Genomic DNA, 56540 nt, shown 5'->3' with positions numbered 1-56540 from the left:
AGCTGTTTGCGGAACTGGCGAAGGCCAAGACGCAGCCGCTGTGGCGTGTCCTCGTGGCGCTGTCCATCCGGCACGTGGGTCCCACGGCGTCCCGGGCACTGGCCACGGCCTTCGGCAGCATGGATGCCATCCGCAGCGCCTCGGAGGAGCAGCTCGCCGATGTGGACGGCGTCGGGCCCACCATCGCCGCCGCCCTGACCGAGTGGTTCGAGGTGGACTGGCACCGGGAGATTGTCGACAGCTGGGCAGCGGCCGGGGTCCGCATGATGGACGAGCGCGACGCCGGCGTGCAGCGCACGCTCGAAGGCCTCACCATCGTGGTCACCGGTACCCTGCCCACGCTAAGCCGGGACGAGGCGAAGGAAGCCATCATCATCCGCGGCGGAAAGGCAGCCGGATCGGTCTCCAAGAACACCAGCTACGTGGTGGCGGGGGAGAACGCCGGCACCAAGCTGGACAAGGCCGAGCAACTGGGCATCCCGGTCCTGGACGAGGACGGCTTCCTGACCCTGCTGGCAGACGGGCCGGTGGCCGCCGCCGCAAGCGGCGAATCTGCCGCCGATGCCGCGTCTGAAACGGCAGGCGCCGAATGACCGCCACACTTGAGCTGCTGGCCGTCGCCAAGGCAGCCGCCGCGGCCGGTGCCGCCGTGCTAGCCACCCGCGCCGACGCCGCCGCCACGTCCGGCAGTTCCGGCGCCGCCGGCGCCCTGGGCATCGTCAACAAGGGCGACGCCGGGGACTGGGTCACCGCTTTCGACATCGCGGCGGAGAATGCCGTGCGCGGCGCGATCACGGCAGCCCGGCCGCAGGACATCATCACGGGCGAGGAACACGGCACCACCCGGCCGGAGAACCCCTCCGGCTACCGCTGGTCCATCGACCCGCTGGACGGGACCACCAACTTCATCCGCAACATCGTCTACTACGCCACCTCGGTGGCCGTGGCCGATCCCGACGGCGCCTGGCAGGCCGGCGTCGTGCATGCCCCGGCGCTGGGCCGCATCTACTCGGCGGCCCGCGGCCACGGGGCCTGGCTTGAAGAGGCCGGCCGGCGCACCCGGCTGACGGGTCCGGTACCCGGCCGCACCGGGCTCATCGTGGCCTCCGGCTTCAGCTACGACCCCGCCACCCGGGCCGACCAGGCCGCCGGGCTCGCCGGCATCATGGACGGCTTCGCGGATCTGCGCCGGCTCGGCTCGGCAGCCCTCGACCTGTGCATGGTGGCCGACGGAACCCACGACGCCTACGGGGAGCGGGGCCTGAACGAACACGACTACTCGGCCGGTGCGCTCATCGCCGAGGAAGCCGGCTGCTGGGTCCGCACACCCAGGATGACGAGCCCGCTCGACGGCGGCCCCAGCAACGAGGACCGCTTGGCGGCCTGGACCTGTGCCGGGACGTTGGAGCTCTCGGGCAAGTTCCCGCTCTAGGTGCCCGGGTGATAGATCGGTCACCATAACCCTGCTTTCGCGCGCCCGGCCCCATCCACGCCTCTAGCATTGATAAGTGCATTCGCAGATTACTGTCCGTCCCGCCCTGCCCGAAGACTACGAGGCCGTGGCCCGCATCACCATGGATTCCTACGTGACCGCCGGCTACTACGGCAGCGCGGACCACCCGTATCTGCTCAAGCTCCAGGACGTGGCCGGCCGCGCGGAAAACGCCGACGTCTTCGTCGCCGAACGGAACGGGCAGGTCATCGGCTCCGTCACCTCGGCCCCGGCCGGCGGGGACTTCAGCGACATCGGCCTCGAGGACGAACTCGAAATGCGCACATTGGTGGTCGACCCGGCCGTGCAGCGCTCCGGCGCCGGACGCGCCCTGGTCCAGGCCGTCGTCGAGCAGGCCCGCTCCCTGGAAGGCATCAACGCCGTCTCGCTCACCACCGGTGCCACGTGGGAAAGCGCCAATGCACTCTACGCCAAGACCGGTTTTGGCCGTGCCCCAGAGCGCGACTGGTTCGTCCCCGGCACCGACATAAAGCTGTTCGTTTACAGGCTCGACATCCACGGGTCATAAGGTTTCCTCGTAAACCCCGGTAACTTCTGCAACCAAGACGGGCGCAGCAACAGGAAAGGCGCGGCATGCGCAAGACATTCGGCTCGGGCTCGGTCTGGGAACAGACCCTCGGATACTCCCGTGCAGTCCAGGTGGACAACACGCTCTTCATTTCCGCCACGGCGGCTTCCGGCCCCGATGGCATCGTCGGCGATGACTTCTACTCGCAGACCAAGTACATCCTCGAAAAGCTCGGCGCAGTTCTCGAAGAAGCCGGGTTCTCCTACGAGGACGTTGTTCAGTCCAAGCTGTACCTGACGGATATCAGCAAGTGGGAAGACGCCGGCCGCGCCCACGGCGAGGTCTTCGGCGACATCCGCCCCACCCTCGCCCTGGTGCACGTGCTGCCGTTCCTCGACCAGGAAATGCTGGTCGAGATCGAGCTCGTCGCCCAGAAGAGCGCGTAGCCAGTAGCGCGAACGGACACCTAGTTGGGCTAGCCCGGGACGCCGTAGCGGTGTTCCGGGCGGCCCGTGGTCCCGTAGCGCAGTTGGATCTCGACGGCGCCGTCGTCCGCCAGTGAGGACAGGTACCGTTGCGCCGTGGCGCGGGAGACGCCGACGCGCCCGGCGACCTCGGCTGCCGAGTACTGCTGCCCCGGTTCGAGCGCTTCCAGCACCGCCGTCTCCGTTGCCGATCGGGGCTTCCCCGACGGCGCCACATCGCCAGGGATCAGCGAACGCTTGGCGCGTTCAATGGTCGCCTGGTCCACGGCAGTCTGCTGTCCCAGGATCCTCCGGTACCGGGCGTACGCGCGCAGCTGCTGGGACAGGGATTCGGCCGTGAACGGCTTCAGCAGATAGGCCAGGGCGCCGCGGCGCAGCGCCACTTTGATGGAGTGGGCATCCGAGGCCGCGGTCAGCATCATGGCATCGGCGTCGAGCTGGCCCAGCAGATCCAGCCCTGAACCGTCCGGCAGGTAGGTGTCCAGCAGCACCAGGTCCGGCCGCAGGCTGTGGATCGCCTGCAGTGCCTGCGAAACGGAGCCCGCCGGCGCCAGTGCCAGGAACCCGGCCACGGAGTCCACATAGGTGGCGTGCAGCCTGGCCACGTGGAAGTCGTCATCCACGATCAGCACTCTCACATCGTCAGCCACTGCTGTCCTTCCTCGTTTCTGTCTTGCGGCCCATGACTCCCGGGATGGTGGCCATGAACACGGCTCCGGGGCCTCCCGCCGTGCCGGCCTCCAGCACGCGGACGTCGCCGCCCCGGCGCCGCGCGAGCTGGCGCACCAGCGCCAGCCCCAGGCCGTGCCCGCCCCCGGCGCGCGCCGGGTGTTCCGGCGTCTGCCCCGACGCCTGCTGAGACGTCGTGAAGCCTTCCGCGAAGACGGCCTCCGGATCCAGCTTCCCCAGGCCGTCGCCAGAGTCCCCGACGACGATGTGCAGTGTGCCGCCGTCGTCGGGATCATCCAGCAGCTCGAGCTCCACCCAGCGTTCCGCTGCAGAACCGGCGACGGCGGCGTTCACGGCGTTGTCGATCAGGTTGCCCAGCACGGTGGTGACGTCCTGCGGGTCCGCCACGTGGCCGCGGACCAGGGTTTCAGGGCCGATCCGCAGCGCCACGCCGCGCTCATCGGCCTCCACGCCCTTAGCGCCCACGAAGGCCTGCAGATACGGGTCCTGGAGCAGTTCCGCCTGTTCCACCGGGAACTTCAGCGGGCCCGTGGCGGCGAGGCGGGCGAGGTAGTCCCGGGCCTGTTCGTGCTGGCCGATGCTCATGAAACCGGCAATGGTGTGCAGCTGGTTGGCGAACTCGTGCCGCTGGGCGCGCAAAGCCGTGGACATGGTTCCCACGGCGTCCAGCTGGCGGGTCAGCTGCTGCAGCTCGGTGCGGTCGCGCAGCATCACCACCCAGCCGAGGTCTTCCTTGCGGTGCCAGGCCTTGCGGGCGCTGGCCACGAGGACCCGTCCGCCGGCCACCAGTTCCACGGCCCTGGCGTCCCGGGCCGCGGGCTGGGTCAGCTGCTTCAGCCGCGCGGGGACGGCGGCCTCGGACCAGCGCTGGCCCGTGGCATCGGGAAGGTCCAGCAGCCGTCCGGCGGCCGCATTGAAGACGGTGATGCGGCCATCGGCGGAGATGCCGATGACGCCGTCGTCCACGCCCTGCAGCACCGCCACCTGGTCGTGCACCAGCGTGCTGATTTCCTCGGGCTCCAGCCCCAGGGTCAGCCGCTGCAGGCGCCGGCGCAGCAGGAAGGAGGCGAGCACGCCGGCCAGCAGCGCTCCGCCTGCGGTGAGGGCGATGGGCACGATGTCGCGTGCCAGGCTTTGGCCCAGCGATTCCATCGAATAGCCCACGCTGACCTCGCCGACGATGGCAGCGGGCCCGTTGCCGCTTCCGGGGGCATGGACGGGAACCTTGGCGCCGGCGGAGGGGCCCAGGGTCCCGGTGTTCCGGGTGGTCACTTCCTGGCCGGAGAGGGCCATGGAGGGGTCGGTGCTGACGAGTTCGCCGAGCCGGGCGGGGTCCGGGTGGGCCAGGCGGAGGCCGGTTTCGTCGGTGATCACCACGAACAGGGCGCCGGTGCGGAGGCGGGCGGCCTCTGCGGCGGCCTGGAGGGGCCCGGCGGCCAGCACGGGAGCAGGGGGCGTGCCCTCTTCCTTGCTGATGGCCTGGACATCGGCGCGGACGTCCGGATCCGAGGCCACGGTCCGGGCCAGGGTCAGGGCCTGGTTCTCGGCCTCGTCGCCGATCCGCCCGTACACCAGCCAGCCGTGGACGGCGCCGCTGAGCAGCACCACCAGCAGCACGACGCCCAGCTGCAGGAGCAGCGTCTGGGTAGAGAAGCGCATGGCGAACCGTGGCACCCGGGCTCCTTCCGCCGTCGTGCGCGCCCGTAGCTGCGGGGCAGCCGCGGCGCTGGAAATCAACCTTCTTCTGCCCATCTTAGGCGCTGAGCACAATGAGCAAAACGCTCGGAACGAGCAGTATGCCGATCAAATCCCGCAAAGCCGGGACTGTGGCGGCCGCCACTATACCGTCTGTACTACGCATCACATTGAGGTGACGCCGTTCACAGTAGTAAGGAGCCAGCCGTGCTGGTATTGCTTGGATTCGCAATGATTGCGGTATTCATGGTCCTGATCATGACCAAAAAGTTGACGCCCGTTTTGGCGCTGATCATCGTCCCCACCATCTTCGGCCTCTTCGCCGGTGCTGGCCTGGGCATCGGCAGCATGGTCATGGATTCCATGAAGTCCATGACGTCCACGGCCGCGCTCTTGATGTTCGCCATCGTCTACTTCGGCCTCATGATCGACGTCGGGCTCTTCGACCCGCTGGTGAAGTTCATCCTGCGCAAGCTCGGCAACGACCCCGCCAAGGTGGTCCTCGGTACCGCCATCCTGGCCGCCGCAGTTTCGCTCGACGGTGACGGCTCCACCACCTTCATCCTCACCACCGCCGCCATGCTGCCCGTCTACCTGCGCCTGAAGATGAGCCCCGTCGTCCTGACCTGTGTGGCCGGCCTCGCCAACGGCACCATGAACATCCTGCCGTGGGGCGGCCCCACTGCACGCGCCGCCACCGCACTGAAGCTCGACGTCAACGACGTCTTCGTTCCCATGCTGCCTTCCCTCATCGCCGGCCTCGTCATCGTCTTCGTCTTCGCCTGGCTGCTGGGCCTGCAGGAACGCAACCGCCTCCGCAGCACCGCCCCCGAGATCTGGGGCGACGTTGCAGACCCGTCCGACATGTTCGACGGCGGCGCTGGCCGCGGCGGTTCCGTTGCCGGCGGTTCCGCCCGCACCGCAGGCAAGCCGGGCACCGGCGGCGGCGGCGTCGCAGTCCTGGAACGCACCGAACTGCTGGTGGACGACAAGGACAGCGCCATGGCGGACACGGCCCTGGACCCGAACCGCAAGACCCTGCGCCCCAAGCTCTTCTGGTTCAACCTCGGCCTGACCGTCGCCGTCATGGTGGTGCTCGTGGCCAACATCGTGCCGCTGCCGTACGTCTTCATGGTGGGCTCCGCCATCGCCCTGCTGGTGAACTTCCCCAACGTCAAGGAACAGGGCGCCCAACTGGTGGCCCACGCACCCTCCATCGTGGCCGTGGTCAGCATGGTCATGGCAGCAGCAGTCCTCACCGGCGTGCTCAACGGCACCGGCATGGTCAAGGCAATGTCGGAATGGCTCGTCCAGATCATTCCCGCGGACATGGGTCCGTTCATGGCAGTCATCACGGGCCTGCTCAGCATCCCCATGACGTTCTTCATGAGCAACGACGCCTTCTACTTCGGCGTCCTCCCGGTGCTCAGCGAAACCGCAGCCCACTACGGTGTGGGCGCTGCCGACATGGCCCGGGCATCCATCACCGGCCAGCCCTTCCACATGCAGAGCCCGCTGGTCCCGGCCATCCTCCTCCTGGTCTCCCTGGCCAAGGTAGAGCTGGGCGACCACCACAAGAAGGTCCTCTGGCGCACGGCAGTCATCTCGGTAGTGATGCTGGCAGTAGGAATGCTGACAGGAGCCATCGGCATCGGCTAGGCCCTACCGGCCTCGTTGGCGGAGCGGGCACGCGGACATCCTCCGCGTGCTCGCTCCTTCGTCGCGTTTGACGCACGCTTCCGGATGCCCGCGTGTCCGCCCGGCGAGCGGCTGGCACGACGGCGACGGGACGGACATCCTGCAGGCTGCGTCTAAGGGAGGAACGACCGAGCAGCCAAAGGATCGTCCGGTCTGGCGCCGGGAGGTGACCACAAGTCCCACCGCCGGAAGGCGACCACGTTGCTGGCACCCAGCGCCCCGCGCAACCAACGTAGACTAGTCCGGAAAACCATTTGAACTTTGCAGGGGAGATCCATGGCTGCGATCAACCGTGACGACGTCGCGCACCTCGCGCGTCTCGCTCACATTGAAATGAGTGCCGAAGAGCTGGACAGGATGGCGGGCGAACTCGCCGTCATCGTTGATTCGGTCAAGACCGTGAGCGAAGCCGCCGGGGACGATGTCCCGGCAACGTCCCACCCGATTCCGTTGAGCAACGTGTTCCGCGAAGACGTGGTGGGCCACACGTTCACGGCCGAGCAGTCCCTTTCCGGCGCGCCTGACGCGTACGAAGGCCGCTTCAAGGTCCCGGCAATCCTGGATGAGGACTAAGCGAATGACTGAACTGAACAGCACTGAACTCAACAGCGCCGGACTCATCCGCCTCTCGGCCGCGCAACTCGCCGCCAAGCTGGCCGCCCGCGAGGTCACCTCCGTCGAGGTCACCCAGGCATACCTGGACCGCATCGCCGCCGTGGACGGACAGGTCAACGCTTTCCTGCACGTGAACACTGAGGAAGCGCTCGCCGTCGCCGCCGAGGTGGACGCGATCCGCGCCGCCGGTGGTGCCGCCGCGGAGGAGCTCCACGAGCTCGCCGGCGTGCCGATCGCCGTCAAGGACCTCATCGTCACCATCGGCCAGCCCACCACGGCCGGCTCCAGGATCCTCGAAGGCTGGCACAGCCCGTATGACGCCACAGTCATCAAGAAGCTGCGCGCCGCCAAGATGCCGATCCTGGGCAAGACCAACCTGGACGAGTTCGCCATGGGTTCCTCCACGGAGCACTCGGCCTATGGCCCCACGCGCAACCCCTGGGACCTGGACCGCATTCCGGGCGGTTCCGGCGGTGGCTCCGCAGCCGCCGTCGCCGCCTTCGAAGCACCGCTGGCCCTCGGCACGGACACCGGCGGATCCATCCGCCAGCCCGGCGCCGTCACCGGCACCGTGGGCATGAAGCCCACCTACGGTGCCGTCTCCCGCTACGGCGCCATTGCCATGGCGTCCTCGCTGGACCAGATCGGCCCGGTATCGCGCACGGTGCTGGACTCCGCGCTGCTGCAGGAAGTCATCGGCGGCCACGACCCCTTCGACTCCACCTCGCTGACGGACCCCTTCGACAACCTGGTGGCCGCTGCCCGCACCGGCAATGTCACCGGGATGAAGATCGGCATCATCAAGGAACTCCACGGCGAGGGCTACCAGGCCGGCGTCGAGAACCGCTTCAACGAGTCCCTTGAGCTGCTCAAGGAGGCCGGCGCGGAAATCGTCGAGGTGTCCTGCCCCAACTTCAAGTACGCCCTGGGCGCCTACTACCTGATCATGCCGTCCGAGGTGTCCAGCAACCTGGCCAAGTTCGACGGCGTCCGCTTCGGCATGCGTGTGCTGCCCAAGGACGGCCCCCTGACCATCGAGCGCGTCATGGCCGCCACCCGCGCCGCGGGCTTCGGCGCGGAAGTCAAGCGCCGCATCATCCTGGGCACCTACGCCCTGAGCGCCGGCTACTACGACGCCTACTACGGCTCCGCGCAGAAGGTCCGCACGCTCATCCAGCGCGACTTCGACGCCGCGTTCGCGCAGGCCGACGTCCTGATCTCGCCCACGGCGCCCACCACGGCGTTCAAGCTGGGGGAGAAGCTGGACGACCCGCTGGCCATGTACCTGAACGACGTCGCCACCATCCCGGCCAACATGGCCGGCATCCCGGGCCTGTCGCTGCCCGGCGGCCTGGCCGACGAAGACGGCCTGCCGGTCGGCATCCAGCTGCTGGCCCCGGCCCGCGAGGACGCCCGCCTGTACCGCGTCGGCGCGGTCCTTGAGTCCTTGCTCGAAGAGAAGTGGGGTGGCCCGCTGCTGGCGCAGGCACCCGCTCTCGGTTCCACTTCCACCACCGCGGGAGGTTCCAACTAATGTCTGTTGACGCAACCCTGAGCTTCGAAGAAGCCATGGAAAAGTACGATCCCGTCCTGGGGTTCGAGGTCCACGTGGAGCTCAACACCAAGACCAAGATGTTCTCCTCCGCGCCGAACGTCTTCGGCGACGAGCCGAACACGAACGTCAACGAGGTGGACCTGGGCATGCCCGGCGTCCTGCCCGTGGTGAACAAGGCCGCGGTGGAGTCTTCCATCAAGATCGGCCTTGCCCTGAACTGCAAGATCGCCGAGACCTGCCGCTTCGCCCGGAAGAACTACTTCTACCCGGACACCCCCAAGAACTTCCAGACGTCCCAGTACGACGAGCCCATCGCGTACGACGGCTACCTGGACATCGAACTGGAGGACGGCACCGTGTTCCGCGTGGAGATCGAGCGCGCGCACATGGAAGAGGACGCCGGCAAGCTCACGCACATGGGCGGCGCCTCCGGCCGCATCCAGGGTGCCGACTACTCGCTGGTGGACTACAACCGTTCCGGCGTGCCGCTGGTGGAGATCGTCACCAAGCCGATCGAGGGCGCGGGCAGCCGTGCACCGGAGCTGGCCAAGGCCTACGTGGCCGCCGTCCGCGAGATCGTGAAGAACCTGGGCGTTTCCGACGCCAAGATGGAGCGCGGCAACGTCCGCTGCGACGCCAACGTGTCCCTGCGCCCGCACGGCCAGGAACGCTTCGGCATCCGTTCGGAGACCAAGAACGTGAACTCGCTGCGCGCCGTCGAACACGCCGTCCGTTACGAGATCCAGCGCCACGCCGCCGTCCTGGACTCCGGCCAGCCGATCATCCAGGAAACGCGCCACTGGCACGAGGACACGCGCTCGACGACGTCGGGCCGTGAGAAGTCCGACGCCGACGACTACCGCTACTTCCCGGAGCCGGACCTGGTTCCCGTTGTCGCCTCGCGCGAGTGGGTGGAGGAACTGCGCGCCACGCTGCCCGAGCCGCCGGCCGAGCGCCGCAAGCGCCTCCAGGCTGACTGGGGCTACTCGGACCTGGAATTCCGCGACGTCGTCAACGCCGGCGTCATGGACTCCATCGAGGAAACCATCGCAGCCGGCGCCAGCGCCGACGTCGCCCGCAAGTGGTGGATGGGTGAGATCGTGGGCCGTGCCAAGGCCGCCGACGTCGATCCCGCCGAACTCGGCGTCACCCCGCAGGTCATCGTGGAACTGAACAAGCTCATCGAAGACGGCAAGATCAACAACAAGATGGCCACCCAGGTCCTGGACGGCGTCCTCGCCGGCGAGGGTGCCCCGGCGGAGATCGTGGAGAAGCGCGGCCTCGCGGTCGTGTCCGACGACGGCCCCCTGCTGGAAGCCATCGACGCCGCACTCGCGGCACAGCCCGACGTCGCCGAGAAGATCCGCGGCGGCAAGCTGCAGGCCATCGGCGCGATCGTGGGCGGCGTCATGAAGGCCACCCGCGGCCAGGCCGACGCCGGCCGCGTCCGTGAGCTGATCCTCGCGAAGCTCGGAGTCGAGGGCTAGCGGTTGGGGCAGGCCCTTTCGTGTCGACTTCGTCGCCACGCAGGGACCCTGCCTGCCCCACCCTTCGTCGGCTAAGCCACGCGTTTTAACCCAACTGGGTCGCAGTTAACGTCGTTTTGAACGCTCAAAACGGCCACAACTGCGACCCAGTTTTTGTTTCTTGGAATCATGCCCGGAACGCAAAGTCACAGCCAGAACACAGCTTCCGGGCCCATCATGGAGGTGTCAGCCCAGAGCTGACAGCTGAAAGGAAGCGGGCCATGTCAACCTTGACGCCGGGCCTTCTTAAGGCCCTCATCGCAGGCGGGGTCGCCGTCGCACTGACCGGTGGCGGGGCAGCCACCGTCTGGGCAGGCACCCAGCCCAGCCTTTCGCCGTCGGGCTCTTCCCCATCTGCCACGGCAACGGCGAGCCCCGGCCCCAGCGGCTCCCACGCCAAAGGCCTTGGCCTCGGCAAGCTGCACGGACAGGGCATCCACGGCGAGTTCACCGTCAAGGACAAGGACGGCCATTTCAAGACCATCGTGACCCAGCGCGGAACCGTGGAGTCGGCGAGCGAAAGCTCCATCAGTGTCAAGAGCGAGGATGGCTTCACCCAGAGCTACGCCGTCAACGGTGAGACGCGGATCGTGAAGATCCCCGAGGACGTTTCGCAACTGCGGAACGGCAAGGGCAAGCCGGATCTGCCCGCCGCCACGGCCGTGGACCTCAAGGCCGGTGACACGGTGCGCATCGCCGGGACCAAGGACGGCGGCACTGTGACCGCCACGGCCATCGTCGCAGGCCAGCTCCCTGACAGGCTGCCCGGCAAGTTCAACGGCGACGGCAAGTTCAAGGGTCCGGGCCACCGCTTCGGGCAGAACGGCTAGGCGGCCGCGGTCCTGGAGCCCCGGTAGTGCCTGGCTTTCGCCCGCTGTGTGGCCAGGAACCTTCCCGATCATCTTAACGGGTCCACACGGGCCAAGTTGATGACTAAAGGTGATTTCTGTGCTCACTTACGATCATGATCTTGCATATGAGACCCGAGTCACTTATGGTTTGTTAAACGGTTAACGAAGGTGGCGGGCATCACATTGCCCCGCAGTCTTCAGCACATGAGGAGAAAGCATGAACTCGACGACGGAAGAAGCTCCGGCACTGCCGGAAACGCGCCGGGTCCCGGTTCCGGTGGAAGGACGCAACCCCGGCACCGGCAAGCGGCAGGGCAAGGCCGGCAAAGCGCCGTCGCAGAGCTTCCGGAACCGTCTGCGCCGCGACAAGCAGATGCTGCTCATGATGGTCCCCGGCGTCGTGTTCCTGCTCCTGTTCTTCTACATTCCGATCCTTGGCAACGTGATCGCGTTCCAGGACTACCAGCCCTACCTAGGCATCGGGGACAGCCTCTACGTCGGCTGGCAGAACTTCGTGGACCTCTTCGGCAACCCGGACTTCATCCAGGCCTTCCGGAACACGCTGTACCTGGCCGCCTGGCAGCTTGTCTTCCTGTTCCCGGTGCCGCTCATCCTGGCGCTGATCGTCGATTCGCTGATCAGCACCCGCGTCCGCCAGGTGTTCCAGAGCATCGCCTACCTGCCGCACTTCCTGTCCTGGGTGCTGGTCATCGCATTCTTCCAGCAGATGCTGGGCGGTGCAGGCTTCATCAACAACACCCTGCGCGACTTCGGCCTGGACCCCATCCCGTTCATGACCAATCCGGACACCTTCCCGCTGCTGGTGGTCGTCCAGATGATCTGGAAAGACGCCGGCTGGGCCATGATCATCTTCCTGGCTGCCCTGGCCAGCATCGACGCCTCCCTGTATGAGGCCGCTGCTGCCGACGGCGCCGGGCGCTGGCGCCGCATGTGGCACATCACGCTTCCCGGCCTGCGGCCCGTGATCGTCCTGCTGCTGATCCTGCGGATCGGCGACATCCTCTCCGTTGGCTTTGAGCAGTTCATCCTGCAGCGCGACGCCGTGGGCGCGGGTGCAGCGGAAGTGCTGGACACCTTCACCTACTACACCGGCGTGATCGGCGGCGGCTGGAGCTCCGGTGCCGCAGCAGGCCTGGCCAAGGGCATTGTCGGAGCACTGCTCATCTACGGCGCCAACAAACTGGCCCACCGCTTCGGCGAAGACGGAATTTTCGCAAAGCAAGCACGCTAATGCCCGGCTAGACCGCGCGGCTGCCGTACAAGGAGACCACCATGGCAACAACAACACTGTTCAAGAAAAAGCCCCGGGAGCTGAGCTACAACCCCAAGCGTCCCGTCTGGAAGGAACGCCCTTCCGCCCTGTACCAGACCGTCAAGGGCGTCATTCTTGTCCTGTTCAGCCTCTCGATCCTGGCCCCCATCATGCTGGTGGTGTCCACGTCCCTGGCTGACAACGAGCAGCTGGTCCGGGCAGGCGGCTTCGTCATGTGGCCCGAACGGCCCACGCTGGAAGCCTATGAGACCATCTTCAGGGGCCCGATGGTGCTGCAGTCGCTCGGTGTGAGCCTCTTCATCACCGCCGTAGGGACCATCCTGGCGCTGTTCGTCACCATCACCATGGCCTACGCCACCAGCCGGTCGGTGCTGTTCGGCCGCCCCGTGGTGCTGGCCGTCCTGTTCACCCTCCTGTTCGCCCCCGGACTGATCCCCTCGTTCCTGATGATCCGCGAGCTCGGCCTGCTTGACTCCATCTGGTCGCTGATCCTGCCCGGCATCTTCGGGGCCTTCAACTTCGTGGTCATGCGATCGTTCTTCATGAACATCCCCGGCGAGCTCATCGAAAGCGCCAGGATCGACGGCGCCAACGACTGGCAGATCCTGTGGCGGATCGTCATGCCTCTCTCCAAAGCCGTGATCGCCGTCGTCGGCCTGTTCTACGCCGTGGGGTTCTGGAACTCCTTCTTCAACGCGCTGCTCTACATCAACGACCACAGCAAGTGGCCCATCCAGCTGCTGCTCCGCAACTTCGTGGTCCAGGGCAGCGGCGCGGCCGACCAGCTGGGCATCACCACCACGCCGCCCCCGCAGTCCATCCAGATGGCCGTGGTCGTAGTGGCCCTGGTCCCCATCCTGATGGTCTACCCCTTCCTCCAGAAGCACTTTGCTAAGGGCGTCATCACCGGCGCCGTCAAGGGCTAGAAGCCCGCCAACAAACTGCAACACCAACCATGAAGAAAGTAACCAGAAAGGGTTATGCCATGACGAGCACTACCTCAGGACAGGCTGGATTCAGCCGCCGCGGCTTCCTCGGGCTCGCCGGCCTGGCTGTGACCGCAGCCGGCCTGTCCGCCTGCGGTGGTGGCAGCGCCGCGAGCTCCGGAGGCGCCGCTGCCTCCGCCTCGGTGAAGTTGCCCACATATAAGGAATTCACCGGCCTCACCCCGGACCTGGCGGGCAACGCCAAGGGCCTGCAGGCCGCCTACTTCAAGCTGCCCACCTCGGTGCAGTCGGTCAAGGGCATGCCGCTCAAGGGCAAGGTGACCGGCCTGACTGAAACCTTCGACACCATGAGCCCGGCCATGAAGGACAACGCCTTCTGGCAGCGCCTGAACGCCAAACTCGGCGGTGACCTGGAACTGCAGATCGCCGAGGACATCGGAGACGGCTACCCGGCCAAGTTCGCCACCGTGCTGGCCAGCAACGACCTGCCGGACATGATGTGGGTTCCGCCGAACCAGGGCATCCCCAACGTCGGGCCCATGCTCGAGGCCAAGTTCCAGGACCTCACCCAGTACCTCTCCGGCGACGCCGTGCTCGAGTACCCCAACCTCGCCGCCCTCAAGCCGGACTCCTGGAAGACCGCCGTCGTGAACGGCAAGATCTGGGGCGCGCCGATCCCCAGCACGCCGTTCGGCCAGGTCTACATCGGCAACCATGACACCTGGGCGCAGGTGGGCGGCTTCGAGGCCTCCAGCGCCGAGGAGTTCCTGCAGAAGGCCAAGGAGATCACCCGTCCCGGCGAGCAGAAGTACGCGCTGGAACCGGCCTACATCAACGCCCTGCACATGGTCACCGAATGGTTCGGCGCCCCCAACGCCTGGGCCGTGAACAAGGACCGCACCCTGACCCACCTCTACGAGACCGAGCAGTACGAGGCCGGCGTGGAGTTCGTGGCCAAGATGTTCGCGGCAGGCGTGTTCTACCCGGACGCCCAGGCCACGGACATCCGCTCCCGTGTTGCCAACGGCAGCGTCGGCGCCCAGGTGGTCAGCGGCCCGCACGATATCCGCGGCTTCCGAGCCCTGAACAAGGGCGCCAAGTTCGACATCCTGGTCCCGTTCAGTGCGGACGGCAAGATCAAGCCAACGTACGACATGGGCTACGGGACCGTCGGCTTCACGCCGTTCAAGAAGGCCGAGGAAGGCAAGATCCGCGAGCTGCTCTCGCTCATCAACTACCTCTCCGCCCCGTTCGGCACGGTCGAATACATGCAGAAGAACTACGGCGAGCTGGGCCAGGACTACACCCTGGACGCCACGGGCAACCCGGTCCGCACGGACACGGGAACCACCAACGGCCCGGGCCTGGTTTCCGCGCTGAACATCATGTCCAGCCCGGAGAACGTCATCTTCAACCCCGGTTTCGACGACGACACGCGCTATGTGAACCAGCAGCAGAAGAAGCTCCTCGAGATCGCCTGGCGCAACCCCACCAACGGTTCCTACTCGGACACCAACGCCAAGGTGGGCGCCAAGATCACCAAGCAGCTGCGCGACAAGGTGGTGGACATCATCACCGGCCGCGCCAAGATCGACGAGCTCAAGGACGGCGTCAAGCGCTGGAAGAGCGAAGGCGGCGACAAGATGCGCGAGGAATACCAGGCATCCCTGGCACCCGACGCACCGGTGTTCACGTCCTAGAATGAGCGCCAACTGCGGTGGCGGCTTGCCGCCACCGCAGGGCCACACAGACCCGGCCACACAGGCCAGTGAACGAACGAGCAAGGGGGAACCATGGCGAAGACAACAGGCACAGGCCAGCGGCCCACCATCCGCATGGTGGCGGAACTGGCAGGCGTCTCCACCGCCACGGTCTCCTACGTGCTGTCCGGGCGGCGCGGCGACGGCGGACCGGGCGTTTCGGACCCGACGGCGGACAAGGTCAAGTCCGCCGCCGAACGGTTGGGCTACCATCCCAACCAGGCCGCGCGCGCCATCCGCACGGGACGCACCAACACCGTGATCCTGTCGCTGACCATGCTCTCGGACCCCTGGTCCCTCTCGGTGATCGAGGCCGTGCAGCGGGCGGCCGCGCCCCTGGGGATCACGCCGATGATCCTTGGCGACGCGGACTGGGTCAAGGTTCTCGGCATCCACAATGCGGACGCGGTTTTCGTGGACGCCGTGGGCGCGAAGGAGCGGGACGCGCCGCGCAGGCTCGCTGCCACGGGAACCACCCTGGTGGTCTTTGACGAGCTGCTGGAACCGGAAGGTTTCGATGTCATCCGTTCGCTGGCCGGCCCCGGCTGTGAACTGGCCATGGAGCACCTGCTCAACGGCCACCGCAGGATCGGCTGCCTCACCGCCGTGCCGTCAAGCGGGATACCTGTTGGGCCCCGTTATGCGGCCTACGCCAGGGCGCTTGAGGGAGCCGGGATTCCCGTGCGGGAGGACTACGTGGGGGGCTTCGACGGCACCACGGCCGGGGCCTACGCCGCGGCCACGCGCCTGCTCAGCCTGGCGGACCGGCCCACGGCGGTCTACGCCACCACGGACTTTGCAGCGGTCAGCGCCATCAATGCCGCCCAGCGGCTCGGCCTGGCCGTCGGCAAGGACGTGGACATCATCGGTGTCGGTAACACGGTGGAGGGCGAGCGGATGTCGCCGTCACTGAGCAGCGTCGGCCCCGTCGACTTTTTCGACAGGCTCGCCCGGCTGCTCCTGCAGCGGGCCACCGGCGAGGGGTCCGACGCCGGGCCCGGTGTCCTGGACTTCCCCTGGCAGCTGTTCGTGCGGGAATCGGCCCCGCACCGCAACGCCGCCGCAAGACTTTATTGAGAATCAGCAGAAGGATATACACGCAATGGAACAGGATTTGAAGGTCGGCATCGTGGGCTTCGGTCTGCGGTCGGGGCTGTGGCGCCACGCGCACAAGCCGGGACAGGGCTCCGAGGTCACGATCATCTGTGACACGAGCGAACGCGGGCGGGCCGATGCGGCAGAGCGCATCCCCAGCGCCCGTGTCACGGCAGACCTCGAGGAACTCCTCAGCAGCGGGATCGACGCCGTCCTGGTGCTGACCCCGGACAACCAGCACGCCGCCGTCGCGGTCCGTACGCTCAAGGCGGGCATCCCCACCTTCTGCGAGAAGCCGCTGGACGTCACCGTGGAAGCCGCGGACCTCATCCTGCAGACCGCCTTCGAGACCGGCACCCGCCTGTACGTGGGCCACAACATGCGCCACATGCCGGTGGTGGTTCAGATGCGCCAGCTCATCGAAGAAGGCAAGATCGGCGAGGTCAAGGCCATCTGGTGCCGGCACTTCGTGGGCCACGGCGGCGACTACTACTTCAAGGACTGGCACGCCCAGCGCGCCAACGTGACCTCGTTGCTGCTGCAGAAGGGCGCGCACGACATCGACGTGATCCACTGGTTCGCCAACAGCTACACCAAGCGGGTTGCCGCCGTCGGCGATCTCGCGGTCTATGGCGGCGTGGGCAAGCGGAGCAATAACGACGGTAAGCGCATGGGCGACTGGTTCTCCCTGGAGAACTGGCCGCCCACCGAACAGACCGGCCTGGCCGAGACGATCGACGTCGAGGACATCTCCATGATGAATATGGTCCTGGACAACGGCGTGCTGGCTTCCTACCAGCAGTGCCACTTCACCCCGGACTACTGGCGCAACTACACCGTCATCGGCACCAAGGGCCGGATCGAGAACTTCGGCGACGGCCCGGGCGGGACCATCAAGGTCTGGACTAGCCGCACCTCCGGCTTCGCCGAGCCGGACGAGACGGTCGAGATCCTGGACGGCGAAGGCGGCCACGGCGGCGCCGACCCGCTCCTGATCGAGGAGTTCCTCCGCTTCGCGGCCGAGGGCGGCCACACCCAGACGAGCCCCGTCGCGGCACGCCAAGCAGTGGTGGCCGGCATCCTGGCCGCGGAATCCCTGCGCGGCGACGGCACGGCAAAGGAGGTTCCGGCCCTGCCCGAAGCGCTCGTGGAGTACTTCGACGCCGGCCAGCCGGCGCTCGTCCGCGGGGTCTAGGTATCCGCGGGGCGTAGCCGTCCAAGGGGCATAGTCGCCCGCGGCAATACTTGTGCGGCGAACCACCGCACGCCGGCCTGCCGGCTTCCCGCAGGGGCGAACCCTCAGCGGCGGATGCCGGCGGCCAGATCGGTCATGACGGACTGCAGCGAATCGCAGACCGTCATGACCGATTTCCTTTTCAGCGTCTCGGGCCGGGCCAGGATGTCGATCTTGCGGACCGAATTGACTCCGGCGAGCGGCCGCAGCACCACGCCGGCGTCCAGCACGCGCTGCGCCGTGAACCGCGGAAGCAGCCCGATCGCCCCGCCCGCGGACACGAGGGCTGCCACTGTCGAGTAGTCGTTGATCCGGTGCAGCACCTCCGCGGGGCGCCCGCTGACCGCGACGACGGCGGCCAGCACATCCGCGGGGGAGTAACCGTCGCGGCTGGTCACCCAGGGCTGCCCGACGACGTCGGCTGGCTCCAGTTCGGACCGTGCGGCGAGCGGGTGCCCGGCGGGCAAGGCGATGTCCAGCGGTTCGTCGGCCAGCGGAATGACCGTCACCTTGTCCCGCGGCCATGCGGGGCCGTGCGCCATGCGGTGGGCCAGGACGATGTCGTAACGGGCGGTGAGCGCGGGAAAACCCTGTTGCGGGACGTCCTCATCGGCCAGTCGCAAACGGGGAACCCCCTCGCCGCCGGCGAGGAGCCGGGAGGCGAGGCGGCCGAAGAGTGCCTGGCCGGCGCTGTGGAAGGCGCTCACGGAAACCGTCCCGGCCGGGTCGTCGTGGTAGCCGCCGATTGCGGCGCGCGCATCGGCCATGGCACGCACGACGGCGCCGCCGGCGTCCGCGAGCACTTGGCCAGCGTCTGTCAGGACGAGGTTCCGGCCTTCCTTCCGGGTGAGGGGCACCCCGGCACTGCGCTGAAGGAGGGTGAGTTGCTGCGACACGGCGGACGGAGTGACCATCATCGTTTCGGCCACGGCCTTGACGCTGCCGAGCTCACCGAGCTCGCGAAGCACTTGAAGCTGGCGGACATCCATCAGTTAATCCTAAAGGGTTTGTCCGCTCGGTGTAGCTGGGCCTCAAGTGTTGCGCCCGGCCCCGGGCTTGCGCGCGAGGCCGGGATCCACTCCGGTTCCGCGGGCTCAGAGCCCGTTGCGCACCACTGTTCCCTGCGCGACGACGGTGCGGACCTTTTCGAGGGCCGTTCCGTCGCTGAGCGGATCGGCGTCGACCACCACGGCATCCGCGAAGGCGCCGGGCATGAAGCGGCCCGCCTTGCTTTCCCAGCCGAGCAGCCGCGCTGCGTGGGTGGTGGCGGAACGCAGGGCCTCCAGCGGCGACAGCCCGGCCTCGGTGAGGAGGCGGACTTCGGTGCCCAGCGGGGTGACGTCGCTGCCGAAGGAGTCGGTTCCGGCCACCACCGTGACGCCTGCCTCGTGCGCGGCGCGGACGGCTGCCTTGAGAATCGGGGTGTATTCCCGGCCGCGTGCGGCGAGGATCGGATTGGAGGAGGTGGCCATGCTGGAGATGCCATCCAAGGTCGGGGTGAAGAAGGTGCCCCGCCGGGCCATCTCGGCGATGGTCTTCTCCGAAAGGAAGACCCCGTGCTCGATGCTGCGCACGCCTGCGCGGACGGCGCCGTCGATGCCATCTGCGCTGTAGGCGTGGCACAGCACGCCCGCGCCGCGGGCGGCTTTGACGATGGCCGAGAGCTGATCGCGGTTGTAGACCAGTTCCCTGGGGTCCTGCTCGGGAAGGCCGGCACGCGGGTTGGCGCGGGTCTTGATGACCTCCGCGCCTCGATTGAGGTTGACCTGCGTGAGGTATGCGAGATCCGAGGCCTCGGTGATGCCGTTCTTGAGCGTGGCGAGCGGCGCAAGGTCCGGGTCTGCGAGGACCGAGTCCCCCAGTTGGGGCGAGATGAAGAGGCCGGCAGGGCGCATGCGCGGGGAAGCCCCCGGAGCCCAGGTGGGCAGCTTGGCCAGCGCAACGTCCTGGTAGAAGCTGGAGGATCCGCTGCGCATGCTGGTCACGCCGCCCTGCAGGAGGAGCCGGGCATCCGAAAGCGCGCCTGCGTGGACGTGCACGTCCACCAGGCCGGGGACTACCCAGCGGCCGGCGGCGTTCAGGACCTGGGCGCGGCCGGCGACGGCGGCAACCGCCTTGCGCGTGGCGTCCCGTGTGCCCACGGCCACTACTTTGCCGCCGTCGAGCACGAGCACGCCATCCGCCACGGCGTCGCCGCTGAGGGGGTCCACGATAGTCCCGCCCTCGATCACGACTGCGCCTGGCGTTGTCGGGCGGCCGGGATAGTTGGGTGCCTGGGGACGTTCAGCGGCATGGGCCGCCGGCGCGGAGCCCAGCTGCGCGGCGACGCTCGCGACCGAGATCCCGGCAAGGGCGGCCGCCCCGGCGAGGATTCCGCGGCGCGACAGGCCTGCCGGCGGCAGGGCCTCGCTGGTGTGGTCGTGCAAGCACATGGGTTACTCCTTGGGGCTGGCTGCTTGGTGCGAGTGGTACATGCCACAGTATTTGGTATACCAGATCAAAATTCAAGGGGCGCCCGGACGTGATGTCCGGTTTTCCAGACAGTGAAGTATTCCCTAAACTGTTGAGTGAGATACTTGAGCTTGTTCTAAGCTTTCCGAGGGCATCTAATTGGATCCATGAAGGCTCTCTACAAATCCGGCCCGCACGCCGGTTTCGAACTCGTCGACCGTCCGGAACCCGAGGCGGGCCCCGGCGACGTCAAGATCCGCGTCATGACCACGGGCATCTGCGGCACCGACCTGCACATCCAGTCCTGGGATGCCTGGGCCCAGAGCATCATCGAAACTCCGCTGATCGCAGGCCACGAGTTCTACGGCGAGGTCGTGTCCATCGGCGAGGACGTCCGAGACGTCAAGGTCGGTGACCGTGTCTCCGGCGAAGGCCACGTGGTCTGCGGAATCTGCCGCAACTGCCGTGCCGGCCGCAGGCAGATGTGCATCAACACCGTCAGTGTGGGCGTGCAGCGCGACGGCGCCTTCGCCGAGTATGTCGTGATCCCGGAGACCAACGTCTGGGTCCACCACGATCCCTCGGTCACCCCGGAACTCGGCGCCATCTTCGACCCCTTCGGCAATGCCGTCCACACCGCCCTGAGCTTCCCGCTCGTCGGCGAGGACGTGCTCATCACCGGCGCGGGCCCCATCGGCCTCATGGCCATCGCCGTCGCCCGCCACGCCGGCGCCCGGAAGATCGCCATCACCGATGTCTCCGCGCCCCGGCTGCAGTTGGCCCGGGACCTCGGCGTGGATCTGGCCATCGACGTGTCCAGGACCCGCGTCAAGGACGCCCAGAAGGAACTGGGCATGCGCGAAGGCTTCGACATCGGCCTGGAAATGTCCGGCCACCCCACGGCATTGCCTGAGATGATCGACAACATGAACCACGGCGGTCGCATCGCGATGCTTGGCCTGCCCAGCCAGTCCATCGACATCGACTGGGGCAAGGTGGTCACCCACATGCTGACGCTGAAGGGCATCTACGGCCGCGAAATGTACGAGACCTGGTACGCCATGAGCGCCATGCTCTCCTCCAACCCCGGCCTGCACCGGAACATCTCCGCCGTCGTCACGGACAAGCTGTCCGCCACCGACTGGGAGAAGGGCTTCGAGATTGCCCGCGCCGGAACCGGCGGCAAGGTCGTCCTCGACTGGACCGAACTCTAGAGACCCCGGAAGCCAAGGAGCAAAGCATTATGTATTCAGCCATCAAAGACCAGCTGCAGGGCGAACTGGACGAGATCCGCAGCGCCGGACTCTTCAAGACCGAACGCCACATCGATTCACCCCAGGCCAGCCACATCGCCGCAGGCCAGCTCGGCCAGCCCGCGGCCGCCGTCCTGAACTTCTGCGCCAACAACTACCTGGGCCTTGCGGACCACCCGGATATCATCGCGGCTGCGAAGTCCGCCATGGACGAGCGCGGCTTCGGCATGGCCTCGGTGCGCTTCATCTGCGGCACCCAGGACCTGCACCTGGAGCTTGAGGCCCGGGTTTCGAAGTTCCTGGGCACCGAGGACACCATCCTGTTCTCGAGCTGCTTCGACGCCAACGGCGGTGTGTTCGAGTCCCTGTTCGGCGCCGAAGATGCCATCATCTCCGATTCCCTGAACCACGCCTCCATCATCGACGGCATCCGGCTCAGCAAGGCGCAGCGCTTCCGCTACGCCAACCAGGACATGGCGGACCTCGAGGCCAAGCTCATCGAGGCCACCACGCAGGCCACGCCCGCCCGCCGCAAGATCATCGTCACCGACGGCGTGTTCTCGATGGACGGCTTCCTGGCCCCGCTGGAGGCCATCTGCGATCTCGCCGAAAAGTACGACGCCTTGGTCATGGTGGATGACTCGCACGCTGTGGGCTTCATGGGTTCCACCGGTGCCGGCACCCCGGAGCACGCCGGCGTCTCGGACCGCGTGGACATCTACACCGGCACCTTCGGCAAAGCCCTGGGCGGCGCCTCTGGCGGCTACGTGTCCGGCCGCGCCGAGATCATCGCCATGCTGCGCCAGAAGGCCCGCCCCTACCTGTTCTCCAACTCGCTGGCCCCGGCCATCGTCGCGGCCACCATCAAGGCCATCGAGCTGGTGCAGGGTTCCGGCGAGCTGCGCACGCGCTTGTTCGACAATGCTGCGCTGTTCCGCCGCCGCATGAGCGAGGAAGGCTTCGAACTGCTCGACGGCGAACACGCCATCATCCCGGTCATGTTCGGTGACGCGGTGGTTGCCGCAAAGGTGGCCGACGAAATGCTCGGCCACGGCGTGTTTGTGACGGCCTTCAGCTACCCCGTGGTGCCCAAGGGCGCCGCGCGCATCCGCGTCCAGCTCTCCGCCGCCCACAGCGCCGACGACGTCGAAGCCTGCGTCCAGGCGTTCATCACAAGCCGGGCGGCTGCCGCCTAAGGCTCTGGCCACGCATCGCATTCCTTCCTGACCTTCTTTGCGCCCCATGGGGTCCGAAATCGCCGGAAAATTGCGCTTTAGGCGGTCAAAGTAGGTCAGGAAGGAAGCTGCTCGCGCGAGGGTGTCCACTGTCCATCCGGTCTGACAGGATGGAGCCATGGCTTCGAATTATGACGTGGTAATCGTGGGCGGCGGGATTGCCGGGCTGTCCTTGGCTTCTGCCCTTGCCGGGAAGTGCTCGGTGGCGCTGGTGGAGGCCGAGCAATCCCTGGCCTTCCACACGTCGTCGCGCTCGGCCCGCCAGCTGATCCCCAGCTACGGGCCGCCCGTGGTGCAGGAACTCACCGTCCGCACGCTGGAGCTGATGAAAGCCCGCGACGCCGAACTCCCGGAGCCGGTGCTGAGCCCCCGCAGCTTCATGCTGGTGGGCGAGGAAGAGATCGTCAGGGCCGAGTCCAGCGGCAACATGCATGCCATCACCCATGCCGAGGCGCTCCGGTTGTGCCCCGTGCTCAAGCCGGAGTCCTTCAGCGCGGCCGGCCTGGACACCGGATCCTTCGCCTGCAACGCGCCCCTGCTGCTGGAAGACCACCGGCGCCGTGCCGAGGCCGGGGGAGTCGACATCATCACCGGCGCCCGCGTCCACTCGGCCCAACGGCTCGGTACCGGCTGGCAGTTGGGGGCAGGCATGGAAGGCTTCCAGTCCGCCGTCGTGGTCAACGCGGCAGGCGCGTGGGCGGACGAGCTTGCCGTCATCAGCGGCGTCGAGAAACTCGGGCTCCAGCCGTTCCGCCGCACGGCGGCGATCGTCGACGTCGAGCAGCCGCTGAGCCCGGACACCCCCATGGTGGCAGCAGCCGATGACACCTTCTATTTCCGGCCCGACGGCGGCCAGGTCCTGATCTCTCCGTCCGAGACCGTGCCGAGCCGGGCCGAGGACGCCAAGCCGTACCCGGGCGACATCGACAAGCTGATAGACAAACTCAATTCCCTGACGACCCTCGGTATCCGTTCCGTGGACCGTTCCTGGACCGGGCTGCGCACCGAGGCGGCGGACGGTGTCCCGGTAGTGGGCTTCGACGCCGAGGCCCGGGGCTTTTTCTGGCTCGCCGGGCAAGGCGGCTACGGCTTCCAGACCTCCTCGGCCATCGCCGAGCTCGCGGCCGCACTGATCCTCGGCGAACTGTCCGGCCAGCCCGCGAGCCCGCCTGCCGGTACGGAACAGAGTCTGGAATCCCGGACAGCAGAGGAGCTGGCTGCCGTGCGCTGGTCCATCCGGCGCTGAACAATGGATTCATGACCGGGCACACGAGCACACTCATCGGAAACATCGGCGAACTCATGACCCAGGACCTGGAGCACCGCGTCCTGAAGGACGCCGCCTTGGTGCTCGAAGGTGAGCGCATCTCCTGGATCGGACCGTCCGCCGAGGCCCCGGCCGCCGACACCTTCGTGGACGCGGCCGGCCAGGCCGTGCTGCCCGGTTGGGTCGATTCCCACTCGCACCTCATCTTCGCCGGCGACCGCACCGCGGAGTTCGAAGCCCGCATGGCCGGGCAGAGCTACAGCGCGGGCGGCATCGCTGTCACGACCGGCGCCACCCGTGCTGCGAGCGACGACGAACTCACCCGACTCGTGGACGGACGCGTCGCCGAGGCCGTCTCCCAGGGCACCACCTACTTGGAGAGCAAGACCGGCTACGGCCTGGACGTCGAAAACGAAGCCCGCAGCGCCCGCATTGCCGCGGCCGCCGTGGACGAAGTCACCTACCTGGGGGCCCACCTGGTGCCGGCGGGGGTGGACGCGGAGGAGTACACGGACCTCGTGTGCGGGCCCATGCTCGACGCCGTGCGCCCCTACGTCAGCTGGGCTGACGTGTTCTGCGAGCGCGGTGCCTTCACGGAGGAACAGTCCCGCCGCGTCCTGCAAGCCTGCCGTGAGGCCGGCCTGGGCCTGCGGGTTCACGGCAACCAGCTCGGCGAGGGCCCGGGCGTGCAGCTCGCCGTGGAGTTCGGCGCGGCCAGCGTGGACCACGTCAACTACCTTTCCGACGCCGACATCCAGGCCCTCGCGGGCAGCTGGACCGGCTGGGATGCCGAGGCCGGCACCGGAAGCCGCGGCACCGTGGCCACGTGCCTGCCCGCCTGCGATCTCTCCACCCGCCAGCCGCTGGCCCCGGGCCGTGCCCTGATCGACGCCGGCGTGCAGATCGCCTTGGCAGCCAACTGCAACCCCGGCACCTCCTACACCAGCTCCATGGCCTTCTGCGTCACCACGGCCGTGCTCCAGATGCACCTGAGCGTCCACGAGGCCGTCCGCGCCGCCACCTACGGCGGGGCGCTCGCCCTGGGCAGGGAGTCAGGGAACGACGTCGACGGCGAGCGGGCGGTGGGCTCGCTCGCCGTCGGGCACCGCGCGGACCTGCACCTGCTCAAGGCGCCCTCCGCCACGCACCTGGCCTACCGGCCCGGCATCCCGCTGACGCAGGCCGTATGGCGGGCGGGGCAGAAGGTCGTTTGATTCAGCGGTTGGTTTGAAACGACGGGCCGCTTAAACCGTAAACCGGGCCCCCGGAATGCGGGAGCCCGGCTGTCGGCCGATCAGTTGGGGGTCATGCGCAGGTGAATTTGGCGTCGGCCAATCGGCCCAGTCGTCACCGCCGTCGTGGCCGTTCTTGTCCGCGGTCAGCTCCACGCCCTGGACTCCTGCGATGAGCCGCCATAGTCCAGACCCAATGGCTGTATCGAGCACGCCGGCGTCCATTCTGGCGAGGACTCGCTGGATAGCGACCACGTGCGGGACCGTGATGCCGGCCTCGGCCAATCCTGTTTCCGCCGCGTCCTTAGCCCATTCAGCAATGGAAGCGAACGAGCGTGCCTGGCGAGTGACGCAGAACGCGATCACAGGAATTCGCGTGAACCGGTGGCGGATACCCCGGCGCTTACCCGGATCCGGGACGCTGTGAGCATCTCCAGCAACGTCGAGGGCCGCGGCCCTGATTTCCTCATTAGTGTGTTGTAACTGGGCGGCGACAGTGCCCGATGTCCACTCACAACCATGGCCAGCGGCTTTGCATTAGCCGTGCCCCCCACTACAGCAAAACTTCTACCATGGATTTTATCGCAATGGGGGAAATTAACAGTCAGCTACGCAACGAAAACACCGGAACGGCGCGGACTGCGCTCAAGCGCATGTCCAGAGTCCAGGGGTTGAACCGAGGCGGCGATACCGATTGCAACGGCGACAACAACAACATTCTTAAGGATGTATTGGCCTTCGAGGGTCGGGACGAATGGTTGCTGCCAGGTGTGGTCAGGGAGCAGCGCGAGTGGCGAGGAGACGAGTACCATGTGCGCCAATAGCAGCGGAATGACGATACGTGTCATTTTTGGAAATAAGAACAGCACGCCAATCACGCACTCTACGACGGACAATGTAATGAATGACGCATCAAAGTGCTGCAGGCCGATTGTTTTTGCGGTCAGGGCCTCGGCGAGCGGCCCAGCCGGGCTGGCGCCGGTAAGCTTCACAGAGCCAAACCAAAAGAAGGTGACAAAAATAGATACGCGAGCGGCAGGAATGAATGCTCGCTTCAATAATGAAACAATTTCCAGATCGATGTGAGCGTAATTAATTTTTTTGGGCGGCATGTAATTACGGTAGCAGCAGAAGGAGATGAACGGATTATTGTTATCAATGATTACTCCTTTTGTTTGCTTATTCTGCAAAAGTGAACTTTTCAAGAAGAATCGATGATTCTGCAGCCGGTCTGAGGGAATTACTGGCAGGACTAATGCAAATTTGCATGGAGTTCGGCGATTCAGGGAAATGTAGCGCCGTCTTGGCGTTTCCCCCGGAATATTAGACATGGGGACTTGGAGGAGTCAAGGATTGTTCGTGGGCCACGTCACAATTGATTTTGGCTCGACATGGAAGTTGCCCGGAGGCCCCACATGATCATGTTGGTGTTCCAGTCCTTCTGGGTGAATGGTTTGCGGGGTTCGGTGATGTGCGTCCGCGGCGGAGCCGCCCGCGTTGCCCTTGACGAACGGGCCCGAGCCCTGGTTCACGTTTCGAAGTCTTCGCTGAGCGCCCGGTGGACGCGCTGGAGCGGCGTCGGAGGAGCCGATGGTGACGCTCTCCGTGGCGTTGATGTGCACGCCGAAGCGCGCGTTCCAGCCTTTGCCCTTCTTGAGGAGGGCCTTCAGGTCCTCGATCCTGCCGGCGCGGTTGTTGAAGTTGTCGCCGTAGTCGGTGTTGGCGGAGTCATGGCCTTCGTTCGTGTAGCCCATTGAGAATGGCCACCTGTCCCGGCCCGTCGGTGGACAGGGAAATGCGCTTGACGTTGTCCGGGTCTGCCCGCCCTTGTTCGCGCTGACCTGGATGGACCGCATCGCGATGGCCGCGTTCTTCCAGTCCACGCCGCCGGCGCCGTCGCTGACGGCCTTGCGCCAGAAGCGGCCTTGGTCTTCGCCGCCGTAAAGCGCTACTGCCGCGAGCTGTTCGGAGCGTGATCCTTGTGCGATTGAAAATGATCGTTTAGTGTTTTTAGTGAGCATAAAACGTCACGCCATCCGGGGTGGCACAGCAATTTGGACGGATCCTCCATCGATCCCCGCGGACCGACGGGTGGACCATGCAGGCAGGAGCGGAACACACGATGAGCACGAACACCTTGGGCGCCTTCATGGAAGAAGAACTGGTCTCCCAGCCGGACGTCTGGCTGCGCGCCATCGAGCAGGCCCGCGCAGAGCAGCTCCTGCCCGCCGACGGCGAGCGCATCGCCGTCATCGGCTGCGGCACCTCCTGGTTCATGGCCCAGAGCTACGCCGCCGCCCGCGAATCCGCCGGCAAGGGCGTCACGGACGCCTTCGCCGCCTCCGAAGCCTTCGTGAACAGCAACAGTGCCGGCCGCCAGTACGACGCCGTTGTGGCGATCACGCGCTCCGGCACCACCACCGAGGTGCTCGAGCTGCTCGCCGGGCTCAAGGGGACCGTCCGCACCATCGCCGTGATCGGCGATACCGGGTCCCCGATCACCGGCCTGGCAGACGCCGTCGTCGGCCTGCCCTACGCCGACGAGCGCTCCGTCGTCCAGACCCGCTTCGCCACCACGGCCCTGGTCTACCTGCTCAGCAGCCTCGGCATCGACCTCGGCACGGCGGTCGAGGACGCCCGCGACGCCGTCACCGCAACCGTCCCGCAGGAACTGCTCGACGCCGAACAGTTCACCTTCCTCGGACGCGGCTGGACCGTCGGTCTGGCCCACGAGGCCGGGCTGAAGATGCGCGAGGCCGTCCAGGGCTGGACCGAGTCCTACCCGGCCATGGAATACCGCCACGGCCCCATCTCCATCGCCGCCCCGGGCCGCGTCACCTGGCTGTTCGGAGAGCAGCCCGAAGGCCTGGAGAACGACATGGCCGTCACGGGCGCCCTGTACATCCACACGGACAAGCACCCGCTGGCCGAGCTGGCCAGGGTTCACAAGGTCACACTTGAGCGTGCCCGCGTCCGCGGCCTCAACCCCGACCTGCCCCGGAACCTGACCCGTTCCGTCATCCTCGACACCACCGCATAGGCCACTCGAATGGTTCTCGGAGCCGCTGAAGCAGCAGTCCTGGCCTTCGACGTCGGCGGGACCGACCTCAAGGCCGGGCTGGTGGACGCCGAAGGCAGGGTGCTGGGCATGCGCCGGGTTCCCACCCCTCACGACGCCGGACGACCCGCCGAGGCCATCCTGGACCGTGTTGCGGAACTCGCCCGGGACCTGGCTGCGGAATTCCCGCAGGCGCCGGCGAAGGCAGCCGGCGTGATCGTTCCCGGAATCGTGGACTCCGGGGCCGGCATTGGCATCTACTCCGCCAACCTCGGTTGGCGCGACTTCCCGTTCACCGCGGAGGCCGAACGCCGCCTCGGACTGCCTGTCGCCTTCAACCACGACGTCCGCTCGGCCTCGGCCGTGGAACACCGCTACGGCGGCTCCCGGGAATTCGACGATGTAGTGGTGATGGTCGTGGGCACCGGGATCGCCGCCGCCGTCTTCTCCGGCGGGGAGGCCGTCACCGCCGGCGGCTTCGCCGGCGAGTTGGGCCACGCACTGGTCCCCGATCCGGACCACCCCGGCTCCACCATCCTTGAGGCCGTGGGTTCCGCCGGGGCCATCGCCAAACGCTACACCGCCCATTCGGGCACCCCCGTGGCCGGTGCCCGCGAGGTGCTGGAACGCGCCCGTGGCGGCGAAGCCCTGGCCGCGCGCATCTGGGCCGACGCCGTTGACGCACTGGCCTTCAGCATCTGCCAGTGCGTGAGCATCATCGGCACCGAGGCCATCGTGATCGGCGGCGGCCTGGCCGAGGCCGGCGAGGAACTCCTCGCACCCCTGCGGGCCCGCGTGGACCAGATGCTCGACTTCCACCGGCGCCCGGTCATTATCCGGGCCCAGCTCGGCCAGGACGCCGGGCTGTTAGGGGCGGCCATGAATGCCCGGGCGCTGCTGGCGCCCGTTTCTGGACAGGCGCCCCTCGCCGCACAGGCACCGGAACACGCCCCGGGCCCCGCGGGAGCCACGCGATGAAGCGCATTGTCACCGTCACCCCCAACCCGGCCGTGGACCTGACCTACCACGTTCCCGGCATCACACCCGGTGCCAGCCACCGGGTGCCCGCACCCATGAGCCGTGCCGGCGGCAAGGGCCTCAACGTCGCCCGGGTCGCCCACCAGCTGGGCCACCCGGTGCTCGCCATCGCAACCACCGGCGGTGCTGCCGGCCAGACGCTCGCCGCCGAACTGTGGACCAGCGGCGTGCCCCACACGCTCGTTGCGGTCGCCGCCGAAACCAGGCGCAGCATCGCACTCGTGGACACCGCCGGCGGCGAAACCTCCATCTTCAACGAGGAAGGCCAGCCCCTCCGGCCGGCCGAATGGCAGGCCCTGGCGGACGCCGTCGTCGAGGCCCTCAACGGCAACGGGGCGCCGCCCGCCGGTGTGCTGGTCGGCTCGGGCAGCCTGCCGCCCGGGGCGCCGGAAGACTTCTATCCTTCGCTGGTCCGTTTAGCGCACGACGCCGGGATCCCGGCGATCGTGGACACCTCCGGTTCCGGGATCATCGCCGCCGCCACAGCGGGGGCCGACATCCTCAAGCCCAACCACCACGAACTGTTCGAGGCCACCGGGGAGCGCAGCCTCGAGGCCGCCGCATGGTTCCTCATCGGGCTCGGTGCGCGGACCGTGCTGGTCAGCGCCGGAGCCGAGGGCATGCTCGCCTTCGACCATGCCGCCCCCGGCGGCTACTGGTCCGCGCGGCTGCCGGAACCGCTCAGCGGCAACCCCACAGGAGCCGGCGACGCCGGCGTGGCGGCTGCCGCCGCCGCCCTCGCCGAGGGCATCACCGATACCCGCGAGATCCTGCGCCGTGCCACCGCCTGGTCCGCCGCTGCCGTGCTTATGCCGGCCGCCGGCGAGATCTCGCCCCGGTACCGGGAACTCGAAGAACAACTGATCGTGACATGGAAGGAGACCCGGTGACCCTGGTCAACACTCGGGAACTGATGGACAAGGCCGCGGCCGAAGGCACGGGCCAGGGGGCGTTCAACGTCGTCCACCTGGAAACGGCCGAAGGCCTGGTGGCCGGTGCGGAAGCCGCCGGCGTTCCGCTGATCCTGCAGATCTCCGAGAACTGCGCCAAGTTCCACGGTGGCCTTGAACCCGTGGCGGTGGCCGCGCTGGCGATCGCCCGCGATGCCGGCGTCCCGGTTGCCCTGCACCTGGACCACGCCGAGTCCGAGGAACTCGCCCTCGCGGCGGTCGACCTGGGCTTCGGTTCGGTGATGTACGACGGCGCGCACCTCCCCTACGAGCAGAACGTCGAGGTCACCCGGCGCGTCGCCCGCTATGCCCACGAGCACGGCGTCTACGTCGAAGCTGAGCTCGGCAAGGTCGGCGGCAAGGACGGCGCCCACGCCCCGGGCGTCCGCACGGACCCCGCCGAGGCCGCCGCCTTCGTCGAAGCGACGGGCGTGGATGCCCTCGCCGTCGCGGTGGGTTCCTCCCATGCCATGACCGAACGAAGCGCCGCGCTGGACCTGCGCCTGATCGCCCAACTCAAGTCCGCCGTCGGGAAACCGCTGGTGCTGCACGGCTCCTCGGGCGTCACAGACGCCATGATTGTGGCCGCGATCGGTGCGGGTATGACTAAGATCAACGTATCCACACACCTGAACGGGTTCTTTACCCGCGCCGTCCGTGAGTACCTGGATGCCAACCCTGCAGTGGTGGATTCCCGGAAGTACATCAAGGCCGGCCGGGACGCCCTGGTGCTGGAATCCGCACGTTTGCTGACGCTCTTCGCGAAGGCGAAGTAGCTCCAACCGCGAAAGGCCCGTGATGACCCGCACCGATCGGCTGAACGCCATCCTTGATCTGCTGGCAGAGTCCGGCCGCGTTGAGGTCGAGGACATCGTGACCCGCCTGGCAGTCTCGCCTGCCACGGCGCGCCGCGACCTGGACAGCCTTGCCAAGCAACGGCTGCTCAGCCGGACCCGCGGCGGTGCCACCACCGGATCGGTTGCCTACGACCTCCCGGGCCGCTACAACCGCGACGACCACGCCCAGGCGAAGCAAGACATCGCCCTTGCGGCATCCAAGCTGATCCAGCCCGGCGCCGTCATCGGCCTGAGCGGCGGAACCACCAGCACGGCCCTGGCCCAGGTCCTGTCTACGCGCGAGGACCTCAACGCGCCGTCGAACCGGCCCATGCTGACGGTGGTCACCAACGCCATCAACATCGCCGCGGCACTCGCCGTGCGGCCCAACATTAAGATCATGGTCACCGGCGGCATCCTGAACCCCCGCTCCTATGAGCTGGTGGGCCCGTACACGGACGTCATCATGCAGAAGGTCGCCCTGGACATTGCGTTCATCGGCGTCAACGGCGTGGACCCCAGGCTCGGACCCACCATCACGGACGAGGGCGAGGCCATGGTCAACACCGTCATGGCCCGGCGCGCCACGGAATCGTATGTCCTGGCCGACTCCTCCAAGGTGGGCCGCCGCGCCTTCGCCGCCATGGCAGGCTACGAGTTCCGCCACCTCATCACGGATTCCGGCATCACCGCCGAGGAAAAGGCCGCGTTCGAGGCGGGCGGCACCGAAGTGATCGTGGCCGGCTAAGTCCGGCTAGAAGCGCACCGGGGGAGCGTCCAGCACGGAGTCGTCCACGCTGCGCGCCACCCACTGGCTGAACGCTGTGTCCAGGCTGTACTGGCCGTCGTCGTTGCGCAGCAGTGTGCGCAGTTCCCCGTTCCCGGGGTTGTTAAGCGACTCAAAATACTCCACCGTCCAGTGGAACCAGCGCATGCAGAACAGGCGCATGGTCAGCCCGTGCGTCACCAACAGGGTGTTGGGCGCGTACGTGGGCTTCTCCCAGTGCCGGTACAGGGTCTCCATAAAGGACGAGATGCGGTCGTACACATCCGAACCGGACTCGCCTTCCCGGAAGCGGTAGAAGAAGTGGCCGTATAGATTGCGCAGTTCCTTCTGGTCCTCGATGTCGCCGGCGATCTGGAAGTTGGCCCAGTCCTGCTCGCGCAGCCGCGGCTCCTCGATCACCCGTTCCGTGAGATCCCCCAGGTTCATCGCCTCCAGGGTCTGGTAGGCCCTCAGATACGGGGAAACGTAGACGCACACCTGCTGGCCGTCCAGAGCCCTCTTCAGCCGCTCGCCCGTGGCCTTCGCCTGCTCGACTCCCCGCTCGGTCAGCGGGATGCGGTAGTCCGGGACACGGTTGTAGATCGAGGTGTCGGCATTGGCGGCGGACTGGCCGTGCCGGATCATGAAGATTCTCCCTGGCGCGCTCATCCTCCCAAGCATAGGTCCGGGCCTGCCCGGCAGCCCCACCTGCGGAATGTCTGCGAGGTGTCCTGCGGGGCGCCGCCGGGCGAATCCCCAGGAAACTAGGGGCAAGATAGGTACATGTTCCTTGCCTCCCGCCGCCGGCTGCGCGCAGAAGTGCTCATTGTCCTGGGACTATCCCTGGGGCAGTCGGCCGTCTACTCCGTGGTCCAGTTACTGGACAAGATGACGCGGGCGCCCCTGGCCGAGGCCACGTCCACGCTCAACCGATCCCAGAACAGCCGCGAATATTTCGATCTGACTTACCAGCTCCTGGACATTGCCTTCGCCCTGATCCCCGTGGTCCTGGTGTTCTATTTCCTGTCCGCACAGCGGCAAGCGGACAGCCCCTCGGCGTTCGCCCGGCTTGGCTTCAACTTCGCCCGCCCCGGCCACGACGTCCTCCAGGGACTCGGCCTGGCGGCGGCGATCGGGATCCCCTCGCTGGGATTGTATGCGGCGGGCAGGGCCTTGGGGATCACGACGGCGATCATCCCCAGCGGCCTGGACGCCTACTGGTGGACCGTGCCCGTCCTGGTCCTCTCGGCGGTGCGGCACGCAATCGTTGAAGAGGTCATCGTGGTGGGCTATCTCCTGGACCGCTTCGGGAAGTTCGGCTGGAGCACCCCGCTGGCCATCGTGCTCAGTGCCCTCCTGCGCGGCAGCTACCACCTCTACCAAGGCTTCGGACCGTTCATCGGCAACGCCGTCATGGGCCTGCTGTTTGCCTGGCTCTATACGAAGACCAAGAGGGTCATGCCGCTGGTGGTGGCGCACGCCCTGCTGGACATCGCGGCATTCGTGGGCTTCAGCCTGTTCGGCAAGGCGGTGGGCCTGGGGTAGGGGCCGCCATCGTTAAAGGAATTCGGCCGCCATCGGTGGGTGACGTCATTGGCACCCGCTGATGGCGGCCGAAGCTTGTTTGGGCGACTCTGCCCAGGATCCGGGCCGGGGCCCGGGGGAAGGAGACGTCAGATGGTGACGGCTCCCGTGGCGGTTTCGAACGTGACGGACATGATGCCCGGGGTGCCGTGCGGAGCCATCCAGAGGACGGCAACGTCCTCGAGCGGTTTCTCCACCGGTTCGCCCAGCCACTCTGTCACACGCTCTGCCGAACCCGCAATGGTCAGGCTCGACATTTTGACATCGCTGGCGTAGATCTTGGACGGGTGAAGGCCCGGATCGCCCTCCCACTTGAGCAGGTACGGAACCTGCGGGTCGGCGATGAGCCCGAGGATGCCGATCTGCTGCCAGACGAGCTCGCGGCCGTCCGGGAACTTGCGGTTGCCCGGTACGGCGGAGCGGCCGAGGCGTTCTTCGAACGGCGCCAGGTCGTCAACAGCCACGCACCAGCCCATCCAGCCGCCGCCCGCGGCGGAGCGTGCACGGACTGCCTGTCCGAAGGGTGCTTTGTCGGAAGCCGGGTGGTCCAGGACCTCCACGACCTCCAAATACTTGTCATCAGCGAGGGGAATGATCATGTTCCGGGTGCCGAAGCGCGGATGCACTCCGCCCCGGACAGCGTCCACTCCCAAAGCTGCGGAAATCCGCTCGGTCGTGGCCAACAGGCCATCGCGTTCACAAGCGTAAGAGACGTGATCCATGCGCATGGCTTCATCTTGGCACTTTGTGATCGGGGTCTCAGCTAAGCCAAGCCTAAGTTAGGTGGGATGTTGCCCGGGACTTGCGCGCCGGCGTCACGCGGGGACGTGCGAAGACCGAAAAATACTGTGTTCGTCACAATGCTGTGCGGCCCGGCGGGTGCTTCCTAGACTGGCTTCACTGCCGGCTCCGGGGCTCAGTCCGGGCCGGTCAAGCAACCGCGAACAGGAGCCCGCCATGTCCCAGGGATGGTCATTCGAAACCCGCCAGATCCATGCAGGCCAGGAGCCGGACGCGGCCACCGGAGCCCGCGCGCTTCCCATTTACCAGACCACGTCCTTCGTCTTCCCCAGCGCCCAGAGTGCGGCCGACCGCTTTGCCCTGGCGGAGCTGGCCCCGATCTACACGCGGATCGGCAACCCCACGCAGGATGCCGTGGAGCAGCGCATCGCGGACCTGGAAGGCGGCCTCGCCGCCCTGCTGCTCAGCTCCGGCCAGGCTGCGGAGACCTTCGCGATCCTCAATGTCGCCGAGGCCGGGGACCACGTCGTCGCGAGCCCAAGCCTGTACGGCGGCACCTACAACCTGTTGGCGCACACACTGAAGAAGTTCGGCATCTCGGTGACCTTCGTGGCGGACCCGGACAACCTTGAGGACTGGCGTGACGCCGTGCAGCCGAACACCAAGCTGTTCTTCGCCGAGGTGGTCTCCAACCCCCGCCAGGACGTCCTGGATATCGAGGGTGTCGCCCGCACGGCGCACGAGGCCGGTGTGCCGCTCATTGTCGACAACACCCTGTCCACGCCGTACCTGATCCGGCCCATTGAATGGGGTGCGGACATCGTGGTGCATTCGGCCACCAAGTACCTCGGCGGCCATGGCGCCGCCATCGCGGGCGTGATCGTCGACTCCGGAAACTTCGACTTCGGCAAGGACCCGGCACGCTTCCCGGGTTTCAACACCCCGGACCCCAGCTACAACGGCCTGGTCTACGCCCGGGACCTCGGCAAGGACGGAGCCCTCGGCGCCAACCTCTCCTACATCCTCAAGGCCCGCGTCCAGCTCCTGCGCGATCTCGGCTCGGCCGTGTCGCCGTTCAATGCCTTCCTGATCTCCCAGGGCATTGAAACACTCAGCCTGCGGGTGGAGCGCCACGTGGCCAACGCCACCAAGGTGGCGGAATGGCTGGAAGGCCGGGACGACGTCGAATCGGTCGCCTACGCGGGCCTGCCGTCCAGCCCCAGGTTCGAGCGCGGCCGCAAATACGGACCCCGCGGCACGGGCGCCGTGGTTGCCTTCACCATCCGCGGGGGAGTGGAAGCCGGCAAGCGCTTCGTGGATGCCCTCGAGCTGCATTCCCACGTAGCAAACATCGGCGACGTCCGCTCGCTGGTCATCCACCCGGCGTCGACCACCCACAGCCAGCTGAGCGCCGAACAGCAGGCCATCGCAGGAGTGTCTCCGGGACTGGTCCGGCTTTCCGTGGGCATCGAGCACATCGATGACATCCTGGCGGACCTTGAGGCCGGCTTCCGGGCAGCGAAGGGCGCCTGAGGGAGGCTGCGGGAGCGTCTGCGGGACGTCCGGCGAGGCGGTGATTCTTCGCTGGACTGTCCCCGCAGCTGCGCTTTGGTGAACAAAACTGCGCCCAGGTGTCACAAAGGTGTCACAATCTTCGCCAGATGGGTCCTGTTTTTCCTACACTCGTAGTCATAGGTCATGAGCGCCAGTGACAGCCCCGGCTTGCTGGCCGGCAACCCTCCTTCCGCGGTGGGGTGCCCCGGGTGAAGACCTGGCCTTCCGCTTTGTTGGCGGCGGGCAAGCGCGATGTGAGGTGTCACCGAATGACTATTGCTGCAACAGCCCTACCCGTATCCGGCCACAAGGAACGCATCATCCAGCAGGAAAGCACCATCCGACAGGAACGCCCTCTCCAGCAGGACGGAACCACCCAGCAGGACGGAACCGTGAAGTACGCCTCCGTGGGGCCGCTCGAGCTTGAGGCCGGCGGCTTCCTCCCGGACGTGGTGCTGGCCTATGAGACCTGGGGACAGCTGAACGCTGACGCCTCGAATGCGGTGCTCATCCAGCACGCGCTGACCGGCAGCACCCATGTGGCCCGCGGCATCAGCGACGAAGAAGGCTGGTGGGAGCAGCTCGTTGGCCCCGGCGCCACCATCGACACCGACCGCTGGTTCGTGGTCTCCGTCAACATAGTGGGCGGCTGCTACGGCAGTACCGGCCCGTCCTCCGCGGCGCCGGACGGCCGCCCCTGGGGTTCGCGCTTCCCGCTCGTCACGCTCCGCGACAGCACCGAGGCCGAGGCCCGCCTGGCCGATCAGCTCGGCATTGCCGCCTGGCATGCCGTGGTGGGCGGATCCATGGGCGGTGCCCGGGCCCTCGAATGGGCTGTTACATACCCGGAACGCGTCCGCCAGTGCGCGGTGGTCTCCGTGGGCGCCTACAGCACAGCCGAGCAGATCGCCTTTGCCCAGGCACAGACCCTCGCCATCCGGCAGGACGCCGATTTCAACGGCGGCGACTACTACGGCGGCCAGGCCCCGGAAGCCGGGCTTGCCCTGGCCCGCCGGATCGCCCACATCACCTACCGTTCCGCGCTTGAACTGGACGTCCGCTTCGGGCGCAATGCCCAGGGCCGGGAAGCCCCGCTTGAGGCCGCGGTACTCGGCGAGCGCGGCCGGTACCAGGTGGAGAGCTACCTGGACCACCAGGGCACCAAACTGGTCCACCGTTTTGACGCCAACAGCTACATCGCCATCACCGAAGCGCTCATGAGCCACGATGTCAGCCGCGGCCGCGGGACGCTCCGAGAGGCCCTGTCCCGCGCGACGGCCGAATTCTTCATCGCCGCGGTGGATACGGACCGACTCTACTTCCCGGCCCAGTCGCAGGAACTCGCCGAGGCCCTGCCGGGGGATGTGCCGGTCCACGTCATCGAAGCGCCCATCGGCCACGACGGCTTCCTGACGGAAATCGGCCAGTTGGGCGGGCAGCTGCGCCGGGCCTTCTTCGCCTAAGCACCGGCGCTGCCGTAGCTGGCCCCGGCCCGGGGCTGCTGTTCCGCGGGGATGATCGCCGGATACTGTCCCGGTTGGTTCTGCGGAGGGTACGGCCAAGGCTCGCAAGCTCGCCTCGGGGCCCTTCGGGACGACGCTTCTGCCCTCGTTGGAGAAGAACCCTCAGACAAGCTTTGCGGGGATCCCAAGAAACCTGCTGTATCGCGCCACCTCGGCGTCGAGTGCCTGCTTCACGGCCCCGGTGGCGGGCCGGTCCATCCGCACATCCAGTTCGCAGATCCCGCCGGCAAAGCCGTGCCGCCACCAGCCGGCCAGCCTGCCGTCCAGCAGCACCACGTGCAGGGGCGCATCGCCCGTGGGGAACGACGGTGCGGAACCGCCCAGATAGTGGCGGGTCTGCGAGTAGCCCATGACGTACTCGTCATAGCACTGGATCAGGTCGACCCGCGGCCGGTCGGTCCCTGGCCTGTTGACCTCGAGCCCGCCGATCTCCGGCCCGGCAGCCGCCGCCGACCCGGCCACGGCGTCGAGCTCCTCAGCCGCAAGATGGAAGTCGAGGCCGTCGGCGGTGAGTGTGCCGAGGGCGCCCGGTGCTAGGTCCGCGGCCAGGCGCAGGCCCTCGCGCACGTCCTTCATGGTGAGGCCGGACCACACGGCGCAGTCCTTGATGGTGGCCGGGCCGCGGCTGCTGAAATAGCGCAGGGCCAGCTGCGCCAGCGCGGCCTCCCGGTCCAGGGCTCCGCCGGCCGAACCGTTCACCCGTTCATCGAACAGGGCGTAGCTCTGCTTCAGGGCTCCGCCGGCCGAGAGAACGGGCACCCCGCTGACCAGGATCCGGCTGATCTCGGCATGCATGAGGATGTAAATGAAGCCGAAGCCCTTCGACGGGAAGCCGGCCCCATCCAGGATCACGGCCAGTTCCTCGCGGGTTTTGTGGGCGCCCCCGGCCACAGCTTCCGCCAGGATCGCGCCGCTGCGCGCGGCTGCCTCTTCATCCAGCCCGGTCTGCCGGTACATGCCCTTGTTGCCTTGGTGCAGCCGCGGCGCGGACAGCGCCATGAGCCAGCCGAGATCGTCCCGGTGCACGAAATGCCAGGTGGGCCGCAGGATGTGCGTCCGCAGCACGTTGCCGTCGGCCAGGGCCTGCTCCACGGCTGCGGCGGTCGCCCTGCCGGTGCGCTGCGCCAGCGACCAGCGCGCGTACGCGAATTCCTGGGACTGCACGGCCAGCAGGCTTCGGAGGGCATCGTCCACTGTGGCGGCGTGCGGTGCCCGCAGCTGCTGGCGCCGCAGGCGTGTCCGGACTACATCGTCAGGCTGCATGGGACATGCCCTCACATGGACTGGCGTCCGGCAGGAGCGTCAGGTCCGTGGCAGGGACGCGTCGGCGGTCCCGAAGACGGGGCCCGGCGTCGGGCGTTTGGGTGAAATGCCGTCGCCCGAGGAGCGGTGCCGCAGCCTGCGGATCACCCACGGGACAAAGTATTCGCGCGCCCATACCAGGTCTTCGGAGCGCGCCTCGCGCCAGCTGCGCGGCGGCAGCGGTTTGGGAGAGCGCGGCTCCAGGGTGTGCGCCACGTTGAGTGATTCGAGCACCATCGCGGCAACGGTGTGGTGGCCCAGTGGCGAGAGGTGCAGCCGGTCCTCGTCCCACATTTGGGGGTCGGACAACTGCCGCAAGGACCACATGTCCGCGACCACGGCGTCGTGCCGGCCAGCCACGGTCCGCAGGTTCTCGTTGTAGATGGCCACCCTTCCCCGGATGCGGCCCAGCACGGACGACGCGACGTCGGGCCCGTTGAACAGCACCATGGTGGCGCCTCCGGAACTGAGTTCCTGGACGGCTGCATCGAGCTTGTCCGCCAGCACGTCGGGATCGCCGCCGGGCCGCAGGAGGTCGTTGCCGCCGGCGGAAATGGAGACGAGATCGGGTTTGAGCTCCAGGCACGGGCCGATCTGTTCGTCCACGATCTGTTGAAGCAAGCGGCCGCGGATGGCGAGGTTGGCGTAGGCGAAGTCACTGTGGCCTCGGCTGAGTTCTTCGGCCACACGATCTGCCCAGCCGCGGTGCCCGCCGGGGCTTTGCTGCTCGGGGTCACCGATGCCCTCGGTGAACGAATCCCCCAAAGCCACATAGCGGCTCCATGGGTGAGTCTGTCCGGCCCCGCCCGGCTTCACCATCGAATTGATGTCCCGCACGCTCATATCCTGCCCCGTCCACGTGAACCTACGCCGCCGTAGGCTGTTACCCATCAGTAACTGTAAGAATAGACCCATGACTGAAGTTGCCGCATTCTCCGCCCCTGTTGTCCTGTGGTCCCATGACGAGGAGGAGCGTGCCGGCAAGCCGCTGCTGGTGCTTCTGCACGGCTACGGTTCCAATGAGCAGGACCTTTTCAGCCTGGCGGGGATGCTGCCGCAGGAGTTCGTGGTGGCAGCGCTGCGCGCCCCGATGCCCATGGGCCCGGGCTTCACGTGGTTCCCGCTCACGGCCTCCATTGACTACTCGCTTGAGGCCGTAAAGCTCGCCGCGGAGTACGCACTGGAGTGGCTGGATACCGTGAAGGCCAACCACTCCTCAGTCACGCTGCTCGGCTTCTCCATGGGCATGGCCATGGCCACCACGCTGCTGCGCCAGCGCCCGGCGGACTTTGCCGCCGTCGTCGGGCTTTCAGGTTTCGCCGTCGACGCCGGTGCTGACGCCACGTTCCGCGACGCCGAACTGGACGGCACGGTGCCGCTCTTCTGGGGTCGCGACCAGCAGGATCCCGTCATCACACCGGACAAGATCGAATTCACCATCGGCTGGGTGCGCAAGCACGTGGACCTCACCAAGGTCCTCTACACGGGCATGTGGCACGGCATCAACCAGCAGGAAATCGGCCACGTGGGCGAATTCCTGAACCACAAGGTGCTCAGCAGCTAGCGCCGGCGGCACACGAGAGCCGGCGGCGATCAGGAGGCGGCGACGACCCTCACAGTATGGCCGTTCACGGTGACGGTGTCGCCGGCGTGGAGCTGGCGGCCGCGGCGGTCGTCGATCTCGCCGTTGACCTTGACCAGGCCGTTCTTGATGAGCTCCGTGGCCTCCACGCCGTCCTCCACCAGGTTGGCCAGTTTCAGCAACTGGCCGAGGCGGATCATGTCGTCGCGGATGGGGATCTCTTCGAATTCCGGGTTGCTCATACAAGCAATGATGCCTGAAGTAATGTGGTGACAATGCCGCAGCCTTCCCGCCGTCCCGCCATTCCTTTGCTGGCGGGTCTGCCCATTGCCATTGCCGCCGGACTTTTGATTCCGCTCCAGGGGCGCATCAACGGCGCCCTCGCGGGCCGCCTTGACGACGGCATCGCCGCGGCCGTGGTGAGCTTCACTACGGGGCTGGTCCTCATTACGGCCATCGCGCTGCTGCTGCCCAGGGGCAGGGCCGGGCTGGTGCGGGTCCTCCCGGCGGTCCGCGAGCGCAGCTTCCCGCGCTACTACGTCGCGGCCGGCGTCTTTGGAGCGTTTTTTGTCTTCGCCCAGTCCTTCACCGTGGGCCTGCTGGGTGTCGCACTGTTCACGGTGGCCGTGGTCACCGGGCAGACGCTGAGCGGCCTTCTGGTGGACCGGCTCGGGCTGGGCCCGGGCGGGCAGCGGGCCATCACCACGGTCCGTGTGCTCGGCAGCGTCCTGACCATTGCGGCGGTCGCCTGGGCCGTGTCCCCGCGTTTGGGCGGCGCCGCGGACGTCGCCTCCCTGCTGCTGCCGCTGCTCCTGCCGGTACTGGCGGGCTTCCTCATGAGTTTCCAGCAGGCCATGAACGGCACGGCCACCGTGCACTACGGCACCCCGATCGCCGCCACGCTGGTCAATTTTGTGGCCGGTGCCACCGTCCTGTGGATTGCCTGGGCCATCAAACTTGCGGTCGCGGGCGCGGGCAATCCGCTGCCGGCCGAGTGGTGGCTTTACCTTGGCGGCCCCATGGGTTGCGTTTTCATCGGGGTGGCCGCCCTGCTGGTCCGCGGCCTGGGCGTCCTGGTCACGGGGCTGGGAATGATTGCCGGCCAGTTGGTGGGTTCGCTGGTGCTCGACGTCGTGATCCCGGCGCCGGGATCGGTGGTCGCCTTGCCCACGGTGCTGGGCACCGTCCTGACCCTGGCCGCCATCATCGTGGCCACCCTTCCGTGGCCGAAGGGCGCGTTCAGGCGGGGAGCCCCGGCCAAAGGCCGGTAGGCTGGGACACGCAGTTCTCTGCAGATCTTTTCCTTCGCAGTACCCCGCCGGGCAGCACGTCCGGATCCGGGGCAATCACCGCGGACCGCACCCAGCGGCCCTGTAGAAATATGGAGTTCCCCATGGCAGCAAAATCCGTCCTTGACCAGGTCATTTCCCTCTCCAAGCGGAGAGGCTTTGTCTTCCAGGCCGGTGAAATCTATGGTGGTTCCCGCTCTGCATGGGATTACGGGCCCCTGGGTGCCGAGCTGAAGGAAAACATCAAGCGCCAGTGGTGGCAGAGCGTGGTCCGCGGACGCGAAGACGTGGTGGGCCTGGACTCCTCCGTCATCCTGCCCCGCCAGGTATGGGAAGCCTCCGGCCACGTCGAGGTCTTCTCCGACCCCCTGGTGGAGTGCCTGTCCTGCCACAAGCGCTACCGTGCCGACCACCTCGAGGAAGAGTACGAGGAAAAGAAGGGCCGCCCCGCCGAAAACGGCCTCAAGGACATTGCCTGCGCCAACTGCGGGACCCGCGGCGAGTGGACCGAACCGCATGAGTTCTCGGGCCTGCTGAAGACTTTCCTCGGCCCGGTGGCCAGCGAGGAAGGACTGCACTACCTGCGTCCTGAAACGGCCCAGGGCATCTTTGTGAACTTCAGCAACGTGCTCACCACGTCCCGGAAGAAGCCGCCGTTCGGCATCGGCCAGATCGGCAAGTCCTTCCGCAACGAGATCACGCCGGGCAACTTCATCTTCCGCACCCGGGAGTTCGAGCAGATGGAGATGGAATTCTTCGTCGAGCCCGGCACGGACGAGGAATGGCACCAGTACTGGATGAAGGAACGCATGTCCTGGTACACCGGCCTGGGTATCAGGGCCGAGAACCTTCGTTTCTTCGAGCACCCCCTGGACAAGCTGAGCCACTACTCCAAGGGCACCACGGACATCGAGTACCGCTTTGGCTTCCAGGGCTCCGAGTGGGGCGAGCTTGAGGGCATTGCCAACCGCACCGACTTCGACCTCTCCACGCACTCCAAGGCTTCGGGCCAGGACCTGAGCTACTTCAACCAGGCCACCGACGAGCGCTACACCCCGTACGTGATCGAACCCGCCGCCGGCCTGACCCGTTCCTTCATGGCGTTCCTGATCGACGCGTACACCGAGGACGAGGCGCCCAACACGAAGGGCGGCGTCGACGTCCGCACCGTGCTCAAGCTCGACCCGCGCCTGGCACCGGTCAAGGCAGCCGTGCTGCCGCTGAGCCGCAACGAGGACCTGTCGCCGAAGGCCAAGGCGCTGGGCACCCAGCTGCGCAAGAACTGGAACATCGACTTCGACGACGCCGGTGCCATCGGCCGCCGCTACCGCCGCCAGGACGAGATCGGCACCCCGTTCTGCATCACCGTGGACTTCGACACCCTCGAGGACCAGGCCGTCACGATCCGCGAGCGTGACACCATGAGCCAGGAACGCGTGTCCCTGGACAAGGTGGAGGGCTACCTGGCCGCACGGCTGATCGGCGCCTAGCCGTGGCTCTGGAGTACCGCGAATGGCGGGAGGGCGACGACCTCGCCCTCCTGCAGATCTGGGGTGACCCGGAAACCCTCCCGGCACAGCAGTTCCGTGCCGCCCTGGCCCCGTCCAGCAACCGCGGAAACGGCCGGCCGTGGCGCCGCTGCATCGTGGCCGAGGACGTGGTGGACGGCGTCGGCATCCCCGTCGCCGCAGCCGTGGTGCACGAGGCCTCGCTGCACCCGGAACGCCTGTGGGCCTACATCGAAGTGTCCCGGGACCACCGCCGCAGCGGCATCGGCGCCACCCTGCTGACCATGCTCCGCCGCGAAGCCGAGCAGTCGCCGTCGGGCGTTTCCAAGCTGCGCAGCAAAGTGGAGCCCGGCACCCCCGGGGCCGCGTTCGCGGAGTGGGCCGGCATGTCCACCATCCAGCGCTCGCAGCTGGTGGTGGTGCAGCCGGAGTCCCTCAGGCTGCCGGTGTTCGGCGACGGCTCCGAGGAAGCGGCCTCCGAGCAGGTGGAGGACCTGGCCACGGGCTCGGTGGAACTCAGCGACGTCGTGGGCCGGTACTACACCCACGTGCACCAGTGGGACAGCCCGGGGGAACTCAGCGTCGCCACCGTGCAGCGGCTGTTCCTCGATGACCTGACGGGCGCCCACGGCGCCATGGTGCTGCGCTCCCCGAAGGCCAGTGCCTTCGGCCAAGGCGTCCCGGCCAGCCGCAAGGGCAAGCTGCAGGCCTTCGCCATCAGCTACGCCCAGGGCAGTTCGGACCAGCCCTCGGACGTGTTCCTCGGCCACGAGCCGCAGCTTCCCGCCGAGGAGGCCCAGGCCGCCGTGCGGGACCTGCTGGCGCTAATCGCGTACCAGCACCCGGTCATGCTCGAAGTGGATGAGTCCATGGGTGCCCTGCGTGCGGTCCTGGCGCCGCTGCTGGACTCCGGCAAAGCCAGCCAGCGCGGTGCGGACACCATGATCGTCAGCGACTAGCATTTAGCCTCAGACGGACCCCGCCCGCATTCCTGCAGGCGGGGTCCGTCGTTTAAGCACGTTAGGGTTAAACCCATGGGTCATGGACATTCGCACGGAAACAACGGCCACGATGTGGCCACACCCGAGGCGCTCGCCTACCGGAAGAGGGCCAACTGGCTCCTCGCAGTGGTGCTCGTGCCGCTGGGCGTCCTGACCGCCGTCGCCATGCTGCTCATGTGGCCCTCCGGCAGCCGGGAAGGCGTCACCTTCGCGAGCCCCTACGCCGCGGCACCGGGCGTCACCTTCGACACCGGCCGGATCCAGAGCGTGGTGGAGGAAAGCTGCATGCAGGGCCCGCAGCCTGCCGGGCAGGCCGGCCAGGGCTCGCAGTGCACCTTCGCGTTCACCGAACCGGACAAGGGCGGAAGCCCCGTCAAGGTGGTCATCAACCCGGACGTGGCCAAGTCCCACGGCGTGGACGTTGGCGACACCATCCGCTACCTGAATCTTTCCGGCGTCCAGGGCGCATCGCCCGGCAGCGGATCGCCGTCGTACGTCTTTGTGGACTTCGTCCGCAGCGTGCCGGTCGTCCTGCTGGCGGTGCTCTACGCCGTGGTGGTCATCGCCGTGGCGCGCTGGCGCGGCTTCCGTGCACTCTTGGGCCTGCTGGGAGCGTACGCCGTGCTGGTCAGCTTCATCCTGCCCGGGCTGGTGGAAGGCAAGCCGCCGCTGCTGCTGGCACTGGTGGGCTCCACGGTGATCATGATCGGCGTGCTCTATTTCGCCCACGGCTTCTCGGCGAGAACCTCAACGGCCTTGCTGGGGACCATCTTCGGCCTGGGCATCACCGCCTTGCTGGCGGCGTGGGCGACCGACGTGGCCAACCTTGCCGGCGTCGGGAACCACGACGCCGCCACCCTGGTGAACATGTCCGGCCAGATCTCCATCTCCGGCATCATCCTGTGCGGACTCATCATCTCGGGGCTCGGTGTCCTCAACGACGTCACCATCACCCAGTCCTCCGCGGTGTGGGAGCTGTATGAACTCGCCCCGCAGACGAGCGCGCGCAAGCTCTTCACCTCTGCCATGCGGATCGGCCGCGACCACATCGCCTCCACCGTCTACACCATCGCCTTCGCCTACGCGGGCGCGGCCCTGCCCATCCTCATCATCGTGATGCTCTACGACCGCCCCGTCGCGGAGGCCCTCACCAGCGCCGAGCTGTCCGAGGAAGTGGTCCGCACCCTGGTGGGCTCCATCGGCCTGGTCCTGGCCATCCCGGTCACCACACTGATCGCGGTGCTCGTGGTCAAGGCCACCGGTACCAAGCGGCTGGCGGCCGCCGGCACCCAGCCGGACGTCGCCTCCCAGTCAGCCGGTACCCAGTCAGCCGCCGACGCCGGCAACGTCCGCGAGCTTGAAGCCTCACCTCAGTCCCTGGACGCCTATGCCTCGCTCGACACCGGCGAGCTCGCCGCCGTCGTCGAGACGCGCAGGCAGCGGCGTGAGGCGGAGCGCCGCGCCGCCGAAGGCCGTTCCTGAGGGTCCGTCGTCGACGATTTGCCCCGCTTTGCGACAATGGATGGGTGACTGTAGTAGCAACACCCCCTGCGCCCAAGCTCGAACTGCCCCCGCTGCAGCTGGGCAGGATCACCGTGGACACCCCCGTGATCCTGGCCCCGATGGCCGGCATCACCAACTCGGCGTTCCGCCGCCTGTGCCGTGAATACGGCGGCGGCCTGTACGTGGCCGAGATGGTGACCTCCCGGGCCCTCGTTGAGCGCACCCCCGAGTCACTGCGCATCATCTCGCACGACGACGACGAAAAGGTCCGCTCCGTCCAGCTTTACGGCGTGGACCCCGTGACGGTCGGGCAGGCCGTCCGCATGCTTGTCGAGGAAGACCGCGCAGACCACATCGACCTCAACTTCGGCTGCCCCGTGCCCAAGGTCACGCGGCGCGGCGGCGGCTCGGCACTGCCCTGGAAGATCGACCTCTTCACCTCGATCGTGCAGACCGCCGTCAAGGAAGCGTCAAAGGGCGGCATCCCCCTGACCATCAAGATGCGCAAGGGCATCGACGAGGACCACCTGACCTACCTCGAAGCCGGCCGCATTGCCCGCGATTCCGGCGTCGCCGCCGTCGCCCTGCACGGCCGCACGGCCGCGCAGTTCTACTCCGGCCAGGCCGACTGGTCCGCCATCGCCCGCCTGCGCGAGGCACTCCCGGACGTCCCCGTGCTGGGCAACGGCGATATCTGGTCCGCCGAGGACGCCGTGCGCATGGTCCGTGAAACCGGGATCGACGGCGTGGTGGTGGGCCGCGGCTGCCAGGGCCGCCCCTGGCTCTTCGGCGACCTCCAGGCCGCCTTCGAAGGCAGCGACCACCGGCACCGCCCGGGCCTGCGCCAGGTGGCGGAAGGCGTCTACCGGCACGCCGAGCTCATGGTCGAAACCTTCGGCAACGACGAATACAAGGCGCTGCGCGAAATCCGCAAGCACATGGCCTGGTACTTCAAGGGCTACGTGGTGGGCGGGGAACTGCGCGCCAAGCTGGCCACCGTGCCCACCCTGGAAGTGCTGCGCGAGCTGCTCGAACAGCTGGACATGGACCTGCCGTACCCGGGCATCGATTCGGAGGGCCCGCGCGGCCGTGCCGGCTCGCCCAAGAAGCCTGCCCTGCCCAAGGACTGGCTGCTGAGCCGGCAGATGGACGCCGAGCAGACCCGCGACATTGCCGCGGCAGAACTGGACGTTTCAGGCGGCTAGCGCCAATCGTGGAAGACTGGCGTGCATAGGCGCCGTTCGAGCGGCGCCGGAGGAGGCAGATACCCATGGGAACTGAAGCAATGTCTGCACTGGGCCATATGGGAGGGACGGGCCGTACCGGAAGCACGTCCGGGGCCGGCCACGCCGGCACCGGCTACACGGAGGCCGACTCCGCCCGCTGGGTGGAGGAGCCCCGCAAGAACACCTACCGCTCGGACTTCGAACGTGACCGCGCCCGGGTGCTGCACTCCTCGGCCCTGCGCCGCCTGGGCGCCAAGACGCAGGTGGTGGCCCCGGATACCGACGACTTCGTCCGCACCCGGCTGACCCACAGCCTGGAGGTGGCCCAGGTGGGCCGCGAGCTCGGCCGTGCCCTGGGCTGCGATCCCGACGTCGTGGATACGGCGTGCCTGAGCCACGACCTCGGCCATCCGCCCTTCGGCCACAACGGCGAATCCGCCCTCAACGAGGTGGCGCACGCGATCGGCGGCTTCGAGGGCAACGCCCAGACCCTGCGCCTGCTGACCCGGCTCGAACCCAAGGTCCTTTCCGCCGACGGCCAGCCCGCCGGGCTCAACCTCACCCGGGCCAGCCTCGACGCCGCGTCCAAGTACCCGTGGTCCGCCGGGGACGCCCCGGTCATCCACGGCCACCGGACCAGCAAATTCGGCGCCTACGAGGACGACCTTCCCGTCTTCACCTGGCTCCGCGAAGGCGCCAGCGGCAGCCGCTCCTGCATCGAGGCCCAGGTGATGGACCTCGCGGACGACATCTCCTACTCCGTCCACGACGTCGAAGACGCCATTGTGGCCGGCCACTTCCAGCTCAAATGGCTGGACAACCCGGACCACCGCGCCCGCGTGGTGGGCTACACCCGGCAGTGGTACCTGCCGCACAATGATCCCGCGGACATCGACGCCGCACTGGCGCGCCTCGAAGCCACCAAGGTGTGGGTCCGGGAGGCCGACGGCAGCCGCAAGTCCATGGCAGCCCTGAAGGACATGACCAGCCAGCTGATCGGCCGCTTCTGCCAGAGCGCCATGGAGACCACCCGCAGCCACTTCGGCCCGGAGAACCTCACCCGCTACAGCGCCGAGCTCATGGTCCCCGAGGACACCGTGACCGAAATCGCCGTGCTCAAGGGCCTCGCCACCACGTTCGTGATCTCCACGGACCACCGCCAGCCGGTCTACGAACGGCAGCGCGAAGTGCTGCATGCCCTGGTCGGCGTGCTCAACGCCGGCGGCGACCGGCACCTGGAGCCGATGTTCGCCGCGGACTGGCGCGAGGCTCCCGACGACGCCGCACGGCTCCGTGTGGTCATCGACCAGGTGGCCTCGCTCACCGACGGTTCCGCCCTGGCCATGTACGAACGCCTCGTGGGCAGCCTGCCCTCCCTCTGGTAGAGCCGGGGCCGCGGCCCCGCGCGGCGGCCTGCCAGCGACTAGGATGGACAGGTGGCTGGCCTGATTAAACGTGAAGATATCGACGAAGTACGCCAGCGCACGGACATCAAGGAAGTCGTTGACGGCTATGTCACCCTCAAGGGTGCCGGCCTGGGCACGTACAAGGGCCTGTGCCCCTTCCACGATGAGCGATCGCCCTCCTTCACCGTCCGCCCCCAGGTGGGGCGCTACCACTGCTTCGGCTGCGGCGAGGACGGTGATGCGATCTCCTTCGTCCAGAAGATGGACCACACCTCCTTCCACGAGGCCGTCGAGAAGCTCGCCGCCCGGATCGGCTATGAGCTGCGCTATGAAGACGGCGGCAGCGGCCCCAACCGCGAGGAAGTGGGTAAACGCCAGCGGCTCCTGGATGCCCACAAGATCGCCGACGAATTCTTCCGCTCCCAGCTCCTGACGCCGGGAGCCGCCGAGGCCCGGAACTTCCTGGACGGCCGCGGCTTCGACCGCGCTGCCGCGGAACAGTTCGGCGTCGGCTATGCGCCGCAGGGCTGGGACGCCCTCCTGAAGCACCTCCGCGGGCGGGGCTTCACGGACGCGGAACTGAAATTGACCGGGATGTTTTCCGAGGGAAACCGGGGTATTTACGACCGTTTCCGGGGCAGGCTCATCTGGCCCATCCGGGACATCGCCGGCGACACCATCGGCTTCGGCGCCCGCAAGCTCTACGAGGACGACCAGGGCCCCAAGTACCTGAACACCCCCGAGACCACGCTCTACAAAAAGTCCCAGGTCCTCTACGGGATCGACCTCGCCAAACGGAACATCGCCAAGGAACGCCAGCTGGTGGTGGTGGAAGGCTACACGGACGTGATGGCCTGCCACCTCTCAGGAATCCCGACGGCGGTGGCGACCTGCGGCACCGCGTTCGGCACCGAGCACATCAAGATCGCCCGCCGCCTGCTGTCCGACGACGGCAGCGGGGGAGAAGTCATCTTCACCTTCGACGGAGACGCCGCAGGCCAGAAGGCTGCCCTGCGCGCCTTTGAGGAGGACCAGCGCTTCACCGCCCAGACCTATGTGGCCGTGGAACCCACCGGGGCGGACCCCTGCGAGCTGCGCCAGGCCCGGGGCGACGCCGCCGTGCGGGAGCTGATCGGCAGCCGCCGTCCGCTGTTCGAGTTCGCGATCAAGGCCACACTGAGGCGCCACAACCTGGACACCGTGGAAGGCCGCGTGGCCGCACTGCGCGAGGCGGCCCCCGTGGTGGCCCAGATCCGCGATGCCGGCATGCGCCCTGCCTATACGCGGGAACTGGCAGGCTGGCTGGGGACGCCCATCGAGGAAGTCAGCCGCTCCGTGGGCGCCGCGGCCAAGCGCGCGGCCACCGGCGTGCAGGCGCCGTCGGGCACCTCCACGGCGCCGGCGGGGCAGCAGCCCCGGGGCTCCGCCTCGTCCGGACAGGCAGCGGTAGGGCAGGCAATCGCAGGGCAGGCTGCGGCAGGGCAGGCTGCGGGAGCACCGCCGTCGGGGGCTCCTGCCTTCATGCGGCCGGATCCGCGGGACCCGGTGGCGGCAATGGAGCGGCAGGCCCTCGAAGTGGTCCTGCAGGAGCCCGGTGTGCTGGACGGCGCAGCGTGGCCGCAGTTCGAGGCCTCCTACTTCTCCACGCCCGCCTATGCGGCCGTGCACACCGCCATCAGGGCCACGGGCCCCGGCCCCGCATCTGATCCCGTGGGCTGGGTGGAACACATCCGCCAGGAGGTCCCGGAGCCGCTGCGGGCCCTCGTGTCCGAACTTGCCGTGACCCCGCTGCCGGCCAATACGGCCGAAGCCATGCAGCGTTACTGCCGGGACATCCTGGCGCGGCTCTTCGAGCTGCAGATCACCCGGATCAAGGCCGACAAGATGGGTCAGCTGCAACGCCTCGATGCCGCGGCGCATCCGGAGGACTTCCAGCGCCTCAACCGCGAGGTGATGCAGCTCGAAATGCAGCGCCGTGCCCTTCGCTCGGACAGCTGAGCAGCCCCGGAAGCCACCCCAGGCCCCCTCCTGGAGCCGATTTCGTTTTCCGGCAGGGCCCTGTTAAGCTAGTACACGCTTCATTCCTCCGTAGCTCAATTGGCAGAGCATTCGACTGTTAATCGAAGGGTTACTGGTTCAAGTCCAGTCGGAGGAGCTTTAGACGGGAATCCCCGCCAGCCGTGTGCTGGCGGGGCTTTTTCGTTGAAGCCTTCGGGGCAGGCCGACGGCGAAGGGCAGGGCTCGGACATCATGCGTACCCTGGATGGCGAGCAGTCCAGGGCGTGGGTGGCGGTTCCCTCCCGGCAAGGGCCGCAACCCTTGCCGGGAGGCCTCCCCGGCGCCGATTTCACATTCCGGCAAAACCTTTGCTAAAGTCATAACCGCTTCATTCCTCCGTAGCTCAATTGGCAGAGCATTCGACTGTTAATCGAAGGGTTACTGGTTCAAGTCCAGTCGGAGGAGCACAAAGGTCCCGTACCGGCATTCAGCCGGTACGGGACCTGTTTTTTGTTGTGTTTTTGCTTCTGTGGACTGTGCATTTTCTGCGGACTGTGCAATTCGAAAATTGTTCAGACGAAGTCCATTTCCACCTGTAGGAACCGTGCGGCCTCGGCGACGGCCGCCTCGAAGGCCTCCTGCTCGGTGGGCGGGGTCCTGGGCTCGCGGGGATGCCACTCATGGGCCGCGGAGTGCACTCGCGTGAAGCCGGTGCCAGGCGGCGCGTAGAAGATCCCGAAGCGCTGCACGGGCCACTCGGGGGACGTCTCCGGGGCCACCAGCAGTGCGGCGTTGGCGGCCGGGTTGAACCACTGGGCGATCGGGCGCCGGCGGTCTTCCGTGAAGAGCCCTGCCGCATAGAGGGCAGCGGACTGCGCGCTGGTCACCGAGCACAGCCGCTCCCACCACAGAGGCAGGATGCGGTCATCGCGTCGCTGCCACGGGGCGGGAAGAGGGTGCAGTTCCTGCCAATGGGGCATGGTTCAACTTTATCGCCGGGCACCGGCAGGGAACAGGGCCGGGATCTAGTCCCGGTTCCAGGGGCCGGGATTGATCCGGTACAGGATGGCAGCCCCAACGACGGCGCCCAGGAGCGCGCCCAGGACGGCCATGCCGGCGGCGCGGCCCAGAAGAGCACCCACGACGGCGCCGAGCACGGCACCGAGGAAAAGTCCCCGGCCGTTGCGGTGCGGTTGTTGCGCCATGGCCGCTAGTGGATCGAGGGAACGGTGCGCGGGCGGACCACGAGCCACAGCGCTGCTACGGCGGCCGCGATGCAGACGGCCTGCACGGCACCCATCGGAACCGCGGTGCTCACACCCAGGGCGCCGACCACGGGTGGGACAATTCCGGCCATCATGAATTGTGCCGCGCCAAGCAGGGACGCTGCCGTTCCGGCCTGGGCGCCGTGGTTTGCCAGGGCGAGCACCTGGACGCAGGGGAACATGAACCCGGTGGCGAAGATGTAGAACCAGAGCGGAATGAGGATCCCCCACAACCCGAAGTGAAGGAGGTCGAACACCACGATCAAAGCCGCAGTCAGCAGCATGAAGGCTGTTGCCCCGGCCATGATCCACTGCGGCGCGATCCGCTTGATTGCCCGGGAACTGATCTGCACGCCGGCCACGATGCCCAGCGAGTTGATGCCGAAGAGCACGCCGTAGGCCTGCGGCGAGAATCCGTAGACCTGCTGGAAGAGGAACGTGGACGCCGAGAGGTAGGCGAAGAGGCCGCCGAAGTTCAGACTGCCCACCAGGAGCATGCCGATGAAGACGCGGTCGGTCAGGACGGTTTTGTACCGCTGGGCGACAGTACTGGTGGACTTGCCGCGCAGTTCGGCGGGAAGGGTCTCCCTGATCAGGAAGATTGAGGCGATGATGACCAGGGTCCCGTAGCCCGCCAGGAAGTAGAAGATTCCAGGCCACGGTGAGACGAGCAGGAGTTGGGAGCCGATGACCGGGGCAAGGATCGGCGCCAGGCCGTTGACCAGCGACATCCGGGAGAACATGCGCACCATGGCGTAGCCGTGGAAGAGGTCGCGCACCATGGCCATGGCCACGACGCCGCCGCCGGCCGCGCCGACGCCCATCAAGACGCGGAAGAGGGACAGCGTGCCGATGTCTGTGGAGAGTGCCGCCCCAACTGACGAGGCGATGTGCAGCGCGGTGGCCAGGATGAGGGGCATCCGGCGCCCGAACTTGTCGCTCAGGGGTCCCACGACGAGTTGGCCGAGTCCAAAGCCCACCGTGGTGCCGGTCAGGGTGAGTTGGATCGCGGCGGCGGACACTCCGAAGCTCTCCTCCAGGGCAGGGAATGCTGGAAGGTAGAGGTCCACAGTGAAGGGGCCCAGGGCGGTCAGGGCTCCCAGGAGGAGGATGTAGAGGAGTTTTTCGCGTCGGTTCAGGGAAATTTCCGGAGTTGTGGGACTGGTCACGACTACCAATCCTATGGCCGCAAGATCATATTTATACAGGGCCCGGCTGGCGCGCCGCGGCGCAGTTCCGGAAATGGCCGGCGGGCCTGAATGATAGTTTTGTGGACAGGCGCGCGCCGGCCCGGCTTTCGTGTCAGCGCAGCCGCAGGACACGAATCCAAAAGGAAGCAGCAGGGCGGAACCCATGAGTGGACGTCACACCGGCAGGACAGGACATGCGCCGGGAATCCGCGCCCTCCCGAAGACCCTCAAACTTGTCGCACGTCTTGCGCCGCGGCAGCTCAATGACGAGATCAACCTGGCCAAGGCGGAGCTCAAGCGCAAGGGCAACCAGCTGGGCGTTGCCGGGGCTTTCTTCGGTGTTGCGCTGGTCTTCCTATCCCTTCTCGTCATCGCCCTCGTGGTCGCCGCCGTCATGGGCCTGGCGACCATCATGCCCGCCTGGCTTGCCGCGTTGCTCGTCTCCGCGTTTTTCCTGGTGATCGTGCTGCTCGGCGGCATGATCGGCTACCTGAAATTCAAGAAGGCCTTGCCCCTGGTTCCCGGGAAAACCATCCAGGGGCTCAAGCACGATCTGGGCATCGCCAAGGAGGGCACTGCCTTCGACGCTTCCTCGCTTGATCCGGCGTCGGAGGCTGCACAGGCGGCCAAGGCCGCCAAAGCTGCGGCAGCGGAAACGGCCAAGGCGGAGAAAGCCGCGAAGGCCGCCGCCCACGATGCCGACGCGCCCAAGCCGGCCAGCGAGGCGGAACTTGAACGCCGGCTGAAACAGCGCCGTGAACACCTCGCCGGTGTCCGCGACCACCTCGGCACCGAACTCGATATCAAGACGCAGGGCAGGGTATTGCTGGATGCCGCGGGGGAGCAGCTCCGCAACGGCGGCCAGTTCGCTTCCAGCAAGCTGGCCGGCCTTGCCGGGTCGGTGCCTCCTGGACTCCCCGAACGGCTGGCCGCACGGTGGAAGGATCTACTGGCGTTCGCCGCGGCCGGCACCGTCCTGGTGGTTGCCCTGCGGAAGCTGCTCAGGAAGTAGGCCGCTCCGGCGGCAAGCTGTTGGCATCGGATCAGGAAAGGGGGGACAGATGAGGCTCATGGGCGCCGGCTCACACCCGGACAAACCACAGGTCGATCACGACCTCATCTTAACCGTGCCCAATTTCCTGACTGTGCTGCGCTTCATGGGCGTGCCGCTGTTCGTGTGGCTCGTGCTCTGGCAGCAGGAGTACGGCTATGCTGTGCTGGTGCTGGCCATCATGGGCAGCACGGACTGGATCGACGGCTACGTCGCCCGCCGCTTCGACCAGGCCTCCAAGCTGGGCCGGATCATGGACCCTGTGGCAGACCGCGTGGCGCTCATCGCCGTCGCCGTCACGCTGGCGATCGCCGGCGTCGTGCAATGGTGGTACCTGGCGGCGCTGGTGGTCCCCGACGCCGTCCTGGCGGTCGCCTCCTGGAAGTATTTCCGCGGCCACCCCGACCTTCCCGTGAGCCGGATCGGAAAGATCCGCACGGGCCTCCTGCTGCTCGGCACGCCGCTCCTGGTGCTCTCCAAGCTGACGGTCCCCTTTGCCGGGACGTACTTCGTGCTCGCCTGGATCTCCCTGGGCCTGGGCCTGCTGGGGCACTGGGTGGCCGCCTGGAACTACTTCTGGGCGATCCTGCGTAAGGGCAAGGATCTTGAGCCCGACGACGATCTTGACCCCGGCGACGATCTTGACCCCGGCGACGATCTTGACCCCGGCGACGGCGGGCGGAGCTGATGGTCTGGCTGGCGGTCCTCCTGGCGGTGCTCGGCGCCTTCTTCCTCGCCATCGGCGCGCAACGCCAGGGCAGTGCGGTGAAGGCCGATACCGGCGGACTGGCCCTGAGCTCGCACGGTTTCCTGCGCCTGCTCCGCAACCCCCGGTGGGTGCTCGGCCTGCTGCTGCTGTGCACGGGCATGGCCATGAACGCCGTGGCACTGGTGACCGCGCCGCTGACCGTTGTACAGCCGATCGGGGCCATCGCCCTAGTGATTACCACGGTGGTCAACGCCAAGGACCAGGGCCTGAGCATCAACCGTGCCACCGTGGTGGCCATTACCTGCTGCGTCACGGGATCGGCGCTGTTTGTGCTGCTCGCCGTCAACGCCACGCAGGAAAACCACCATGTGAACACCGACGACGAACTCACCATCGTGCTGCTGCTCGCCCTCGCCGTGGGACTGTTCGGGACGCTCGCCGTCATGTTCAAGCACCGGATGAGCGCCTTCGTCTACATCCTGGGTGCCGGCGTGCTGTTCGGCTTCGTGGCGGTGCTCACCCGCATCATCGGCAAGCACCTGCTGGACCCGAACGGGCTGTTCCTGCTCAACGTCCAGTGGTACTCCGTGGTGGCCATCGCCGCGGCGGGCGGACTCGGCTCCTGGTTCGTCCAGAGCGCCTATTCGGGCGGCCCGCCGGACCTCGTGATTGCCGGGCTGACCGTGATCGACCCCATCGTGGGCATTGCGATCGGCATCGCGATCCTTGGTGAGCTTCGTCCCGATGTCCACGCCGTGCTGGCGATCGCCATGGCTGCGGCCGCTTCCCTTGCTATCGTGGGGGTTATTGCCCTGAGCCGGCATCATCCGGAAGTGACCAAACACAAAAAGGACGCGAAGGCCGCCGCAGGCCGGAAAGCCTAGGGCAACAGCTGCAGCACGCGCCGCCGCTCTCTGCGGACCGGCAACCCCGCGACAGCACAGCACTGGCAGCTCAGTGTTGTCCGCACCGTGAACATCAGGAGTTCTCCACGTGACCATTCCCGAAACCAACAAACCCCTCACCATCTTGATTGCGGCGGATACGTACCCGCCGCACGTCAACGGTGCTGCGCAGTTCGGGTACCGACTCGCCAAGGGGATGACCGGCCGGGGGCACAATGTCCACGTGCTGGCCTGCCGGGCAGACAACGGTAAGAGCTACACGGAATTCCGGGACGAGGCCACCGTGCACCGCCTGCGCTCCCACGGGGTATGGACACACGAATACTTCCGCATCTGCTTCCCGTGGGAGATCAAGAAGGAAATCAGCCTGCTCTTTGACAAGGTGCAGCCGGACGTCGTCCACATCCAGAGCCACTACATGATCGGCGAACACGTGCTGTACGAGGCCGTGAAGCGCGGCATCCGCGTGGTGGCCACCAACCACTTCATGCCGGAAAACCTGAACCCGTTCCTGCCCTTCCCGCAGTGGTTCAAGGACATCGTGGGCCGCATCTCCTGGAAGGACATGGGCAAGGTCATGGGCAAGGCGGACGTTGTCACCACGCCCACGCCCCTCGCCGCCAAGGCCATGCGCCAGCACGCTTTCCTGCACGAGGTCCTGCCGCTGTCCAACGGCATCGACGCCGCAGCCTATGAACTGCAGCCGGGTGAGGTCATCGAACCGCATGCCAAGCCCACGGTCATGTTCGCCGGGCGCCTGGCGGAGGAAAAGCACGTGGACGTGCTGATCGACGCCGTTGCCAAGACCCCCAAGGAACTCGACGTCCACCTCGAAATCGTGGGCGGCGGCGAGGTCCGCCCGGCCCTGGAAGCACAGGTCGCACGGCTCGGTCTTGGCAGCCGCGTGAAGTTCCTGGGCCTGGCCAGCGACGAAGACCTCCGCGAGGCATACATCCGGGCGGACATCTTCTGCATGCCCGGCACCGCGGAACTGCAGTCCCTGGTGACCCTCGAGGCCATGTCCGCGTCCACGCCCGTCCTCCTGGCCAATGCCATGGCCCTGCCGCACCTGGTGCGGGACGGCGAGAACGGCTACCTCTTCACCCCGAACGACAGCGGCGAGCTGGCGGCGAAGATCACCACGCTGCTGACCTTGCCCGCGGAGCAGCTGGAAGCCATGGGCAGGGCCAGCCGTGCCATGGTGGAACCGCACAGCATCGAAGGCACGCTGCAGACCTTTGAGGACTTGTACCGCGGGGCCTCGTACGCTGAAAAGGCAGGGTGAGCCGACCACACGCGTGGAGGGGCGACGCTGTATGGCGCGGCCGGTGACGGTAAGGCGCCCGTTTGCCATTAGTATTGCTAGAGTGTTTTGCCCGGCCCGCTTTCTTGAAGCGGGATCCGGCGGCACCACGGGGCTATAGCTCAGCTGGTTAGAGCGCGGGACTCATAATCCTAAGGTCCTCGGTTCAAGTCCGAGTAGCCCTACAACAAATGCACGCAAGGAGCCGTGGCCGACGTTTCGACGTCGGCCACGGCTCCTTTCGTTTCAGGCAGTTTCATTGCGGTGTTGGCCTCGCGTGCGGTATGTTACTCGTAAGTAACTTACTGATGAGTACTAATGAAGGAGCTCCATGTCCAAGGCAGCCAT

53 protein-coding genes, 3 tRNA genes and 1 riboswitch (1 of these 57 running past the window's edge) are annotated in these 56540 nt (G+C 67.1%); of the genes, 41 read left to right on the top strand and 15 right to left on the bottom strand.

Annotated features, from left to right (window positions below; translation table 11 throughout):
- From ligA to J1902_RS00275, 4 genes are all read left to right on the top strand, one after another.
- A protein-coding gene (gene ligA / locus J1902_RS00290) for an NAD-dependent DNA ligase LigA (RefSeq protein ID WP_372434282.1) crosses the window boundary here: on the top strand, positions 1-593 show its final stretch. It extends 1651 nt beyond the left edge of the window; the window shows 593 of its 2244 coding nt (coding positions 1652-2244); its start codon lies off the left edge, out of view; its stop codon occupies positions 591-593.
- On the top strand, positions 590-1432 hold the full coding sequence (locus tag J1902_RS00285) for an inositol monophosphatase family protein (RefSeq protein ID WP_207614194.1): 843 nt from the start codon (positions 590-592) through the stop codon (positions 1430-1432). The genes ligA and J1902_RS00285 overlap by 4 nt, the downstream gene beginning before the upstream one ends.
- 76 nt (positions 1433-1508) lie before the next feature.
- Positions 1509-2021 carry a GNAT family N-acetyltransferase gene (locus tag J1902_RS00280; RefSeq protein WP_207614193.1) on the top strand — a complete coding sequence of 171 codons (513 nt, stop codon included), beginning with the start codon at positions 1509-1511 and terminating at the stop codon, positions 2019-2021.
- Between the two features lie 65 nt (positions 2022-2086).
- Positions 2087-2467 carry a RidA family protein gene (locus J1902_RS00275; RefSeq protein WP_207614192.1) on the top strand — a complete coding sequence of 127 codons (381 nt, stop codon included), beginning with the start codon at positions 2087-2089 and terminating at the stop codon, positions 2465-2467.
- A 29-nt stretch (positions 2468-2496) separates the two neighbouring features.
- Here J1902_RS00275 and J1902_RS00270 read toward each other — a convergent pair whose 3' ends face one another.
- Together J1902_RS00270 and J1902_RS00265 are read right to left on the bottom strand one after the other, a co-directional pair.
- Positions 2497-3156, bottom strand: a complete 660-nt coding sequence (locus J1902_RS00270) for a response regulator (protein ID WP_207614191.1) — start codon at positions 3154-3156, stop codon at positions 2497-2499.
- Positions 3149-4855, bottom strand: a complete 1707-nt coding sequence (locus tag J1902_RS00265; protein WP_207614536.1) for a sensor histidine kinase — start codon at positions 4853-4855, stop codon at positions 3149-3151. Before J1902_RS00265 ends, J1902_RS00270 begins: the two co-directional genes overlap by 8 nt.
- A 243-nt stretch (positions 4856-5098) precedes the next feature.
- Here J1902_RS00265 and J1902_RS00260 point away from each other — a divergent pair, with 243 nt between their 5' ends.
- The 10 genes from J1902_RS00260 (at position 5099) to J1902_RS00215 (ending at position 17427) form a co-directional block, all read left to right on the top strand.
- Positions 5099-6550, top strand: coding sequence for a CitMHS family transporter (locus tag J1902_RS00260; protein ID WP_207614190.1), 1452 nt, complete (start codon positions 5099-5101; stop codon positions 6548-6550).
- Between the two features lie 315 nt (positions 6551-6865).
- Positions 6866-7162, top strand: coding sequence for an Asp-tRNA(Asn)/Glu-tRNA(Gln) amidotransferase subunit GatC (gene gatC / locus J1902_RS00255; protein ID WP_207614189.1), 297 nt, complete (start codon positions 6866-6868; stop codon positions 7160-7162).
- A 4-nt stretch (positions 7163-7166) separates the two neighbouring features.
- Entirely contained in the window at positions 7167-8738 is a 1572-nt protein-coding gene (gatA, locus tag J1902_RS00250; protein ID WP_207614188.1) for an Asp-tRNA(Asn)/Glu-tRNA(Gln) amidotransferase subunit GatA, read from the top strand.
- Positions 8738-10246 carry an Asp-tRNA(Asn)/Glu-tRNA(Gln) amidotransferase subunit GatB gene (gatB, locus tag J1902_RS00245; protein WP_207614187.1) on the top strand — a complete coding sequence of 503 codons (1509 nt, stop codon included), beginning with the start codon at positions 8738-8740 and terminating at the stop codon, positions 10244-10246. Before gatA ends, gatB begins: the two co-directional genes overlap by 1 nt.
- A 260-nt stretch (positions 10247-10506) precedes the next feature.
- Positions 10507-11115 (top strand): hypothetical protein, encoded by a 609-nt coding sequence (locus J1902_RS00240; RefSeq protein ID WP_207614186.1) that lies wholly within the window; start codon positions 10507-10509, stop codon positions 11113-11115.
- Positions 11116-11353: 238 nt separating this feature from the next.
- Complete coding sequence (locus J1902_RS00235) at positions 11354-12388, top strand: ABC transporter permease (RefSeq protein ID WP_207614185.1); 1035 nt, start codon at positions 11354-11356, stop codon at positions 12386-12388.
- A gap of 41 nt (positions 12389-12429) precedes the next feature.
- A complete protein-coding gene (locus J1902_RS00230) occupies positions 12430-13356 on the top strand; it encodes a carbohydrate ABC transporter permease (protein WP_207614184.1) in 927 nt (308 codons plus the stop codon).
- Positions 13357-13415: 59 nt separating this feature from the next.
- The gene (locus tag J1902_RS00225) at positions 13416-15077 is read left to right on the top strand and encodes a type 2 periplasmic-binding domain-containing protein (RefSeq protein WP_207614183.1); all 1662 of its coding nucleotides are present in this window, start codon (positions 13416-13418) and stop codon (positions 15075-15077) included.
- 93 nt (positions 15078-15170) lie between these two features.
- Positions 15171-16214 carry a LacI family DNA-binding transcriptional regulator gene (locus J1902_RS00220; protein ID WP_207614182.1) on the top strand — a complete coding sequence of 348 codons (1044 nt, stop codon included), beginning with the start codon at positions 15171-15173 and terminating at the stop codon, positions 16212-16214.
- 25 nt (positions 16215-16239) lie between these two features.
- Positions 16240-17427 carry a Gfo/Idh/MocA family protein gene (locus J1902_RS00215; RefSeq protein ID WP_207614181.1) on the top strand — a complete coding sequence of 396 codons (1188 nt, stop codon included), beginning with the start codon at positions 16240-16242 and terminating at the stop codon, positions 17425-17427.
- Between the two features lie 104 nt (positions 17428-17531).
- Here J1902_RS00215 and J1902_RS00210 read toward each other — a convergent pair whose 3' ends face one another.
- Together J1902_RS00210 and J1902_RS00205 are read right to left on the bottom strand one after the other, a co-directional pair.
- Entirely contained in the window at positions 17532-18455 is a 924-nt protein-coding gene (locus J1902_RS00210) for a LysR family transcriptional regulator (RefSeq protein ID WP_207614180.1), read from the bottom strand.
- A 105-nt stretch (positions 18456-18560) separates the two neighbouring features.
- The gene (locus J1902_RS00205; RefSeq protein ID WP_207614179.1) at positions 18561-19898 is read right to left on the bottom strand and encodes an amidohydrolase family protein; all 1338 of its coding nucleotides are present in this window, start codon (positions 19896-19898) and stop codon (positions 18561-18563) included.
- A gap of 186 nt (positions 19899-20084) precedes the next feature.
- Between J1902_RS00205 and tdh the strand changes: the two genes are divergently transcribed.
- From tdh to hutI, 4 genes are all read left to right on the top strand, one after another.
- Positions 20085-21131: an L-threonine 3-dehydrogenase gene (tdh, locus tag J1902_RS00200; protein WP_207614178.1), complete on the top strand. Its 1047-nt coding sequence runs from the start codon at positions 20085-20087 to the stop codon at positions 21129-21131.
- 29 nt (positions 21132-21160) lie between these two features.
- Positions 21161-22366 carry a glycine C-acetyltransferase gene (locus tag J1902_RS00195; RefSeq protein WP_207614177.1) on the top strand — a complete coding sequence of 402 codons (1206 nt, stop codon included), beginning with the start codon at positions 21161-21163 and terminating at the stop codon, positions 22364-22366.
- 157 nt (positions 22367-22523) lie between these two features.
- Positions 22524-23651 carry an NAD(P)/FAD-dependent oxidoreductase gene (locus J1902_RS00190; RefSeq protein WP_207614176.1) on the top strand — a complete coding sequence of 376 codons (1128 nt, stop codon included), beginning with the start codon at positions 22524-22526 and terminating at the stop codon, positions 23649-23651.
- An 11-nt stretch (positions 23652-23662) separates the two neighbouring features.
- A complete protein-coding gene (gene hutI / locus J1902_RS00185; protein ID WP_207614175.1) occupies positions 23663-24886 on the top strand; it encodes an imidazolonepropionase in 1224 nt (407 codons plus the stop codon).
- A 30-nt stretch (positions 24887-24916) separates the two neighbouring features.
- Here the strand turns inward: hutI and J1902_RS19850 are convergent, their stop codons facing one another.
- From J1902_RS19850 to J1902_RS19200, 3 genes are all read right to left on the bottom strand, one after another.
- Positions 24917-25366, bottom strand: a complete 450-nt coding sequence (locus tag J1902_RS19850) for a transposase family protein (protein WP_207614535.1) — start codon at positions 25364-25366, stop codon at positions 24917-24919.
- A gap of 146 nt (positions 25367-25512) precedes the next feature.
- A complete protein-coding gene (locus J1902_RS00175) occupies positions 25513-26094 on the bottom strand; it encodes a hypothetical protein (RefSeq protein WP_207614174.1) in 582 nt (193 codons plus the stop codon).
- Positions 26095-26250: 156 nt separating this feature from the next.
- A complete protein-coding gene (locus J1902_RS19200) occupies positions 26251-26787 on the bottom strand; it encodes an endo-alpha-N-acetylgalactosaminidase family protein (protein ID WP_307794332.1) in 537 nt (178 codons plus the stop codon).
- A gap of 239 nt (positions 26788-27026) precedes the next feature.
- Between J1902_RS19200 and J1902_RS00165 the strand changes: the two genes are divergently transcribed.
- From J1902_RS00165 to J1902_RS00145, 5 genes are read left to right on the top strand one after another with little or no spacing between them, the layout of a single operon-like run.
- Positions 27027-27944 carry an SIS domain-containing protein gene (locus J1902_RS00165; RefSeq protein ID WP_207614173.1) on the top strand — a complete coding sequence of 306 codons (918 nt, stop codon included), beginning with the start codon at positions 27027-27029 and terminating at the stop codon, positions 27942-27944.
- A 9-nt stretch (positions 27945-27953) separates the two neighbouring features.
- A complete protein-coding gene (locus tag J1902_RS00160) occupies positions 27954-28940 on the top strand; it encodes an ROK family protein (protein WP_207614172.1) in 987 nt (328 codons plus the stop codon).
- Entirely contained in the window at positions 28937-29890 is a 954-nt protein-coding gene (locus J1902_RS00155; protein ID WP_207614171.1) for a 1-phosphofructokinase family hexose kinase, read from the top strand. Before J1902_RS00160 ends, J1902_RS00155 begins: the two co-directional genes overlap by 4 nt.
- Positions 29872-30726 (top strand): class II fructose-bisphosphate aldolase, encoded by an 855-nt coding sequence (locus J1902_RS00150; RefSeq protein WP_207614170.1) that lies wholly within the window; start codon positions 29872-29874, stop codon positions 30724-30726. The genes J1902_RS00155 and J1902_RS00150 overlap by 19 nt, the downstream gene beginning before the upstream one ends.
- A 22-nt stretch (positions 30727-30748) precedes the next feature.
- Positions 30749-31534, top strand: coding sequence for a DeoR/GlpR family DNA-binding transcription regulator (locus J1902_RS00145; RefSeq protein WP_207614169.1), 786 nt, complete (start codon positions 30749-30751; stop codon positions 31532-31534).
- 6 nt (positions 31535-31540) lie between these two features.
- Here the strand turns inward: J1902_RS00145 and J1902_RS00140 are convergent, their stop codons facing one another.
- Complete coding sequence (locus J1902_RS00140) at positions 31541-32221, bottom strand: histidine phosphatase family protein (protein WP_242701411.1); 681 nt, start codon at positions 32219-32221, stop codon at positions 31541-31543.
- A 114-nt stretch (positions 32222-32335) separates the two neighbouring features.
- Here J1902_RS00140 and J1902_RS00135 point away from each other — a divergent pair, with 114 nt between their 5' ends.
- Entirely contained in the window at positions 32336-33097 is a 762-nt protein-coding gene (locus J1902_RS00135; RefSeq protein ID WP_207614168.1) for a CPBP family intramembrane glutamic endopeptidase, read from the top strand.
- 128 nt (positions 33098-33225) lie between these two features.
- Here J1902_RS00135 and J1902_RS00130 read toward each other — a convergent pair whose 3' ends face one another.
- The gene (locus tag J1902_RS00130; RefSeq protein WP_207614167.1) at positions 33226-33864 is read right to left on the bottom strand and encodes a VOC family protein; all 639 of its coding nucleotides are present in this window, start codon (positions 33862-33864) and stop codon (positions 33226-33228) included.
- 172 nt (positions 33865-34036) lie between these two features.
- On the opposite strand from J1902_RS00130, the gene J1902_RS00125 reads away from it, so the two are divergent.
- Both J1902_RS00125 and metX read left to right on the top strand, forming a co-directional pair.
- Entirely contained in the window at positions 34037-35410 is a 1374-nt protein-coding gene (locus J1902_RS00125) for a bifunctional o-acetylhomoserine/o-acetylserine sulfhydrylase (protein WP_278253575.1), read from the top strand.
- 161 nt (positions 35411-35571) lie between these two features.
- Positions 35572-35687, top strand: a riboswitch (SAM riboswitch).
- Positions 35688-35700: 13 nt separating this feature from the next.
- Positions 35701-36894: a homoserine O-acetyltransferase MetX gene (metX, locus tag J1902_RS00120; protein ID WP_207614165.1), complete on the top strand. Its 1194-nt coding sequence runs from the start codon at positions 35701-35703 to the stop codon at positions 36892-36894.
- 162 nt (positions 36895-37056) lie between these two features.
- Here the strand turns inward: metX and J1902_RS00115 are convergent, their stop codons facing one another.
- On the bottom strand, positions 37057-38217 hold the full coding sequence (locus J1902_RS00115) for a winged helix DNA-binding domain-containing protein (RefSeq protein WP_207614164.1): 1161 nt from the start codon (positions 38215-38217) through the stop codon (positions 37057-37059).
- 39 nt (positions 38218-38256) lie between these two features.
- Positions 38257-39099 carry an SGNH/GDSL hydrolase family protein gene (locus J1902_RS00110; RefSeq protein WP_242701410.1) on the bottom strand — a complete coding sequence of 281 codons (843 nt, stop codon included), beginning with the start codon at positions 39097-39099 and terminating at the stop codon, positions 38257-38259.
- 70 nt (positions 39100-39169) lie between these two features.
- Here J1902_RS00110 and J1902_RS00105 point away from each other — a divergent pair, with 70 nt between their 5' ends.
- Positions 39170-39820 (top strand): alpha/beta hydrolase, encoded by a 651-nt coding sequence (locus J1902_RS00105; protein ID WP_207614163.1) that lies wholly within the window; start codon positions 39170-39172, stop codon positions 39818-39820.
- Positions 39821-39849: 29 nt separating this feature from the next.
- Here J1902_RS00105 and J1902_RS00100 read toward each other — a convergent pair whose 3' ends face one another.
- Positions 39850-40080, bottom strand: a complete 231-nt coding sequence (locus tag J1902_RS00100) for an RNA-binding S4 domain-containing protein (RefSeq protein WP_207614162.1) — start codon at positions 40078-40080, stop codon at positions 39850-39852.
- 33 nt (positions 40081-40113) lie between these two features.
- Here J1902_RS00100 and J1902_RS00095 point away from each other — a divergent pair, with 33 nt between their 5' ends.
- From J1902_RS00095 to J1902_RS00055, 9 genes are all read left to right on the top strand, one after another.
- Positions 40114-41109 carry a DMT family transporter gene (locus tag J1902_RS00095; RefSeq protein ID WP_207614161.1) on the top strand — a complete coding sequence of 332 codons (996 nt, stop codon included), beginning with the start codon at positions 40114-40116 and terminating at the stop codon, positions 41107-41109.
- A 122-nt stretch (positions 41110-41231) separates the two neighbouring features.
- A complete protein-coding gene (locus tag J1902_RS00090) occupies positions 41232-42617 on the top strand; it encodes a glycine--tRNA ligase (RefSeq protein ID WP_207614160.1) in 1386 nt (461 codons plus the stop codon).
- A gap of 2 nt (positions 42618-42619) precedes the next feature.
- Positions 42620-43594, top strand: coding sequence for a GNAT family N-acetyltransferase (locus tag J1902_RS00085; protein ID WP_207614159.1), 975 nt, complete (start codon positions 42620-42622; stop codon positions 43592-43594).
- A 75-nt stretch (positions 43595-43669) separates the two neighbouring features.
- Positions 43670-45118 (top strand): YibE/F family protein, encoded by a 1449-nt coding sequence (locus tag J1902_RS00080; protein WP_207614158.1) that lies wholly within the window; start codon positions 43670-43672, stop codon positions 45116-45118.
- Between the two features lie 44 nt (positions 45119-45162).
- Positions 45163-46344 (top strand): tRNA dihydrouridine synthase DusB, encoded by a 1182-nt coding sequence (gene dusB / locus J1902_RS00075; RefSeq protein WP_207614157.1) that lies wholly within the window; start codon positions 45163-45165, stop codon positions 46342-46344.
- Positions 46345-46442: 98 nt separating this feature from the next.
- Positions 46443-47750: a deoxyguanosinetriphosphate triphosphohydrolase gene (locus tag J1902_RS00070; protein WP_372434311.1), complete on the top strand. Its 1308-nt coding sequence runs from the start codon at positions 46443-46445 to the stop codon at positions 47748-47750.
- A gap of 51 nt (positions 47751-47801) precedes the next feature.
- Complete coding sequence (gene dnaG, locus J1902_RS00065; RefSeq protein ID WP_207614155.1) at positions 47802-49769, top strand: DNA primase; 1968 nt, start codon at positions 47802-47804, stop codon at positions 49767-49769.
- An 84-nt stretch (positions 49770-49853) separates the two neighbouring features.
- Positions 49854-49926: transfer RNA gene (locus J1902_RS00060), tRNA-Asn, on the top strand.
- Between the two features lie 235 nt (positions 49927-50161).
- Positions 50162-50234: transfer RNA gene (locus J1902_RS00055), tRNA-Asn, on the top strand.
- Between the two features lie 107 nt (positions 50235-50341).
- Here J1902_RS00055 and J1902_RS00050 read toward each other — a convergent pair.
- From J1902_RS00050 to J1902_RS00040, 3 genes are read right to left on the bottom strand one after another with little or no spacing between them, the layout of a single operon-like run.
- On the bottom strand, positions 50342-50749 hold the full coding sequence (locus J1902_RS00050) for a hypothetical protein (protein WP_207614154.1): 408 nt from the start codon (positions 50747-50749) through the stop codon (positions 50342-50344).
- A 45-nt stretch (positions 50750-50794) separates the two neighbouring features.
- Complete coding sequence (locus J1902_RS00045; RefSeq protein WP_207614153.1) at positions 50795-50974, bottom strand: YMGG-like glycine zipper-containing protein; 180 nt, start codon at positions 50972-50974, stop codon at positions 50795-50797.
- A gap of 5 nt (positions 50975-50979) precedes the next feature.
- Positions 50980-52389 (bottom strand): multidrug effflux MFS transporter, encoded by a 1410-nt coding sequence (locus tag J1902_RS00040; protein WP_207614152.1) that lies wholly within the window; start codon positions 52387-52389, stop codon positions 50980-50982.
- Here J1902_RS00040 and J1902_RS00035 point away from each other — a divergent pair.
- The 5 genes from J1902_RS00035 (at position 52388) to J1902_RS00015 (ending at position 56377) form a co-directional block, all read left to right on the top strand.
- Positions 52388-53236 carry a phage holin family protein gene (locus tag J1902_RS00035; RefSeq protein ID WP_207614151.1) on the top strand — a complete coding sequence of 283 codons (849 nt, stop codon included), beginning with the start codon at positions 52388-52390 and terminating at the stop codon, positions 53234-53236. The genes J1902_RS00040 and J1902_RS00035 overlap by 2 nt on opposite strands.
- A gap of 49 nt (positions 53237-53285) precedes the next feature.
- Entirely contained in the window at positions 53286-53963 is a 678-nt protein-coding gene (locus tag J1902_RS00030; RefSeq protein ID WP_207614150.1) for a CDP-alcohol phosphatidyltransferase family protein, read from the top strand.
- Positions 53963-54868: a DMT family transporter gene (locus J1902_RS00025; RefSeq protein ID WP_207614149.1), complete on the top strand. Its 906-nt coding sequence runs from the start codon at positions 53963-53965 to the stop codon at positions 54866-54868. The genes J1902_RS00030 and J1902_RS00025 overlap by 1 nt, the downstream gene beginning before the upstream one ends.
- A gap of 109 nt (positions 54869-54977) precedes the next feature.
- Positions 54978-56174, top strand: coding sequence for a glycosyltransferase (locus tag J1902_RS00020; protein WP_207614148.1), 1197 nt, complete (start codon positions 54978-54980; stop codon positions 56172-56174).
- Between the two features lie 129 nt (positions 56175-56303).
- Positions 56304-56377 (top strand) — tRNA-Ile (locus J1902_RS00015).
- Positions 56378-56540: the final 163 nt, after the last annotated feature.

It is taken from the genome of Arthrobacter cavernae (assembly GCF_017368795.1).
Lineage (GTDB): Bacteria > Actinomycetota > Actinomycetes > Actinomycetales > Micrococcaceae > Arthrobacter > Arthrobacter cavernae.
Note: the sequence above shows the minus strand (reverse complement) of the source record. Positions and strands in the feature narration are given on the sequence as shown.

Bases quoted from the DNA above. Each gene is read 5' to 3' on its own strand.
- J1902_RS00035 (WP_207614151.1), top strand. From the start codon at position 52,388: ATGAGTGGACGTCACACCGGCAGGACAGGACATGCGCCGGGAATCCGC.
- J1902_RS00165 (WP_207614173.1), top strand. From the start codon at position 27,027: ATGAGCACGAACACCTTGGGCGCCTTCATGGAAGAAGAACTGGTCTCC.
- J1902_RS00230 (WP_207614184.1), top strand. From the start codon at position 12,430: ATGGCAACAACAACACTGTTCAAGAAAAAGCCCCGGGAGCTGAGCTAC.
- J1902_RS00110 (WP_242701410.1), bottom strand. From the start codon at position 39,099: ATGAGCGTGCGGGACATCAATTCGATGGTGAAGCCGGGCGGGGCCGGA.
- J1902_RS00205 (WP_207614179.1), bottom strand. From the start codon at position 19,898: ATGTGCTTGCACGACCACACCAGCGAGGCCCTGCCGCCGGCAGGCCTG.
- J1902_RS00100 (WP_207614162.1), bottom strand. From the start codon at position 40,080: ATGAGCAACCCGGAATTCGAAGAGATCCCCATCCGCGACGACATGATC.
- J1902_RS00040 (WP_207614152.1), bottom strand. From the start codon at position 52,389: ATGGGTTCCGCCCTGCTGCTTCCTTTTGGATTCGTGTCCTGCGGCTGC.
- J1902_RS00080 (WP_207614158.1), top strand. From the start codon at position 43,670: ATGGGTCATGGACATTCGCACGGAAACAACGGCCACGATGTGGCCACA.
- J1902_RS00095 (WP_207614161.1), top strand. From the start codon at position 40,114: ATGCCGCAGCCTTCCCGCCGTCCCGCCATTCCTTTGCTGGCGGGTCTG.
- J1902_RS00210 (WP_207614180.1), bottom strand. From the start codon at position 18,455: ATGGATGTCCGCCAGCTTCAAGTGCTTCGCGAGCTCGGTGAGCTCGGC.
- J1902_RS00225 (WP_207614183.1), top strand. From the start codon at position 13,416: ATGACGAGCACTACCTCAGGACAGGCTGGATTCAGCCGCCGCGGCTTC.
- J1902_RS00190 (WP_207614176.1), top strand. From the start codon at position 22,524: ATGGCTTCGAATTATGACGTGGTAATCGTGGGCGGCGGGATTGCCGGG.
- metX (WP_207614165.1), top strand. From the start codon at position 35,701: ATGACTATTGCTGCAACAGCCCTACCCGTATCCGGCCACAAGGAACGC.
- J1902_RS00130 (WP_207614167.1), bottom strand. From the start codon at position 33,864: ATGCGCATGGATCACGTCTCTTACGCTTGTGAACGCGATGGCCTGTTG.
- J1902_RS00135 (WP_207614168.1), top strand. From the start codon at position 32,336: ATGTTCCTTGCCTCCCGCCGCCGGCTGCGCGCAGAAGTGCTCATTGTC.
- J1902_RS00105 (WP_207614163.1), top strand. From the start codon at position 39,170: ATGACTGAAGTTGCCGCATTCTCCGCCCCTGTTGTCCTGTGGTCCCAT.
- J1902_RS00050 (WP_207614154.1), bottom strand. From the start codon at position 50,749: ATGCCCCATTGGCAGGAACTGCACCCTCTTCCCGCCCCGTGGCAGCGA.
- J1902_RS00140 (WP_242701411.1), bottom strand. From the start codon at position 32,221: ATGAGCGCGCCAGGGAGAATCTTCATGATCCGGCACGGCCAGTCCGCC.
- J1902_RS00070 (WP_372434311.1), top strand. From the start codon at position 46,443: ATGGGAGGGACGGGCCGTACCGGAAGCACGTCCGGGGCCGGCCACGCC.
- J1902_RS00025 (WP_207614149.1), top strand. From the start codon at position 53,963: ATGGTCTGGCTGGCGGTCCTCCTGGCGGTGCTCGGCGCCTTCTTCCTC.
- J1902_RS00115 (WP_207614164.1), bottom strand. From the start codon at position 38,217: ATGCAGCCTGACGATGTAGTCCGGACACGCCTGCGGCGCCAGCAGCTG.
- J1902_RS00240 (WP_207614186.1), top strand. From the start codon at position 10,507: ATGTCAACCTTGACGCCGGGCCTTCTTAAGGCCCTCATCGCAGGCGGG.
- J1902_RS00220 (WP_207614182.1), top strand. From the start codon at position 15,171: ATGGCGAAGACAACAGGCACAGGCCAGCGGCCCACCATCCGCATGGTG.
- J1902_RS00045 (WP_207614153.1), bottom strand. From the start codon at position 50,974: ATGGCGCAACAACCGCACCGCAACGGCCGGGGACTTTTCCTCGGTGCC.
- J1902_RS00285 (WP_207614194.1), top strand. From the start codon at position 590: ATGACCGCCACACTTGAGCTGCTGGCCGTCGCCAAGGCAGCCGCCGCG.
- J1902_RS00275 (WP_207614192.1), top strand. From the start codon at position 2,087: ATGCGCAAGACATTCGGCTCGGGCTCGGTCTGGGAACAGACCCTCGGA.
- J1902_RS00235 (WP_207614185.1), top strand. From the start codon at position 11,354: ATGAACTCGACGACGGAAGAAGCTCCGGCACTGCCGGAAACGCGCCGG.
- gatA (WP_207614188.1), top strand. From the start codon at position 7,167: ATGACTGAACTGAACAGCACTGAACTCAACAGCGCCGGACTCATCCGC.
- tdh (WP_207614178.1), top strand. From the start codon at position 20,085: ATGAAGGCTCTCTACAAATCCGGCCCGCACGCCGGTTTCGAACTCGTC.
- J1902_RS00195 (WP_207614177.1), top strand. From the start codon at position 21,161: ATGTATTCAGCCATCAAAGACCAGCTGCAGGGCGAACTGGACGAGATC.
- gatC (WP_207614189.1), top strand. From the start codon at position 6,866: ATGGCTGCGATCAACCGTGACGACGTCGCGCACCTCGCGCGTCTCGCT.
- hutI (WP_207614175.1), top strand. From the start codon at position 23,663: ATGACCGGGCACACGAGCACACTCATCGGAAACATCGGCGAACTCATG.
- J1902_RS00090 (WP_207614160.1), top strand. From the start codon at position 41,232: ATGGCAGCAAAATCCGTCCTTGACCAGGTCATTTCCCTCTCCAAGCGG.
- J1902_RS00150 (WP_207614170.1), top strand. From the start codon at position 29,872: ATGGAAGGAGACCCGGTGACCCTGGTCAACACTCGGGAACTGATGGAC.
- J1902_RS00265 (WP_207614536.1), bottom strand. From the start codon at position 4,855: ATGCGCTTCTCTACCCAGACGCTGCTCCTGCAGCTGGGCGTCGTGCTG.
- J1902_RS00160 (WP_207614172.1), top strand. From the start codon at position 27,954: ATGGTTCTCGGAGCCGCTGAAGCAGCAGTCCTGGCCTTCGACGTCGGC.
- J1902_RS00030 (WP_207614150.1), top strand. From the start codon at position 53,286: ATGAGGCTCATGGGCGCCGGCTCACACCCGGACAAACCACAGGTCGAT.
- J1902_RS00145 (WP_207614169.1), top strand. From the start codon at position 30,749: ATGACCCGCACCGATCGGCTGAACGCCATCCTTGATCTGCTGGCAGAG.
- J1902_RS00215 (WP_207614181.1), top strand. From the start codon at position 16,240: ATGGAACAGGATTTGAAGGTCGGCATCGTGGGCTTCGGTCTGCGGTCG.
- gatB (WP_207614187.1), top strand. From the start codon at position 8,738: ATGTCTGTTGACGCAACCCTGAGCTTCGAAGAAGCCATGGAAAAGTAC.
- J1902_RS00155 (WP_207614171.1), top strand. From the start codon at position 28,937: ATGAAGCGCATTGTCACCGTCACCCCCAACCCGGCCGTGGACCTGACC.